Annotated in this window: 56 protein-coding genes (2 of these 56 cut by a window edge); 22 read left to right on the forward strand and 34 right to left on the reverse strand. The window is 63.9% G+C overall.

The window, feature by feature from the left end; all coding sequences use genetic code 11:
• Positions 1-201: the 5' end (the start) of a dTMP kinase gene (gene tmk, locus QN397_RS09190; protein ID WP_323495991.1), read on the reverse strand. Its footprint begins 477 nt before the window's first position; the window shows 201 of its 678 coding nt (coding positions 1-201); the start codon lies at positions 199-201; its stop codon lies beyond the left edge, outside the window.
• On the reverse strand, positions 198-1,196 hold the full coding sequence (gene mltG / locus QN397_RS09195) for an endolytic transglycosylase MltG (protein ID WP_323496065.1): 999 nt from the start codon (positions 1,194-1,196) through the stop codon (positions 198-200). The genes tmk and mltG overlap by 4 nt, the downstream gene beginning before the upstream one ends.
• Before the next feature lie 51 nt (positions 1,197-1,247).
• Here mltG and QN397_RS09200 point away from each other — a divergent pair, with 51 nt between their 5' ends.
• Entirely contained in the window at positions 1,248-2,174 is a 927-nt protein-coding gene (locus tag QN397_RS09200; RefSeq protein WP_323495990.1) for a folate-binding protein, read from the forward strand.
• A gap of 72 nt (positions 2,175-2,246) precedes the next feature.
• Complete coding sequence (locus tag QN397_RS09205; RefSeq protein ID WP_323495989.1) at positions 2,247-3,020, forward strand: SGNH/GDSL hydrolase family protein; 774 nt, start codon at positions 2,247-2,249, stop codon at positions 3,018-3,020.
• Here the strand turns inward: QN397_RS09205 and QN397_RS09210 are convergent.
• The 6 genes from QN397_RS09210 to QN397_RS09235 all read right to left on the reverse strand — a co-directional run bounded on the left by QN397_RS09210 (position 2,999) and on the right by QN397_RS09235 (position 7,863).
• A complete protein-coding gene (locus QN397_RS09210; RefSeq protein ID WP_323496064.1) occupies positions 2,999-3,688 on the reverse strand; it encodes a substrate-binding domain-containing protein in 690 nt (229 codons plus the stop codon). The two genes, QN397_RS09205 and QN397_RS09210, sit on opposite strands and share 22 nt — an antisense overlap.
• A 118-nt stretch (positions 3,689-3,806) precedes the next feature.
• On the reverse strand, positions 3,807-4,550 hold the full coding sequence (locus QN397_RS09215; protein WP_323500736.1) for a tripartite tricarboxylate transporter substrate-binding protein: 744 nt from the start codon (positions 4,548-4,550) through the stop codon (positions 3,807-3,809).
• Positions 4,547-4,813, reverse strand: a complete 267-nt coding sequence (locus QN397_RS09220; protein WP_323500737.1) for a hypothetical protein — start codon at positions 4,811-4,813, stop codon at positions 4,547-4,549. The genes QN397_RS09215 and QN397_RS09220 overlap by 4 nt, the downstream gene beginning before the upstream one ends.
• Entirely contained in the window at positions 4,810-6,120 is a 1,311-nt protein-coding gene (locus QN397_RS09225; protein ID WP_323495987.1) for a gallate dioxygenase, read from the reverse strand. Before QN397_RS09225 ends, QN397_RS09220 begins: the two co-directional genes overlap by 4 nt.
• A gap of 13 nt (positions 6,121-6,133) precedes the next feature.
• On the reverse strand, positions 6,134-6,835 hold the full coding sequence (gene ligK, locus QN397_RS09230) for a 4-carboxy-4-hydroxy-2-oxoadipate aldolase/oxaloacetate decarboxylase (RefSeq protein ID WP_323495986.1): 702 nt from the start codon (positions 6,833-6,835) through the stop codon (positions 6,134-6,136).
• 2 nt (positions 6,836-6,837) lie between these two features.
• Positions 6,838-7,863 (reverse strand): amidohydrolase family protein, encoded by a 1,026-nt coding sequence (locus tag QN397_RS09235; RefSeq protein WP_323495984.1) that lies wholly within the window; start codon positions 7,861-7,863, stop codon positions 6,838-6,840.
• Between the two features lie 198 nt (positions 7,864-8,061).
• Between QN397_RS09235 and QN397_RS09240 the strand changes: the two genes are divergently transcribed.
• Positions 8,062-9,357: a LysR family transcriptional regulator gene (locus tag QN397_RS09240; protein WP_323500738.1), complete on the forward strand. Its 1,296-nt coding sequence runs from the start codon at positions 8,062-8,064 to the stop codon at positions 9,355-9,357.
• A 77-nt stretch (positions 9,358-9,434) separates the two neighbouring features.
• Here the strand turns inward: QN397_RS09240 and QN397_RS09245 are convergent, their stop codons facing one another.
• Entirely contained in the window at positions 9,435-10,319 is an 885-nt protein-coding gene (locus QN397_RS09245; protein WP_409052920.1) for a YbgC/FadM family acyl-CoA thioesterase, read from the reverse strand.
• Positions 10,320-10,339: 20 nt separating this feature from the next.
• Positions 10,340-11,284, reverse strand: a complete 945-nt coding sequence (locus QN397_RS09250; RefSeq protein ID WP_323495982.1) for an alpha/beta hydrolase — start codon at positions 11,282-11,284, stop codon at positions 10,340-10,342.
• 118 nt (positions 11,285-11,402) lie between these two features.
• On the opposite strand from QN397_RS09250, the gene QN397_RS09255 reads away from it, so the two are divergent.
• Positions 11,403-12,539: an iron-containing alcohol dehydrogenase gene (locus tag QN397_RS09255; RefSeq protein WP_323495981.1), complete on the forward strand. Its 1,137-nt coding sequence runs from the start codon at positions 11,403-11,405 to the stop codon at positions 12,537-12,539.
• Positions 12,540-12,568: 29 nt separating this feature from the next.
• Here QN397_RS09255 and QN397_RS09260 read toward each other — a convergent pair whose 3' ends face one another.
• From QN397_RS09260 to QN397_RS09270, 3 genes are all read right to left on the reverse strand, one after another.
• On the reverse strand, positions 12,569-13,642 hold the full coding sequence (locus QN397_RS09260; protein WP_323500739.1) for a patatin-like phospholipase family protein: 1,074 nt from the start codon (positions 13,640-13,642) through the stop codon (positions 12,569-12,571).
• A 59-nt stretch (positions 13,643-13,701) separates the two neighbouring features.
• Entirely contained in the window at positions 13,702-15,081 is a 1,380-nt protein-coding gene (yjjJ, locus tag QN397_RS09265) for a type II toxin-antitoxin system HipA family toxin YjjJ (RefSeq protein ID WP_323495979.1), read from the reverse strand.
• 109 nt (positions 15,082-15,190) lie between these two features.
• Positions 15,191-17,566 (reverse strand): Tex family protein, encoded by a 2,376-nt coding sequence (locus tag QN397_RS09270; protein ID WP_323495978.1) that lies wholly within the window; start codon positions 17,564-17,566, stop codon positions 15,191-15,193.
• A 126-nt stretch (positions 17,567-17,692) separates the two neighbouring features.
• On the opposite strand from QN397_RS09270, the gene QN397_RS09275 reads away from it, so the two are divergent.
• Entirely contained in the window at positions 17,693-18,256 is a 564-nt protein-coding gene (locus QN397_RS09275; RefSeq protein WP_323500740.1) for a hypothetical protein, read from the forward strand.
• A gap of 52 nt (positions 18,257-18,308) precedes the next feature.
• Here the strand turns inward: QN397_RS09275 and QN397_RS09280 are convergent, their stop codons facing one another.
• From QN397_RS09280 to QN397_RS09300, 5 genes are all read right to left on the reverse strand, one after another.
• Positions 18,309-18,902 carry a DJ-1/PfpI family protein gene (locus tag QN397_RS09280; protein ID WP_323495976.1) on the reverse strand — a complete coding sequence of 198 codons (594 nt, stop codon included), beginning with the start codon at positions 18,900-18,902 and terminating at the stop codon, positions 18,309-18,311.
• 41 nt (positions 18,903-18,943) lie between these two features.
• Positions 18,944-19,891, reverse strand: a complete 948-nt coding sequence (locus QN397_RS09285) for a substrate-binding domain-containing protein (RefSeq protein WP_323495975.1) — start codon at positions 19,889-19,891, stop codon at positions 18,944-18,946.
• A 75-nt stretch (positions 19,892-19,966) separates the two neighbouring features.
• Positions 19,967-20,974, reverse strand: coding sequence for an ABC transporter permease (locus QN397_RS09290; RefSeq protein ID WP_323495974.1), 1,008 nt, complete (start codon positions 20,972-20,974; stop codon positions 19,967-19,969).
• Entirely contained in the window at positions 20,971-22,551 is a 1,581-nt protein-coding gene (locus QN397_RS09295; protein ID WP_323500741.1) for a sugar ABC transporter ATP-binding protein, read from the reverse strand. The genes QN397_RS09290 and QN397_RS09295 overlap by 4 nt, the downstream gene beginning before the upstream one ends.
• A gap of 10 nt (positions 22,552-22,561) precedes the next feature.
• A complete protein-coding gene (locus QN397_RS09300; protein ID WP_323495972.1) occupies positions 22,562-23,230 on the reverse strand; it encodes a GntR family transcriptional regulator in 669 nt (222 codons plus the stop codon).
• Positions 23,231-23,432: 202 nt separating this feature from the next.
• Here QN397_RS09300 and QN397_RS09305 point away from each other — a divergent pair, with 202 nt between their 5' ends.
• The 3 genes from QN397_RS09305 to QN397_RS09315 are packed head-to-tail and all read left to right on the forward strand — an operon-like array spanning position 23,433 to position 27,087.
• A complete protein-coding gene (locus QN397_RS09305; protein WP_323500742.1) occupies positions 23,433-24,656 on the forward strand; it encodes an iron-containing alcohol dehydrogenase in 1,224 nt (407 codons plus the stop codon).
• Positions 24,657-24,678: 22 nt separating this feature from the next.
• Positions 24,679-26,166 (forward strand): NAD-dependent succinate-semialdehyde dehydrogenase, encoded by a 1,488-nt coding sequence (locus tag QN397_RS09310; RefSeq protein ID WP_323495970.1) that lies wholly within the window; start codon positions 24,679-24,681, stop codon positions 26,164-26,166.
• A 12-nt stretch (positions 26,167-26,178) separates the two neighbouring features.
• The gene (locus QN397_RS09315; protein ID WP_323500743.1) at positions 26,179-27,087 is read left to right on the forward strand and encodes an alpha/beta hydrolase; all 909 of its coding nucleotides are present in this window, start codon (positions 26,179-26,181) and stop codon (positions 27,085-27,087) included.
• A 24-nt stretch (positions 27,088-27,111) separates the two neighbouring features.
• On the opposite strand, the gene QN397_RS09320 is transcribed toward QN397_RS09315, so the two are convergent.
• From QN397_RS09320 to QN397_RS09335, 4 genes are all read right to left on the reverse strand, one after another.
• The gene (locus tag QN397_RS09320) at positions 27,112-27,762 is read right to left on the reverse strand and encodes a PqiC family protein (protein WP_323500744.1); all 651 of its coding nucleotides are present in this window, start codon (positions 27,760-27,762) and stop codon (positions 27,112-27,114) included.
• A complete protein-coding gene (locus QN397_RS09325; protein WP_323500745.1) occupies positions 27,759-29,423 on the reverse strand; it encodes an intermembrane transport protein PqiB in 1,665 nt (554 codons plus the stop codon). Before QN397_RS09325 ends, QN397_RS09320 begins: the two co-directional genes overlap by 4 nt.
• Positions 29,424-30,068 carry a paraquat-inducible protein A gene (locus tag QN397_RS09330; protein ID WP_261802674.1) on the reverse strand — a complete coding sequence of 215 codons (645 nt, stop codon included), beginning with the start codon at positions 30,066-30,068 and terminating at the stop codon, positions 29,424-29,426.
• Between the two features lie 95 nt (positions 30,069-30,163).
• On the reverse strand, positions 30,164-30,802 hold the full coding sequence (locus QN397_RS09335; RefSeq protein ID WP_323495965.1) for a paraquat-inducible protein A: 639 nt from the start codon (positions 30,800-30,802) through the stop codon (positions 30,164-30,166).
• A 99-nt stretch (positions 30,803-30,901) separates the two neighbouring features.
• Between QN397_RS09335 and QN397_RS09340 the strand changes: the two genes are divergently transcribed.
• Positions 30,902-32,266 carry an MATE family efflux transporter gene (locus tag QN397_RS09340; protein ID WP_416352322.1) on the forward strand — a complete coding sequence of 455 codons (1,365 nt, stop codon included), beginning with the start codon at positions 30,902-30,904 and terminating at the stop codon, positions 32,264-32,266.
• Positions 32,267-32,314: 48 nt separating this feature from the next.
• On the opposite strand, the gene QN397_RS09345 is transcribed toward QN397_RS09340, so the two are convergent.
• Genes QN397_RS09345 through QN397_RS09355 form a run of 3 tightly spaced genes read right to left on the reverse strand, consistent with a single transcriptional unit; the run spans position 32,315 to position 34,945 of the window.
• Complete coding sequence (locus QN397_RS09345) at positions 32,315-33,088, reverse strand: amino acid ABC transporter ATP-binding protein (RefSeq protein ID WP_323500746.1); 774 nt, start codon at positions 33,086-33,088, stop codon at positions 32,315-32,317.
• Positions 33,085-33,990: a dihydrodipicolinate synthase family protein gene (locus tag QN397_RS09350; RefSeq protein ID WP_323500747.1), complete on the reverse strand. Its 906-nt coding sequence runs from the start codon at positions 33,988-33,990 to the stop codon at positions 33,085-33,087. Before QN397_RS09350 ends, QN397_RS09345 begins: the two co-directional genes overlap by 4 nt.
• A 13-nt stretch (positions 33,991-34,003) precedes the next feature.
• The gene (locus tag QN397_RS09355) at positions 34,004-34,945 is read right to left on the reverse strand and encodes a dihydrodipicolinate synthase family protein (protein WP_323500748.1); all 942 of its coding nucleotides are present in this window, start codon (positions 34,943-34,945) and stop codon (positions 34,004-34,006) included.
• Positions 34,946-35,126: 181 nt separating this feature from the next.
• On the opposite strand from QN397_RS09355, the gene QN397_RS09360 reads away from it, so the two are divergent.
• The 7 genes from QN397_RS09360 to QN397_RS09390 all read left to right on the forward strand — a co-directional run bounded on the left by QN397_RS09360 (position 35,127) and on the right by QN397_RS09390 (position 41,421).
• Positions 35,127-36,149, forward strand: coding sequence for a LacI family DNA-binding transcriptional regulator (locus QN397_RS09360; protein ID WP_323500749.1), 1,023 nt, complete (start codon positions 35,127-35,129; stop codon positions 36,147-36,149).
• Between the two features lie 19 nt (positions 36,150-36,168).
• Positions 36,169-36,573, forward strand: a complete 405-nt coding sequence (locus QN397_RS09365; protein ID WP_323500750.1) for a tautomerase family protein — start codon at positions 36,169-36,171, stop codon at positions 36,571-36,573.
• Positions 36,570-37,712, forward strand: a complete 1,143-nt coding sequence (locus QN397_RS09370; RefSeq protein WP_323500751.1) for an acyl-CoA dehydrogenase family protein — start codon at positions 36,570-36,572, stop codon at positions 37,710-37,712. Before QN397_RS09365 ends, QN397_RS09370 begins: the two co-directional genes overlap by 4 nt.
• Before the next feature lie 13 nt (positions 37,713-37,725).
• Complete coding sequence (locus QN397_RS09375; protein ID WP_323500752.1) at positions 37,726-39,315, forward strand: acyl CoA:acetate/3-ketoacid CoA transferase; 1,590 nt, start codon at positions 37,726-37,728, stop codon at positions 39,313-39,315.
• Complete coding sequence (locus QN397_RS09380) at positions 39,312-39,773, forward strand: MaoC family dehydratase (protein WP_323500753.1); 462 nt, start codon at positions 39,312-39,314, stop codon at positions 39,771-39,773. The genes QN397_RS09375 and QN397_RS09380 overlap by 4 nt, the downstream gene beginning before the upstream one ends.
• 60 nt (positions 39,774-39,833) lie before the next feature.
• Entirely contained in the window at positions 39,834-40,676 is an 843-nt protein-coding gene (locus QN397_RS09385; protein WP_323500754.1) for a transporter substrate-binding domain-containing protein, read from the forward strand.
• Between the two features lie 82 nt (positions 40,677-40,758).
• Positions 40,759-41,421, forward strand: coding sequence for an amino acid ABC transporter permease (locus QN397_RS09390; RefSeq protein ID WP_323500779.1), 663 nt, complete (start codon positions 40,759-40,761; stop codon positions 41,419-41,421).
• Positions 41,422-41,470: 49 nt separating this feature from the next.
• Here the strand turns inward: QN397_RS09390 and QN397_RS09395 are convergent, their stop codons facing one another.
• On the reverse strand, positions 41,471-42,415 hold the full coding sequence (locus QN397_RS09395; protein WP_323500755.1) for a LysR substrate-binding domain-containing protein: 945 nt from the start codon (positions 42,413-42,415) through the stop codon (positions 41,471-41,473).
• Positions 42,416-42,623: 208 nt separating this feature from the next.
• On the opposite strand from QN397_RS09395, the gene QN397_RS09400 reads away from it, so the two are divergent.
• Complete coding sequence (locus tag QN397_RS09400) at positions 42,624-43,469, forward strand: transporter substrate-binding domain-containing protein (protein ID WP_323500756.1); 846 nt, start codon at positions 42,624-42,626, stop codon at positions 43,467-43,469.
• 9 nt (positions 43,470-43,478) lie between these two features.
• On the opposite strand, the gene QN397_RS09405 is transcribed toward QN397_RS09400, so the two are convergent.
• The 5 genes from QN397_RS09405 to QN397_RS09425 form a co-directional block, all read right to left on the reverse strand.
• A complete protein-coding gene (locus QN397_RS09405) occupies positions 43,479-44,282 on the reverse strand; it encodes an HpcH/HpaI aldolase family protein (protein ID WP_323500757.1) in 804 nt (267 codons plus the stop codon).
• Between the two features lies 1 nt (position 44,283).
• On the reverse strand, positions 44,284-45,696 hold the full coding sequence (hydA, locus tag QN397_RS09410; RefSeq protein ID WP_323500758.1) for a dihydropyrimidinase: 1,413 nt from the start codon (positions 45,694-45,696) through the stop codon (positions 44,284-44,286).
• Between the two features lie 30 nt (positions 45,697-45,726).
• Positions 45,727-46,656, reverse strand: a complete 930-nt coding sequence (locus QN397_RS09415; RefSeq protein WP_323500759.1) for a dihydrodipicolinate synthase family protein — start codon at positions 46,654-46,656, stop codon at positions 45,727-45,729.
• A gap of 628 nt (positions 46,657-47,284) precedes the next feature.
• Positions 47,285-48,373: a hypothetical protein gene (locus tag QN397_RS09420; protein WP_323500760.1), complete on the reverse strand. Its 1,089-nt coding sequence runs from the start codon at positions 48,371-48,373 to the stop codon at positions 47,285-47,287.
• Positions 48,374-48,379: 6 nt separating this feature from the next.
• A complete protein-coding gene (locus QN397_RS09425; protein ID WP_323500761.1) occupies positions 48,380-50,002 on the reverse strand; it encodes an AAA family ATPase in 1,623 nt (540 codons plus the stop codon).
• Between the two features lie 374 nt (positions 50,003-50,376).
• Here QN397_RS09425 and QN397_RS09430 point away from each other — a divergent pair, with 374 nt between their 5' ends.
• Genes QN397_RS09430 through QN397_RS09450 form a run of 5 tightly spaced genes read left to right on the forward strand, consistent with a single transcriptional unit; the run spans position 50,377 to position 53,929 of the window.
• Positions 50,377-51,576 carry a CaiB/BaiF CoA-transferase family protein gene (locus tag QN397_RS09430; protein WP_323500762.1) on the forward strand — a complete coding sequence of 400 codons (1,200 nt, stop codon included), beginning with the start codon at positions 50,377-50,379 and terminating at the stop codon, positions 51,574-51,576.
• A 13-nt stretch (positions 51,577-51,589) separates the two neighbouring features.
• The gene (locus QN397_RS09435) at positions 51,590-52,753 is read left to right on the forward strand and encodes an acyl-CoA dehydrogenase family protein (protein WP_323500763.1); all 1,164 of its coding nucleotides are present in this window, start codon (positions 51,590-51,592) and stop codon (positions 52,751-52,753) included.
• Positions 52,750-53,160 (forward strand): MaoC family dehydratase, encoded by a 411-nt coding sequence (locus QN397_RS09440; protein WP_323500764.1) that lies wholly within the window; start codon positions 52,750-52,752, stop codon positions 53,158-53,160. Before QN397_RS09435 ends, QN397_RS09440 begins: the two co-directional genes overlap by 4 nt.
• A 17-nt stretch (positions 53,161-53,177) precedes the next feature.
• Positions 53,178-53,618, forward strand: coding sequence for a MaoC family dehydratase (locus tag QN397_RS09445; RefSeq protein WP_323500765.1), 441 nt, complete (start codon positions 53,178-53,180; stop codon positions 53,616-53,618).
• Positions 53,615-53,929: a hypothetical protein gene (locus QN397_RS09450; RefSeq protein ID WP_323500766.1), complete on the forward strand. Its 315-nt coding sequence runs from the start codon at positions 53,615-53,617 to the stop codon at positions 53,927-53,929. The genes QN397_RS09445 and QN397_RS09450 overlap by 4 nt, the downstream gene beginning before the upstream one ends.
• 36 nt (positions 53,930-53,965) lie before the next feature.
• Here the strand turns inward: QN397_RS09450 and QN397_RS09455 are convergent, their stop codons facing one another.
• The 3 genes in view from QN397_RS09455 to QN397_RS09465 are tightly spaced (each overlapping or abutting the next) and all read right to left on the reverse strand, a layout consistent with a single transcriptional unit that may run on beyond the window.
• Positions 53,966-54,628 (reverse strand): DJ-1/PfpI family protein, encoded by a 663-nt coding sequence (locus QN397_RS09455; RefSeq protein WP_323500767.1) that lies wholly within the window; start codon positions 54,626-54,628, stop codon positions 53,966-53,968.
• Positions 54,629-55,132: a CinA family protein gene (locus QN397_RS09460; protein WP_323500768.1), complete on the reverse strand. Its 504-nt coding sequence runs from the start codon at positions 55,130-55,132 to the stop codon at positions 54,629-54,631.
• A protein-coding gene (locus QN397_RS09465; RefSeq protein WP_323500769.1) for a DHA2 family efflux MFS transporter permease subunit crosses the window boundary here: on the reverse strand, positions 55,125-56,060 show its 3' portion. 645 nt of this gene lie beyond the right edge of the window; only the last 936 of its 1,581 coding nucleotides appear in the window; the start codon falls outside the window, past its right edge; the stop codon is at positions 55,125-55,127. The genes QN397_RS09460 and QN397_RS09465 overlap by 8 nt, the downstream gene beginning before the upstream one ends.

Genomic DNA, 56,060 nt, shown 5'->3' on the forward strand with positions numbered 1-56,060 from the left:
GACCAGCAGGGACTCGGTCAGCGCATCCATCGGCTGCTCGAGGATCAGGCCGCGCAGCGTCTCCGCGAGCGGCGTGCCGCCAGGCTCTCGCGTGCGCGTTATGGTGCGGCCCTGTGCCTTGAACAGAACTGCCAGCGCATCGATGTGGCTGGATTTCCCGGCGCCGTCGATGCCCTCCAGCGTCAAAAACAAACCGCTCATTGACCGCCTCTCTGGTACTTGTTGACCGCGCGGTTGTGCTCGTCGAGCGAACTGCTGAACTGGCTCGTGCCATCGCCGCGCGAAACAAAATAGAGCGACCGGCTGCGCGCCGGTTGCACCGCGGCAAGCAAGGCGGCCTTGCCCGGCATCGCGATCGGCGTGGGCGGCAAGCCGGTGCGAAGGTAGGTGTTCCAGGGCGTGTCGGCCTGCAGATCGCGCTTGCGCAGGTTGCCGGCGAAGCCCGTGCCGAGCCCGTAGATCACGGTCGGGTCGGTCTGCAACGGCATGCCGACGCGCAGCCGATTCGCGAATACCGCCGCGATTTCGGCGCGATCATTGGCTTTGCCTGTCTCTTTTTCGACAATGCTTGCCAGGATCAGTGCCTCATCGGCCGATTTCAGCGGCACATCGGTGGCGCGGGCGGCCCAGGCGGCTTCCAGCTTTTTGTCCATGGCGCGCATTGCCCGTTGCAGCAGGGCGACGTCGGTCGATCCCTTGGAATAGGTGTAGGTGTCGGGAAAGAAGCGGCCTTCAGGGTGCACGCCGGGTTTGCCGAGTTTGACCATCAGGGCGTCGTCGGTGAGGCCCATCGTGTCGGCCTTGAGTTGTTCGGACTTGGCCAGCGCCGAGCGCACCTGCCGGAAGTTCCAGCCTTCGACCAGCACGACGCTTCGCGTGGCTTCTTCTCCGCGCACCAGCACCGCGAGCAAGGTGCGTGGCGTGAGCCCGCGTTCCAACTCGTAGCTGCCCGCCCGAATCTGCCGGTCTTGCCCCGAAAAGCGAAACCACCAGTAAAGCAATTGCGGCTGGACTTCGACGCCGGTGTCTGCCACGGCTTGTGCGATGCCACGCGGCGTGGTGCCCGGTTCGACCGACAGATCGACCGAAGGCGCCGGTAACTTGAGTGGCTGGTTGACCCACCACAAAGCCCACGCGCCGGCCCCCAGCGCAACGAAGGCGCCCAGCAGAAAAATAGTCAGAAAAAAGCGTCGCATGGGTTGGCCCTGCAGGTCGAGCGGAACAGGGTCGGCCATGATAATTCAGCCATGACCTCTGTCGTTCTCAATGGGGTAACCCCCGCGCTCTCCACCCTCGGCGTCATCCGTGCCGAAGGCCCCGACGCCGCCAGCTTCTTGCACGGCCAGCTGACGCAAGACTTCGCGCTCCTCGGCGCGGGCGAAGCGCGCCTCGCAGCGCTGTGCACCGCAAAGGGTCGGATGATCGCCAGCTTCATCGGTATCAAGCCGCAGCCCGAAACCATCCTGCTGGTGTGCAGCAAGGACATCCTGGCTGCAACGCTCAAGCGCCTGTCGATGTTCGTGATGCGCGCCAAAGCCAAGCTGACGGATGCAAGTGCTGAGTTCGTTGTTTACGGTCTGGCTGGCACTGCGATTGCCGGCAACGGCGGTGATCCGGCCGCAGCGCCCGGCCAGCGCGCCGCGTTGACCGAGGTCAGCCTGGTGTCGCTCTACCCCTCCGACGGCGTGCCGCGCGCGTTGTGGATCGCACCGTCCGACAGCGCTGCGCCCACCGGCACACCGCTCGACTTGGGCCTCTGGCAATGGAGCGAAGTCCGCAGCGGCATCGTGACCTTGACCACGCCGGTGGTCGAAGCTTTCGTGCCGCAGATGCTCAACTACGAGTCGGTCGGCGGGGTCAACTTCAAGAAGGGCTGCTACCCCGGCCAGGAGATCGTGGCGCGCAGCCAGTTCCGCGGCACGCTGAAGCGCCGCGCTTACTTGGTTCAGGCCGATGGCGCGGTCGCAGTCGGCGACGAGGTGTTCGGCGCGTCGGATGCAGAACAATCCGTCGGGACCGTCGCGCAAGTCGCGCCAGCGCCCGACGGCGGCTGGTCGGCGTTGATCTCGATGCAAATCGCCGCGCTGGACGCCGGTGGTCTGCACGCCGGCACTGCGAGCGGGCCGGCGCTCACAGTCGAGCCGTTGCCGTACCCGCTGCTCGAAGACATTTAACGCGTCGCGCCTGGCGACCTTTCGGATGCCTGTCGCCAATATTCCTCTTCATTTGGACATGAGCATGGGCGCATGGACACATGGGAAAACTCGCGGCGCCCGGCGCTTGAACTTCACGCGCTGGGGCGTCGGGCTTATGTTCAGTGGTTCGCGCTGACGGGCAGCTTTCTTCTACTCCTCGGCCTGCAAGGCTGCTTCTTCAATGCGCCCCGGCTCGCAGCGTGGGAGCTCGGGGCGACCGGCCAACTGCCAGATTGCTCGGTCGCCCTCTACGGCGACTCCATCCTTTGGGGCGCCCACAACGGCCTGAACCGCTGGCCCGATCCACCCGGCATGATGCTCCGGCGACTGCGCCCCAGATATGGAGTCACGGACCGCACGATGCCCGGCGCGAGCGCATATGCCGAGGCCATGAAGTTCACGAACATCCATCTTGCGAGCCGCATCGTCGTCCTGCAATACGGCATGAACGATGCCGGCAAAGGCTACCCTTACGAAGCAGCGCTGCGGGCCATGGTCCTGCATGTCAAGGCGCAACGCCGCACGGCGGTGATCACTGGCATTTCGAATGTTGTCGGCGGCATGGCCCTGCGCGACGAGTACGACACCACAGCGCGGCGCGTTGCAGCAGAGACCGCCGTCGAGTTCGCCGATTGGAGCCAGGTCGACTTCGACCCCGCCGACATGGCGGACCCGGTGCATCCTGGGGAGGCGTACTCGGCGCGGCTGACCCAACGGCTCGCCGAAACGCTCGACCGGGTGGCGCCTGAGTGCCGCGGTGGTAGCGTCGTCGTCCCGGTCGAGTTGAGCCGCGCGTACCCCGATCAGACCGCGGCCATGCCGTGACGTCGCTTGGCGTCCGTCGCATCGGCGGACGCCAGGAAGCGGATCAGATCACCAACGGCAGCCGGCTGCTGCCCGCCTGCGAGCGGCGCCGCCGAAAAGACGGTCGTGATGCGCGCCTCCGGTGGCATCGGGCCGATCAGCTGGATTCCTTGGATCCCGATCATCTCGCTCATTTGCTGAAACCCCAATGTGGCCGCACCGCTCACGAGCAATGTTCCGACAGGCACGCCGGGCGATGCCTGCACCAGCCTCCCCTTCACTTCCGCTGCGATGCCCCAGCGCTCGAACAGCGCCATGAGCTCGACGCCGCTCGGGCCGGTCGAATAACCGATACGGTCCGCGCCCAGCACCGCACTTCGCAGTGCTTCAGCCGTCGCAATATTCGGCTGCCCGGCGCCGACGCGCACCGCGACGCCGACATCCGATCGGAACAGGTCGGCCTTGCCGCTGCCGTCCAGCTTGCCGTTGGCGATCAGTTTGTCGATCGCCTTCGAGTCGAGTACCGCCAGGTCGAAGCGCTCCCCTTCGTCGATACGCCGCGCGGCGTCGACGCCACCCACCGACACGAAAGACACCGGCACGCCGGAACGCTTCGAAAAGGCTTCGGCCAGGTCGGCAAGCAAGGCACGGGACGCCATGGAAGAGATGCCGCGAATGGTGGTCGTCATGGCGTCATTGAGGGGTAAGGGGCGCGCAGCGACCTGGGCATCCGCGGCACGTGTTGCCAAAGCCAGCGCGCCTGCGAGCGCAGAGATGCAGGCCTTGCGTCGATGCATGGGTGGCATCTCAATCGGGCTTGATGTGCGCATCCCGGATCAGCTTGCCGTAGCGCGCGGAATCGACCTTGAGCAAGGTCTCGAACTGCTCCGTGGGCCCTGGTAACGGTATGCCTCCGGCCGCAGCCAGCTGATCGCGAACTTCCGGCGATGCGATCGCCTTTTGCACCGCGTCATGCAGCTTTGCGATGATGGGCTTGGGCAGGCCTGCCGGCGCGACGAAGCCATACCAGACACTGGCCTCGAAGCCTGGATAGCCCGACTCGGCCACGGTGGGCACGCCGGGCAGCACCGCCGAACGCTCGGCGCTCATCACGGCCAGCACCTTGAGCTTGCCGGCCCGGGCCAGCGGCAACGCTTCGAGCGCGTTGATGGCGACCACGTCGACATGGCCGCCCATCACGTCGGTGATGGCCTGTGCGCCACCCTTGTACGGCACATGGCGGAGGGAGAGCCCCGCGGTGTGCTGGAAAAGGTCCATTGCCAAATGCGGTGTAGAGCCGTTGCCCGGCGTGGCGACGGTCAGGCTGCCGGGCTTGGCCTTGGCCGCTGCGATGAGCTCCGGCAAGGTCTTGATGGCGGAACCCTCGCTGGTCGCAAAGACGACCGGCACGCGGCCGACCAGCGAGATCGGCGTCACTTCACGGTCTAGGTCGTACGGGGCCGGCTCGAAAAGCGACGGATTCACCGCCAGCGCGTTGGCCGCCAGCAGCAAGGTGTACCCGTCGGGCGTACTGGTGATCAGCGACTTCACCGCGATGTTGGTGCCGGCGCCCGGCTTGTTCTCGACGATGACAGGCTGGCCCGCACAGCGGACATCCGCAGGCCGACCGAACGCGCGATGGCATCGACCGCGCCGCCGGCGCTGTAGCCGACGAGGATCTTGATGGGCTTGGAAGGATAGGCGTCCGCAGCCAACGCGGCGGTCGCGATGCCGAGCGAAGTGCCAAGCACCAACAAACCGGCGACGGCGAGCCAGGGGCGGCGAAGAAGATGACGACGAAAAAGTTGATTCATGGCTTGTCGGTGGGTTGAGGAACCTTGCTATCCCAGGCTTGCGGTGCGGCGTCTTTGCCGGCGACCGAATAGAGCGCGCCGGGCGCGTTACGCGTCTGCTGGAAATCTTCCAGCGACTGTCCGCGCATGGCGGCGTAGATATGCAGGTTGGAGACGCCGATCACCGCGCCCAATTTCTCCAGCATGAAAAAGATGACGCCGTAGTGGATGAGGCCGCGCCAGTCGCGGCCTCGCACCAGATCCCGTTCTTGCGCGGTCAGGCGCGCCGCCTCGAACGCGGCATCCTCGTCGGCCAGAAACGCCGAGCGATGCGCGGGCTGCGTCATGCCGTGAAGGAACTTGTTCAGCCGGTAGGCGCGAACGCTGGTCTCCAGCGTGAAGGGGTGCGTGCCGTCCAGCGCCTCGATGCCGGCAAGCTGCTCGTCGATGTGACGGCGGTGGCGTTCGACCCCGCCGCCGATCGGTGCGCTCGCCAGGTTTTCGTAGATGACGGTGGCGATGCCCGTCATCGAAGGCAGGTAGTAGGTTTGGTGCACCTTTTTCACGTTGGACGACAGTGCACCGCGCATGACCAGCCACATGATCACTTCGGCTCCCTCCATGCCACCCAGCGCGGCGAGCTCGGCCTGGGTCATCTCGGTGAGCCGCACCGGGTCGTTCTCGATGAGGTCGAGAAACTGCGCGTCCCATGCCGTGTTGTTGAAGCCGGCCCGCTCGCCATGCACCTGGTGCGACAGGCCGCCGGTGGCGACGATCACGACCTTCAGGTCTTCCGGGTAGCTCTCGATGGCGCGCCGCAACGCCTGGCCGAGTCGCCAGCAACGCCGCGCCGAGGGCACCGGCGACTGCAGTACGCCGACCTGCAAGGGCACCACCGGGATCGGCCACGCGGGCTCGTGCGCGCACAGCAACGACATCGGCGAGAACACGCCGTGGTCGAGAGCCCGGTCCTGGAAGAACGACATGTCGAACTCGTCGGCCACCAGCGAACGGCCGATGTGTTGCGCCAACGCCGGATGGCCTGCAAGCGCCGGCAGGTCGCGTTCACCGCCACCTTCGTCCGCGACCGCATGCCGCTCCCCAACGCCAAGCGCGAATGCCGAATAGTGATCGAAGAAGAACGAGCTGACGTGGTCGTTGTAGATGAAGAAAAGGACGTCTGGCGCGCTGTCCACCAGCCAGCGCTGCACGGGCGCAAAGGCTTCGAAGATGGGCGCCCACACCGGGTCTTGCTGCTTCTTCTTGTCGAAGGCGAAGCCGATGGTGGGAGTGTGCGAACAGGCGACGGCGCCGATGATGCGAGCCATGCAAGCGCTCCTGTCAGTCGATGTAGCGCAGGCCGGCCTTGGCCAGGGGCTCGCGCATGGCGTACATGTCCAGGCCGAGTTCGCCCCTGGCGAAGCGGGCGCGTTTGTCCGTTTCGTTGGTCTCGCGCTTTTCAGCCGCATCGGCCACCTGCATCGCGAGCGAGGCCGGCACCACGACCACGCCATCGATATCGGCAATGACGACATCGCCCGGGTGCACCATGGCGCCCGCGCAGACCACGGGCACGTTGACCGATCCGAGCGTCGACTTGATGCAGCCCTTGGCGTGGATTGCACGGCTGAACACCGGGAAGTTCATTGCGGCGAGGTCGCGCACATCGCGCACACCGCCGTCGATTACCAGGCCCTTGCAGCCGCGCGCCTGGAACGAGGTGGCGAGCAAGTCGCCGAAGAAGCCGTCGGTGCTGTCCGTGGTGCAGGCCGCGACAACCACGTCGCCGGGCTGAATCTGCTCGGCCGCGACATGCATCATCCAGTTGTCCCCGGGTTGCAGCAGCACGGTGACAGCCGGGCCGCAGAAGCGCGCGTCCGGGTAGATGGGGCGAATGCGGGGCTGCATCAGGCCGAGGCGGCCCAGCGCCTCGTGCACCGTCGACACACCGAAGCGCGAAAGCTTCTCGACTGCGGCCGGGTCGGCGCGCGTGATGTTGCGATGAACGACGCCGAGTTGCTGGAGCGTGTGCGTGATTGACATGATCAAAGTCCTTTCGCGGCGAGCGCACGGTCGAGCCGCGGGAAGACGCGGCGCGCATTGCCTTCGTAAATCTGCTTGCGGGCGGTCGTGTCCAGCGAAGAGGCTTCGATGTAGCGCTTGGTGTCGTCGAAGTAGTGCCCCGTCTCGGGGTCGATGCCACGCACCGCGCCGATCATCTCGCTGGCGAACAGGATGTTGTCGACCGGTATCACCTTGGTCAGCAGGTCGATGCCCGGCTGGTGGTAGACGCAAGTGTCGAAGAAGATGTTCTTCAGCAGATGGTCTTGCAGCAACGGCTTCTTCATCTCCTGCGCCAGGCCGCGAAAGCGGCCCCAGTGGTACGGCACCGCGCCGCCGCCATGCGGGATGAGAAAGCGAAGCGTCGGAAAATCCTTGAACAGGTCCGAGGTGAGGCACTGCATGAAGGCGGTGGTATCGGCATTCAGGTAGTGCGCGCCGGTGGTGTGAAAGCACGCATTGCAGCTGGTGCTGACGTGAATCATCGCGGGGATGTCGTACTCGACCATCTTTTCGTAGATCGGATACCAGTGCCGATCCGACAAGGGCGGCGAAGTCCAGTGACCGCCTGAAGGGTCTGGATTCAGATTGATGCCGACGGTGCCGAATTCACGCACGCAGCGGTCCAGCTCGGGGATGCAGGTCGAGGGGTCGACGCCTGGCGACTGCGGCAGCATGGCCACCGGGACGAACGCGTCGGGAAAGAGCTGCGACACCCGAAAGCAGAGTTCGTTGCAAATCGCGGCCCAGGTCGAAGACACCTCGAAGTCGCCGATGTGATGCGCCATGAAACTGGCACGCGGCGAGAAGAGCGTGAGGTCGAGGCCGCGCTCGCGCATCAATCGCAGCTGGTTGCTTTCGATGGACTCGCGCAGTGCGTCGTCGCTGATGCGCAGCTCCGAAGCACGCGGCATGGACGTGCCGTCGCGGAGGGCGCCGATCTGCCGGTTGCGCCAATCTTCCAGAGCTTTGGGCGCCGTGGTGTAGTGGCCGTGACAGTCGATGATCATGTGGGCTAATCCGTCGAGATGCTGCGGGGTTGAGGGAGATGGGGTGCCGACGCAATGCATGGCTTGCCACGACGGCGAGTATGTCGGCGAGCCCCCGCGAGCGCGATGCATTCGACTTGATCTGACACCAGACTTCTTTATCAAAACGGGTTTACCCTGACGCGCAATGCGAATGCCATCAAGGCGACAATTCGCGAAATGAAGCCGACGCGGCAACGCTACAAACTTATCGACGACGCCCGCACCGACGCTGAGGTCGACACGCACTTCGATGCGCTGGACATCAACCTGCGCCACCTTCGGGTTTGCCTCGCCGTCGCAACGGCCGGCAGCGCTGCAGGTGCAGCGGAAAGTCTTTACCGCGTGGCTTCTGCGGTGACGCGCTCCATCACCGAACTGGAACACGCGCTCGGTCGCCCGCTGTTCGATCGCCGCGCCCGCGGGATGACGTTGAACTCCTATGGGGAACTCGTGATGGCGCGTGCACGGCGCATCGAGCAAGTGTTCGCGGAGGCCGGAGGCCAGCTCCTGGCACGGGGCTGCATCGCAGCCTCGGTGGACGTTCGCTCGCGCTTCGCCACGATCCTCAATGGCCGGCGACTGGCGGTCATCGCGACCCTGGTCGAGAAGCGAAACATGGCACTGGTTGCGCGCGAGTTCGGTATCACGCAGCCAGCGATCAGCAGCGCACTGAAAGATCTGGAAGACGGTCTCAGCACCCCGTTGCTGGAACGCGGTGCGCGCGGTATGCGACCGACTCCGGCGGGCGACATCGTGGCTTTCCACTTCAAACGGGCGCTTGCCGAACTGCGCCACGTCGGGCCTGACCTCGCAGCCAGCGAAGGCACGCTGCGAGGCAGCATCCACATCGGCGCCCTGCCGCTCGGCCGCACGCAAATCCTGCCGCTCGCCATTGCATCGCTGTTGCGACGCCACCCGCACTTGCACGTGGCCACAGTTGAAAGCCCGTACGACGCCCTGGTGGCGTCGCTGCGCAACGGCGACATCGACTTCATCCTCGGCGCGCTGCGCGGGGAGGCCAGGGATCTTCAGCAAGAGGCGCTGTTCGAAGACCGCATTTCGGTGATCGCACGTGCAGGTCACCCACTCGCAGGCGGTTCACGCATCGACTTCGATGCGCTGCGTCAGGCGCGGTGGGCGCTCTCACGGCAAGGGTCACCCTCGCGCGAACTGCTCGAGCGGTTTTTCTCCGGCGCAAGGCAGGTCCCGCCTGCCCCCGCCGTGGAAACTGGCGATCTCGCGGTGCTGCGCGGTCTGCTCCTGGAGAGCGACATGCTGACCGCCCTCTCCCCGCACCAGCTGCGCTACGAAATCCGTGACGGCAGTCTGGTGGTGCTGGATTTCCCGCTTGAAGCGACACGCCGCAAGATTGGCATCACGCAACGGCTCGGTGCGTTCCCGTCTCCTGGCGCTCGGGCATTGATGGATGAAATCGCCTTGCTGATCGCGCGGTCGCCGGATTTTTCAAGCTGACGCGCGCTACCGTTGCAGCCGGTGGCGCAATCACATCGGCCGCCGCTGATGCGGTCCGCTTCGGCTACTCCGCAGTGTCAGAGCACGCGACGCATCTCGATGTGCGCGATGCCCGCCTCGTCGAACGGCGCACCCGACACCGCATAGCCGAGCTGCCGATAGAAGGCCTCCGCACTGCGTTGCGCGTACAGCGTCAGCGCACGATCACCCCGCGCTCGGGCAGCGTCTTCCAGTGTCTTCATGACCGCGGCGCCGTGCCCGCCGCCGCGCAGCGTGCGATGCACCGCCATGCGACCGATGCGTCCGACGCCCTCTGACGCCGGGAGCAATCGTCCGGTCGCGATCACCTGGCCGAGCCGGTTGCGCGACACCGCGTGCAACGAGCTTTCGTCATGGTCGTCCCACTCGTCTTCCTCTGTGATCTTCTGTTCCTCGATAAAGACGACGCGACGCAACGCGCTGGCAGCTTCGCACAGCGTCGACCAGTCGCCGGTCTGCATGGCATGCACCGCGCCACCGGCCTCGTAGTCGGTAAAGAGCTGGCGCAATACCGGAGGCACCGGCTTCGATGTTTGCGTCGCCGGGTCCGCAAAGACGTACACCAGCTCGCAGGTGACCAGCAATTCATCGCCGCGGAATAGCCCGCCATGAAACACGATCGACGAGGTGCCGACGCGCGCGCACTTCATGGCGACATCGAGCACGTCGTCCATGCGCGCCGACGCGGCGAATTCGATCGTCGCCTTGCGCACATAGAGGTCGCCGCCGAGCATCGGCATCGCCTCTTCGTAAGGCAGCGCCAGCGCGCGCCAGTAGTCGGCGATGGCGGTGTCGAAGTACATCAGGTAGTGCGCGTTGAAGACGATCTTCTGCATGTCGACTTCGGCCCAGCGCACGCGGAGGCGGTGAAAGAAGCGGAAGTCGTTGCGCTGCTCGTTCATCGGGTTCTTGATTTCGGTCATGGTCTCAGTCGGCGTTTTGGTCATGGTTCGAGTGCTTGTCTGAGTGCTTTTGCGGCGTCGTCCTGCGCTTGCAGCGCCTCGGGAATGGCGCGGCCCATCTTGATGAACTCATGGATCACGCCGCGATAGATTTCCAGGTCGACGGCAACGCCAGCGGCGCGCAGTTTGTCGGCATACGCCACGCCTTCGTCGACCAGCGGATCGCATTCGGCAAGGCCGATCCACGCCGGCGCCACCCCATCGACATCGTCGGCATTGAGCGGTGCGAAGCGCCAGTCGTCGCGATCGGCCGGCGTGCGCACGTACTGGCCGAAGAAGTAACTGATGAGCGACTCGGTCAGCAGCGGGCCGTCGGCGAACTTGCGATGCGACGGTGTGTCCTGGTGCGCCGTCATGCCCGGATAGATCAGCAGCTGCAATGCGAGCGGCAAGCCCGCGTCGCGTGCCAGGATGGCGCAAACCGCGGCCAGCGTGCCGCCAGCGCTGTCGCCACCGACCGCCATGCGGGCTGCGTCGAGGCCGAGCTTGGAACCCTGCCTTGCGATGAACTCGAAGGCGTCCCAGGCATCGTCCGCCGCGGTGGGGAACCTGTATTCGGGTGCGAGCCGGTAGTCGACCGACACCACCGCACAACCGCTCTTGCTGCTCAACACGCGGCAGAGCGTGTCGTGCGTCGCAATGCTGCCGACGGTGAAGCCACCACCATGAAAGTAGAGGAGCACCGGCAGCCTCTTTTTCGACGGCACAGCAATCGGCGCATACAGCCGCGCTGGCAAGTCGAATCCATCGCGTGCGGCAATCATGAAATCCTCTACGCGTGCCAGCTCAGGCTTGGGCACTTCGAGCACACCCGAGCCTTTTTCATAGGCCGCCTTCGCTTCTTCGGCGGACACCTGATCGAGCGGAGGATGCCCGGCCCGCGCCATGCGTTCGACCACGCCCGCCATCTTCGGCGTGAGCCTCATGCGCGGGTTCCTGAAGCTTCATACGCGACAGCGGCAAGGGTTTTTTGCGTGTGCAAGACTCTCTCCTGTTGTTAGATTGGGCGGCTCGAATCCTACCGTCCGCACGCAAACCCGCTCTATGTCCCTCATCCAGTACCTCACCACGATCCAGTTCGAATTCGGCGCCATCAAGCTGTTGAGCAGCGAGTGCGCGCGCATCGGTATCAATCGGCCGCTGATCGTCACCGACGCCGGGGTCCGTGCAGCCGGCGTGCTGCAAAAAGCGCTCGATGCGCTGGGCGATCTCGATGTCGCGGTGTTCGACCAGACACCTTCCAACCCGACCGAAGCCGCCGTGCGCGCCGCTGTCGAGATGTACCGCGCGCACCGCTGCGACGGCCTCATCGCCGTCGGCGGCGGCTCGGCCATCGACTGCGCCAAGGGTGTCGCCATCGCAGCCACGCATGAAGGTCCGCTCAAGACATACGCGACCATCGAAGGCGGCTCGCCCAAGATCACCGATGCGGTGGTGCCGCTGATCGCCGTGCCGACCACCAGCGGCACCGGCAGCGAAGTGGCGCGCGGCGCCATCGTCATCGTCGACGACCATCGCAAGCTCGGCTTCCACAGCTGGTTCCTGATGCCCAAGGCGGCCATTTGCGACCCGGAGCTCACGCTCGGCCTGCCGCCACGCCTGACTGCCGCGACCGGCATGGACGCCATCGCGCACTGCATGGAAACCTTCATGTCGGCCGCCTTCAATCCGCCGGCTGACGGCATCGGGCTCGACGGCCTGGAGCGCGCCTGGCTGCACATCGAGCGTGCCACCAAAGACGGCAGCGACCGCGAAGCACGGCTCAATTTGATGAGCGCGTCGATGCAGGGCGCCATGGCGTTTCAGAAGGGGTTGGGTTGCGTGCACTCGCTCAGCCACAGCCTGGGCGGAGTCGATCCACGGCTGCACCACGGCACGCTCAACGCGCTCTTCCTGCCAGCGGTCATCCACTTCAACGCGGCGGCCGAATCGGTCCAGAAAGACCGGCGCCTGCAGCGTATGGCGCAAGCCATGCATCTCGAAACGGCCAGCGATCTTGGCAATGCGATTCGCGACATGAGCGCGCGCCTCGGCTTACCCAAGGGGCTGGCCGAAGTCGGCGTGAACCCTGATCAGTTCGAGAAGATCATCGACGGCGCAATGGCGGATCACTGTCATCTGACCAACCCACGCCGCGCCACGCGCGACGACTACCGCGAGATGCTCGAAGCCTCGATGTGAGCGCGATAAGCGCGCGGCATGAACGTGACCTAAAGCGGTAGCACTTCACCGATGTCGTCGTGCTGCAATCGCTCGGCGAGCTCGTCGGCCAGCCGCTGCGCCTCTCGCGTCGCCCGTCCCCAAGCGGCGATGCGTGCGGCAGGATCGTCGGCGAAGTGCACGAAGTCGTTGCGGTCGGGCAGCTTGCCGTTGGGCAGGCTCCTCACCCAATCGGCATCGGGCGCCAGCACGACCATGCGGTCCAGAAAGCCGGTCGGCTTGTGGCGCCACTTCAGGCTCTTGTCGAGCCAGCCCGGCACCACTGCGCGCTGAAAGTGCGGGTACAACACCAGGCCGTCGTCGGTCGGCTGGTAGTCGAGGTGCAGGTGGTAGTCGGTGATGCCGCCGTCCCAGTACGCGCCCGGTGGCGCACCCGGAATGTCGTGCACCGCCTCCAGCAAGAACGGGATCGAGCACGAAGCCTGGATCACCAGCTTGAAGTTGGCATCGCTCAGGTCGAGCCGGCGCGTCTTGAAATCGTTGGTGCCGAAGGGCAGCGCGGCCCCCGCCGTTGAAAACATGCAGCGCTCCAGCCATGCGCCCAGGCTCTTGCGGTGGATGCTGTTGGTGGCAAATGCAGCGAGGTAGCCGAAAGGCGTGCGCGCCCTGCCCTCGCGCCCGAGGATGTGCCGCCCGCGCGAGGTGACGACATGCAGCTTGTAGCGCGGGTGCTTCAGTACCTCACCGATGCGCCCGCCGAAGAAGGCCTTCAGGTTCTCGGAAAAGCGCTGGCTGACCTGGCGTGCCGTCAGGCGCTTTTGTCCCGGCGGCACGTCGAAGCGCTGCTGCACGTAGTCGTGCTCGAAACGCGCGAAGGCCTTGACCGGATCGTCCAGGCACGCGGTCGCGAGCCGCCAGGCGCCGATCGACGCGCCGACCAGGTTCACCGTTTGCGTTGACCGTGGCAGCCAATCGCCGAACAGAAAGCGGTCGATCGGCCCGAGGATCAAGCCCTTGGGGCCCCCAGCCGCACCGGGAATCGTGCGCACGTCTTTGGGCTTCAGGCCGTGGCGTTCGATATGGGCCCGGGCCACGGGGCCGGCGTAGATGCGCAGTGCTTTCATGTGATCGGATCATCAAGCAAGACGCGTGCGCCCTTTGCCCGTCGCTTGACGCAACGCCATCAAAGGCGGTCGCGTAACCGCATCAGTTCATCGACATTGCCGGCGCATATGGCACGGAAGTCGTTGCCGATGCGGCGGTCGGCAGCCGCTGCGCGCCAGAACGCGATGGCGGCCGCGCAAGCGACGAGCCACACCTCGCGTTGAGGTGGCAGCGGCAACACCGGCGACAGCTCACGCGCGGGCACTTCGCCACCCGCGAGCGGCGCATAGCGCATGGGCAGCATGTCGTAGAGCGGCGCCAAGGCGAACCGGCCCTGTTCCGGCCGAAAGCTCAAATTCCCGGTGTGCATGTCGGTGTTGCCGATGAGCCGGCCGAACCACCACAGATGCTGCACGCAGATTTCGTCTTCCGGTGTGACCAGATCGAGTGCCGCGAGTCGCGACATCAGCCGCGGCCATTCCATGGTGCTTTCGCCGATCAACTGGGCGTTGAGCACGTCGAGCGCGCACAGCGGACTGCGGCCGAACGCGCCTTGCCGGTCGAATCGTTCCACTTCCAGAAACGTGCGGCCACCGTGGACGAGCACGCGGCTCGCCGCGCAGACCACGCCCGGCATGGCGGAGGCGTGCAGCGACGCCAGGTGTTCGCACACCAGCAAGTCGGACCAGCGACGCACCGCCGCCGAGTGTTCGACGCCCGAGAACTTGACCAGCACGTGCGGCGTGGCGCTGCTGGCGAGTGTGCGTCGTGCGGTGAACTTGGGGAACTCGCCGGCGGCGCTGGAGCCTGCGACGCCCGCAGCCAGTGCGTGCCCGGCCAAATCAAGGTAGTGCTCGGCGATGCCGGATTCCGGCAATGGATCGATGGCGGCCGCCTTGGCAACGAGCCATTGTTCGCAGGCCGCTTCGCCGACGATCAGGTTGCCGCTCAGGTCGGTGCCGCGCTGGCTCATGACGAACAGCACGTCGTCGTCGCTCCACTCCAACGGGTTGGGCGCGACGGCCAGCGCCCTGTGCTCGATCTGCGCGAACTGTCGGCCCATGTAGCCTTGCGGACGCATTTGTTGCAGCGGATATGGCAGGCCGGCCCACCAGCCGTCGCGCGCTTCGTCCGGCACCGGCCACGGCGTACCGGCCAGATCCATCCAGCTGCCCTCCGGACGCAGCGGCACGAGTCGGGTTGCGGCATGCACCTGTCCTGCCTCGTCCACGGCATACACCGGTAACGGTGCACTGCTGCCGCGCAGCGGGCGAACCAAGGCGTAGCGTGCGCGGCGGGCCTTGCCGGCACTGACGGTCGCGTCGGCCAGCCGGTTCAGCAGCCGATGCACCGTCGGCACGCTGATCCGCAGGGCCGCCGAGAGATCATTGGCGCTGGCCGGCCCCCGCGCCAAAACGGCACGCAATTGTTCCGGGCTCGCCACCGAGGGAGTCGGCATTGCAATCAGAGAAGATCGATGAATTGATTCACATGAGTATTATTCAATGAAATCAATGGTTTAATCAACAATATTCGTTTGAGAAGAGAAGATTTATCGAGGGATTCGTTTATTTTCGCAGCCCTTGCAGCTTTGCAAATGCGCTCGCCATCTGACTGGCCGGTTGAGGCGCATTGTCTTTTCGCGAGCCCTGCTGCTGGCCGCGACCCGCTCCTTCGAACCGGTTGTCGCGCGGGCCGTCACGCCGCGCCGGCGCCGCATCCAGCCGCATCGACAGCGCGATGCGCTTGCGCACCGGGTCGACCTCCATCACCTTGACCCGCACGATGTCGCCGGTCTTGACGATCTCGCGCGCGTCTTCGACGAACTTGTTCGCCAACTGGCTCACATGCACCAGCCCATCCTGGTGCACGCCGATGTCGATGAAGGCACCGAACTGTGCGACGTTGCTCACCGTGCCTTCGAGGATCATTCCTTCGACCAAGTCCTTGATGTCTTCGACGCCGTCGTTGAAGCGCGCCACCTTGAAGTCAGGGCGCGGATCGCGGCCGGGTTTTTCGAGTTCGCCCAGGATGTCCTTGACGGTGATGACACCGAACTTCTCGTTGGCGAAGAGTTCTGGCTTGAGCGTCTTCAGCATGTCGGCACGGCCCATCAGCTCGCCTACGGCCAAGCCGGTCTTCACCATGATCTGCTCGACCAGCGGATAGGTTTCCGGGTGCACGCCGGTGATGTCCAGCGGGTTGCTGCCGCCGCGCACGCGCAGGAAGCCGGCACTCTGCTCGAAAGCCTTGGGGCCGAAGCCGGCGACTTCGAGCAGCTGCTTGCGGGTCGCGAAAGCGCCGTGCGCCTCACGCCACTTCACCACCGCCTTGGCCACGCTGCCCGACAACCCCGACACCCGCGCCAGCAGCGGCACGCTGGCGGTGTTGAGATCAACGCCGACAGAGTTCACGCAATCCTCGACGACAGCATGCAGCGTGCGCGCGAGTTCGCTTTGGTTGACGTCGTGCTGGTACTGGCCGACGCCGATCGCCTTGGGGTCGATCTTGACCAGCTCGGCCAACGGGTCTTGCAGCCGCCGCGCGATGCTGGCGGCACCTCGCAGGCTGACGTCGACATCGGGCATCTCCTGTGACGCGAGTTCACTCGCGGAATACACCGAAGCCCCCGCCTCGCTGACCACCACCTTGTCGATCGCCATCTCCGGCGCGCCAGCCTGCACGGCCATCTTGGCAAGTAGCTTGATGAGGTCGGCGGCGAGCTTGTCGGTCTCGCGACTCGCAGTCCCGTTGCCGATCGCGATCAGGTTGACGCCGTGCTTGGCGCACAGTTTGCCGAGCGTGTGCAGCGAGCCTTCCCAATCCTTGCGGGGTTCGTGCGGAAACACGGTGGCGGTTTCGACCAGCTTGCCGGTGGCGTCGACCACCGCGACCTTCACCCCTGTGCGGATGCCGGGGTCGAGGCCCATCACCACGCGCGGGCCGGCCGGTGCGGCCAGCAACAGGTCGCGCAGGTTGTCGGCGAAGACTTTGATCGCAACCTTTTCGGCGTCTTCGCGAAGGCGGGTGAACAGGTCGCGCTCGGTCGAGAGCGACAGCTTGACGCGCCATGTCCACGCTACGCACTTGCGCAGCAAGTCGTCGGCTGGCCGTGCACTGTGGCTCCAGCCCAGGTGCAGCGCGATCTTCCCTTCGGCGATCGACGGCTTGCCCGGCTCCGGCTCGACCGGCAACACCAGCTTGGCATCGAGCATCTCCAGCGTGCGGCCGCGGAACACCGCCAGCGCGCGGTGTGACGGCACCCGGCCGATCGGCTCGTCGTAGGCGAAGTAATCGCGGAACTTGGACACATCGACGTTGTGCTCGTCCTTGCCCGACATCAGCGTCGACTTGAACAGGCCTTCGCTCCAGAGCCACTCGCGCAGGCGCTGCACCAGCACCGCGTCTTCTGCCCAACGCTCCGACAGGATGTCGCGCACACCGTCGAGCACCGCCGGCACGGTGGAAAAATCCGGTCCCGGCTTGCCGTCGTCGAGCAGCGTCGCCGGCTTCAAAAAGGCCAGCGCCTCGGCCGCCGGGTTCCGCGTGGGGTCGGCGAACAGCATGTCGGCCAACGGCTCGATGCCGAACTCGCGGGCGATCTGACCCTTGGTGCGGCGCTTCTGCTTGAACGGCAGGTACAGGTCTTCCAGTTCCTGCTTGGTCGGCGCGAACTCGATGGCAGCGCGCAGTTCGGGCGTCAGCTTGCCTTGCTCGTCGATGCTTTTGAGCACCGCGGCGCGCCGGTCTTCCAGCTCCCTCAGGTAACTCAAGCGCGCTTCCAGCTCTCGCAGCTGGATGTCGTCGAGGCCGTCCGTGGCTTCTTTGCGATAGCGCGCGATGAATGGCACGGTCGCTCCGCCATCGAGCAGGTCGATCGCAGCCTTTATCTGGTGTTCACCGACCTTGATTTCGGCGGCGAGCTGGCGAATGATTTTTTGCATGTCTGAAGGGAGTCCCTGAGCGTGCGCCGCCAGCGGGGCCAGGGCGCGATTCGAGTGAAGCGCAGAAGTTTGCCATAGCGCTTTTTCCTGTCATGGCGCCTCCCGGGCGAGGCCCACAATGGTCTGGTGACGAGCCCGAAACCTTCGCCCGAACCACCACGCCAGCCGGTACCGCGTGCCGCTGCCGGCACACCGCTGTGGATGCTCCGAAAAGTGCTCCACGGGCTGCTGACCGCCATCTTGGTGCCGGTTCTGCTTTTCGAGGAGTGGGGTTGGACACCGCTCGCCGATCTGGTCGGCCGTTTGACGCGTCTGCCGTTTTTGGCGCGCGTGGAGGACAAGGTGCGCAACCTGCCGCCATGGGGCGCGCTGCTGGTGTTTTTCGTTCCCGTGCTGCTGTTGCTCCCGGTCAAGGTCCTGGCCCTCTTCCTGTTCAGCGAAGGCCATGCGGTCAGTGGCTGCGCGGTGCTGATCGGTGCCAAGCTGATCGGCACGGCCATCGTCGCGCGCATTTTTCAGCTGGTCGAAACAGCGCTCATGCGCATCCCGCTTTTCGCCCGCTGGTATCCGCGCTGGAAGGGGTGGAAGAACCGAGTGCTGTACTCGGTTCGCGAAAGCGCTCCGTGGCGAGCGGTCCGCGCGTTTCAAGAGGCGACGCGCCAGCGCTGGCGCCGCTTCTGGCGCCTTTGAAACGCAGTCGCCGGCGAGCAGGGCTATTTCCAGCCCTGTTCTGCTCGGTGATTCAGGAGTGACGAATCTCTGTGCCCAACACCTTCAAGCATTCGCGAATAAAGGCCGCCAGCGCTGTCCAACCCTTCGCAGAAACCATAGTCCCGTCGACGTAAGCATCGGTTGGCGACAGGTCGATGTAAGTGCCACCGGCCAGGGTTACCTCCGGCTCGCAAGCGCCCAGAGCCGCCACTTTCTTGCCGCGCACGACCCCGTCGACCGCGATCAAAATTTGCACGCCGTGGCAGATGGTGAAGATCGGCTTCTTCTCTTCATGGAAGTGCCGCACCATGGCTTGGATGCGCTTGTCGGTGCGGATGTACTCCGGACCGCGGCCACCGGCGGCGTAGACGGCGTGGTATTGATCGAGTTGTTCCTGTGCCTCCGAGAACGTCTTGTTGATGGTGAAGTAATGACCCATTTTCTCGGTGTAGGTCTGATCGCCCTCGAAGTCGTGCAGCGACGTCTTGATCAAGTCGCCGGCTTTCTTGTCAGGGCAGACCACGTGGACGGTGTGGCCCACGGCCTCCATCGCCTGCTGGAATACGAAGATTTCGTATTCCTCGGTGAATTCGCCAGTAAGCATCAGGATTTTTTTTCCGGGCATGGTGTCATTCTTTCGGTTGATGATTGCTGCGTTGTTGGGAGTCAGAACGGCGAATCCGGAAAGTAATATTCCTTGGCGTTTTGCTTGGTGATGAGCGGCGCATCCAGTTTGACTGCACCACGCACGGGCGCCTGGGCTGCCAGGTTTGCCACCGTCAGATAGATCGCCGTCTTGATCATCGAAGGTGGATAAGGCGTCTCGACAGGCGTCACGGCGTCGCCGTCCATCACCTTCTTGATGATCTCCTTCATGCCATTGCCGCCCAGTGCGTACTTGATTTCCTTGCGGCCGGACTGCTTGATCGCTTCCAACACACCCAGGAGCATGTCGTCGTCGTTGGCCCACACGGCATCGATCTTCGGATACTTGGCCAGGTAGTCCTGCATCAGCTTGAAGGCCTGGTCACTGTTCCAGTTGGCGTACTGGATGTCCAGCACCTTGAGTTCAGTGCCCTTGATGGCATCCTGGAAGCCCTTTATGCGTTCCTCGTCGATCACGGTAGGAATTCCGCGCAACACAACCAAGTTGCCCTTACCTCCCAGTTTGTCGACCAGAAACTTTGCTGTGTTGCGGCCCACGGCGATGTTGTCGCCGGCAACGTACAAGTCCTGTATCGAAGGATCGTTGAGACCACGATCGACGACGGTGATGAACGCGCCCTTGCCCTTGACCGACTTCACCGGGCCGGAGAGTTCTTCTGAACTGAAAGGCAGGATGACCAGGGCCGCAAGGTTGCGACTGGCCGACAGATCCTCCAGTGCGCTGACTTGAGCCGAAGCCGAGGGAGAGGTCTTCACCACGACGTCGATGCCCGGAAAGGCTTTGTTGATTTCCTTGGCTGCAGCTTGCGCGTGGTAAACAACGCCGGCCGTCCAGCCATGGTCCGCCGCCGGAATCGACACCGCCACCGTCTTCTTCTGTGCATGCGCTCCGCCCGCCGCCAACAGCGCACCCAGCGCCAAGCCCGCGATCCACTTTGTCTTGAACATGTTTGTCTCCGTACTTATGTAGATTTGAAAACTGCATGGACCCCCACACCGCTGCCTCGTGGGGTCCGAACGAGGCTATTTCGATTTGGAGAATCGCTGGATCAGCATCGCGATGATGATGATTGCGCCCTGCACGGCACCGACGAGGTACTCGGAGACCAGGTCGGAAAGCACCATCAGGTTGGCGATTAGCTCTAGCACGACCGCGCCGGCCAACGTGCCCCAGATACGCCCGGTACCGCCGCGCAGTACGGTGCCGCCGATGACCACCGCGGTGATCACCTGGAGCTCCCACAAAAGTCCGGTGGTCGGGGTAGCGGCGCCCAGACGCGGCACGTAGCACATGGCCGCAATCGCGACACAGGCGCCCTGGATCATGAAAGCGATGGTGCGTGTCTTCACGATAGAAATGCCCGAGTAACGGGCCACGTCCTCGTTCGCGCCCACAGCGGCACAGCGCCGGCCGTACTTCGTCTTGTAGAGGATGAAGGCGCCTGCCGCCGCAACCGCGAGCGCGATCAGGATGGGGATCGGTACCCCCGCAACCGTGCCGAAGTAGACGGGCCGGTAGATGTCGCGCAGCGAGCGGTCGATCGGAATGGTGCCGCCGTCCGACAGGTAGGTGATGAGAGCGCGAAAGATGCCCATCGTGCCCAGCGTGGCGATGAAGGCCTCGATCTTGCCGACGGTGACGATCAGTCCGTTCACGAGGCCGCAGACCAGACCGACCAGCAGGGCCACGCCCATGCCCAGGGGGATGGCCCATCCGCCGTAACCGGACGCCAACCCGTTCATGAACATGATCATGACGCCGGTGATGAAAGCGGCCATCGAGCCGACGGACAGGTCCAGTCCGCCCGAAGAGATCACGAAGGTAGCGCCGACCGCGATGATGGCGATGAAGGCACTGCGCGCAACCACGTTGCTCAGATTGGTGGCAGACAAAAAATCGGGATTGACCAGATAGCCAATCATCAACAGCGCACCGAGTGCGAGGAAGGGTCCTGCGTCGGTCCAGCTGATCGCGAACTCTCGTTCGCGAGCGCTCGCGACAGTTGGGGGAACGTGTGGAATGGCGCTCATGTACGGCTCTCCTGGTGGACCTGGACGTCGCTGGTCGCCAGCAATGCAATGTTTTTTTCGGTCATCTGTTCGCCGGAAACCTCTCCGTTGATTCGGCCCTGGCGCATCACCAGGATGCGGTCGCAAATGCCGATCAGTTCCTGCATCTCCGACGAGATCACGATGCACGCCTTGCCCTCGCCCACGAGCCGCTGGATGAAGGCGTAAACCTGTGCCTTGTTGGCAATGTCGATGCCGCGTGTCGGCTCGTCGATGATGACCACCGAGGGCCCGGTCAGAAGTACCTTGGCCAGCAACAGCTTCTGCTGGTTGCCGCCCGACAGCTGGCCGGCCCGCACCCGTGGGCTCTTGAGCCGGATGTCGTAGTCCTGGATGCTCTGTGTCAATGCACGCTCTTCGGCGCGCCTGCGCAGCCAGGGCCCCGGATGGAATCGGCCCAGAGCCGACAGCGTCAGGTTGGGCGCCAGCCGCTCCTGCAGCAACAGGCCCTTGCCTTTGCGGTCTTCGGTTAGGTAGCCGATACCCGCATCGATAGCCTCGCGCGGCGACCGAAGATGCACGGGATTGCCATGCAGCTCCACCTGCGCCGTGGCTGGACGCAGCCCGACGATGCCTTCGAACAACTCGGTACGCCCCGCGCCGATCATGCCGGCGAAGCCGAGGACTTCGCCCCTGTGGACCGTGAAGGACACGTCCTTGACCCACCCCGGCACGCAGGCGCTTCGCACCGCGAGCATCGGCTCGGTCGTCGACCGCAAGGCACGAGGCGGATACAGCGAGGCCAGTTCGCGCCCCACCATCAGGTGCGCCATGTCCATCTGGCTCAGCGTGTGGCCAGGGTGCGTGCTGACCATGCGGCCATCGCGCAGCACCGTCAGTCTGTCGGCGACGCGCTGCACTTCATCGAGCCGGTGACTGATGTAGAGCACCGCGATGCCCTGCGCCTTCAGGCTGAAGATGATGGCCAATAGGCGTTCGACTTCGTCGCCGGTCAGCACGGCGGTCGGTTCGTCGAAGATCACCAGCCGGTGCTCGTCCAGCAAGGCCCGAGCTATCTGTATCAGCTGCCGCTCGGCCAGCGGCACATCGCGCACCAGTGCATTCGGCGAAACGTGGCAACCGAGTTCAGCCAACTTCTCGGCTGCCATGCGGCGCATCGTGCGGTCGTCCACCATTCCCATGCGGCCAAGCTCTCGGCCGAGGAACAGGTTTTGCGTCACGGTCAGCCCTTCGGCCAGCAGAATTTCCTGGTGGACCAGCACGATGCCGGCCTGTTGCGCCTGGTGCGGTGTAGCGAAGTGCACCGGCTGGCCGTCGAGTATTAGCGTGCCTGCACTAGGGCTGATGTAGCCTGACAGCAGCCCCATCAGCGTCGACTTTCCGGCGCCGTTTTCGCCGATGACGGCGTGAATCTCACCGGCCCGGATATCGAGCCTGATGTCCGAAAGCACTGTGACTGGACCATACTGCTTGCTCAAGGCGTCCGCGCGCAACAACGGGCGCATGGCGGCTGGTGCGTCGACCTGATGAAGCGGTGTTGCGCACGATGTCTGCATTCCGTGGTCCTGCAAGAGCATGTTCACGCCTTCAGTCGAACGCTGGCAGGAGACGGTCGCGCGAATGCTCGATGTGCGCACGCATCGCTGCAGCGGCGGCCTGCGGGTCACCCGCGGCAAATGCATCGAGCAATGCCTGATGCTCATCGAGCGCCTCTTCGGTGACGCGTCGGTGAAACATCAAACGAAAGATGTGGAAGTGGGTGTGCTGGAACGCGAGCGTCTCTCTGATCAGCTCGTTGCCTGCGAACGCCATGATGCTGTCGTGGAACACGCCGTCCTGCCGGGCGAACGCGGAGTAGCGCAGCCGTTCGTCGGCAGTGTCACCACGAGACATGCCACCGGCCGCCTCGCGGAGTACAGACATCTTCCTCTCGTCCATCGCAGCTGCCGCCTTGGCCGCGGCGTGCGGCTCCAGTTGCAGGCGCAGTTCATACAACTCGTCGAAACGGTGCCGCGTAATTTGAGGGGCAGCGCGGTAGCCGACGAGATGCTGCTTGACCACCAGACCCTCCCCTTCGAGACGGCCCAGCGCCTCGCGAATCGGCGTGTGAGAGACGTCAAATTCCTTGACCAGACTGTCCACCGTGATGCGCGAGCCCGGCGCGATCTTCAGCGCCATGAGCTGTCCGAAGATCGCTTCATAAACGTCCTCTGCCAAGCTGCCGGCGCGTGGGATAGCGGTGCTGTCAGGCGTCATCTCCGCCGGTCTGAGTGAAGTCATGGAACTCGGAATTCTTTGATTAGGTAGATGTTTTGACTGGCCGCAAAGGCTGCATCGTACGATACTATATCCTATACGATCCGATATAGGGATGGCTTTTGTGTTTGACCAAAATCCAGCCGCTCGAGCTGCAGGCCCATGCTTCCACCCTCGCAATCACTCCTGAAGGACAACAAAAATGACACTCTTTGCCGCACTGAGACTGCCTCGAGAAATTCTGTTCGGCAAAGGCCAGCGGCACGCGCTGCCGGCCGTCGCCCGCCGACTGGGCCAGCGCGCGCTGGTGTGCACCGATGCGCGCCTCGCCGCGACACCCGTATTCGGCGAAATGATGGCCGCTCTAAAGGCTGCCTCCATAGAAGTCTTGGTGCATGACGGTGTACAGCCTGACGTGCCGCGTGACAGCGTGGCGCTGTGCGCTGACGAAGTCAGGTCCTTTCAGCCCGACCTAGTGATCGGCATCGGTGGCGGCAGTTGCCTGGACATGGCCAAATGCGTGTCGTTGCTGCTCGCCCATGGCGGCGCACTGCAGGACTATTACGGCGAATTCAAGGTACCCGGCTCGGTGCTTCCCATCATCGCGGTGCCGACTACCGCCGGCACCGGCTCCGAGGTCACCCCCGTCGCGGTGGTGAGCGATCCGGAGCGCACGCTGAAGATCGGCGTATCCAGCCCCTTCCTGATTCCCAGTGCGGCGATTTGCGACCCCGATCTCACGATGACCTGCCCGCCCAGCCTCACCGCGATCGCCGGTGCTGACGCCATGACCCACGCCATTGAGGCCTTCACCGCGGCCCGCAAGCCGCCCGGCCATGAACTGGCGCAACAAAACGTCTTCATCGGCAAGAGTGCACTGAGCGACCAATTCGCCCTGTACGCGATCCGACTGCTGGGGCGCAGCCTCGAGAAGGCCGTGGCCGATGGTTCGGATGAATCAGCCCGCGCCGATGTGATGATGGGTGCACTGGCCGCCGGTTGTGCCTTTGGCACTGCCGGCACAGCGGCAGCGCACGCGGTGCAGTATCCGGCAGGTGCCTTGACCGATACTGCACACGGCTTGGGCGTCGCGACGATGTTGCCCTACGTCATGAGCTACAACCGTCGCGTGTCTGCTTCGGCTTTCGCCGAGGTGGGCGAGGCACTGGGTCTGGCGCCTACCGGCAGCACCGACGAACAGGCCGATGCCGCCATCCGCGAAGTCAGCCGGCTGTTCGCAGCCATCGGCATCACGCTCACCCTCGCCGCGTTGGGCCTGACGGCAGACCAGATCGACTGGACTTGCGAGCAAGCCATCGGCATCCAGCGCCTGGTCAAGAACAACCCGCGCGCCATCGACCTTGCCGGCATGCACCAGCTCGTCCAGGCGGCTTTCGACGGCGATCTCGCCGCGGCGGCACGTTGAACTTACCTTCAGGAATCACCCGATGAACGCACGCCCTCCCTTTGGACAAACTGGCGCGCAGGCGCTTGACTTCGACTCGCTTCCGCACGGCCTCTACGTCGGCGGCCAGTGGCGCGCAGCCAGCAGTGGGCGGACCATCGACGTCGTCGACCCCTCCACAGAGAGCGTGATTGCCGCGGTGCCGGATGCCACCCTCGAAGATGCCGCCGCGGCCGTGGCGGCGGCTGCCCTAGCGGCACCGGGTTGGCGCAAAACTCCGCCGCGCGAACGCTCGGAAATTCTGCGCCGCTGCTACACGCTGATGACCGAGCGCGCAGAGATGCTGGCCCTGCTCATCTCGACAGAGAACGGCAAAGCACTGCGCGATGCGCGCGGGGAAGTGGCCTACGCCGCCGAGTTCTTTCGCTGGAACAGCGAAGAGGCGGTACGCATCACAGGTGAGTTCGGCACGGCGCCGTCGGGGGCGAACCGCATCATCGTCGACTACGTGCCAATCGGCGTTTGCGTACTGATTACGCCGTGGAACTTTCCTGCGGCCATGGCAACCCGCAAGATCGCGCCAGCCCTCGCGGCGGGCTGCACGGTCATCCTGAAGCCCGCCAGCGAGACGCCGCTAACGGCCTATGCCCTTGCCGCGCTGTACGAAGAAGCGGGCGTGCCGCTTGGCGTGGTGAATGTTCTCACCACGTCAGAACCCGGCCCCTTCACAGCTGCAATGCTGGCCGACCCGCGGGTGCGCAAGCTCTCGTTCACCGGGTCCACCAGCGTGGGTCGCAGCCTTCTCGCAGAGGCCGCCAAAAGCGTCGTCTCTTGCGCGATGGAATTGGGTGGCAACGCGCCTTTCATCGTCTTCGATGATGCGGATCTGGGAGCCGCACTCGACGGCGCCATGATCGCCAAGATGCGCAATGCGGGCGAGGCCTGCACGGCCGCCAACCGTATCTATGTGCAGTCCGGCATCCACGACGCGTTCGCACGGGGTCTGGCTGAACGGATGGCCGCCCTGAAAGTTGGCCCTGGTGCAAATGCAGACACCGAATGCGGTCCGATGATCACGCGCAAGGCGGTTCAGAAGATCGATCGGCTGGTTCAGGACGCCATAGAGCGCGGCGCCCAGGTGGTGTGCGGCTCCGCGGTTCCGGATGGCAAAGGCTTCTTTTATCCGCCAACCGTATTGACCGACGTTCCGGCCGGTGCCCTGATGGCGCACGAGGAGATCTTCGGCCCGGTTGCGCCCATCACGCGCTTTGAGACCGAGGCTGAAGTCATTGCGCGTGCCAACGATACCGAGTACGGCCTGGCTTCCTATGTGTACACACGCGATGTGGGACGCGGTATGCGAGTTGCCGCGGAATTGGAGGCCGGCATGATCGCCATCAACCGTGGGTTGGTCTCCGATCCTGCCGCGCCATTTGGCGGCGTCAAGCAGAGTGGTCTCGGCCGGGAGGGCGGGCAGCACCACGGCATCTCCGAGTACATGGAGGCGAAATACATTGCCGCCACGTTCTGAGGCATTGCGTCCATGACCGCCCTGCTTGCGCAATCTGGGGAACTGCTGTCGTTGCCCCATGGCTTTCCCAGCCTGGATGCCATCAACGAGGCCTACAACCCGCGCCTGCGTGCCGTCAATCTCGACGCTTCATTGCGACACTATGCAGAACAGAGCGAAGCAGCGCGTCGCAGCCATCCGTATATCGCTGGCGTGCCCTACGGCCCCACGCTCGCGGAGACTTTGGACATCGTGCCGGCGCGCCGACCGGGCGCTCCGGTCTTCCTCTATATCCACGGCGGCTATTGGCGCGCCAACGCGGCACGCGACTTCAGCCACATGGCGCTCGGTCCGCACGCCTTGGGCTACACGACCGTGCTTGTCGACTACGCGCTCTGCCCTGCCGTCACGCTGGACGAGATCGTGCGGCAGGTGCGGGCCGCGGCAATATGGGTCATCCGCTATATCGATCAGCATGGTGGAGATCCCCAGCGGATTGTGATCGGTGGCCATTCAGCCGGTGGGCACTTGGGTGCGATGCTGCTTTGTACGCCGTGGCAGGAGCGCTATGGACTGCCGGCAGACCCGTTTGCCGGCGCCGTTCTCGTGAGCGGTTTGTTCGACATCGCTCCATTGCGCTATAGCTATTTACAGCCAGCGATTCAGCTTGACGAAGGGCTCGTGGCCCGCAACTCGCCACGGCATCAGGTGCGCCCGTCCCGCACGCCCCTAGTCCTCAGTTGGGGCACGCTAGAGCAGCCCTCGTTCGAAAAGCAATCCACTCAAATGCATCGCGCGTGGCTGGACAAGAACAACTACGCCGAACTGCTGCCGCTTACCAACGCCGATCATTTCACCGCGATCGAGGGGTTCGAAAAGCCGGAAAGCTTTTTGTGCGACGCATTGCATCGCCTGGTCGAGGGCCGCATTCGCGCCGATTGAGCTTTGCGTCACGGTCGCCGACGGTCAGCCGCAGGCGCCGCCCGGCTTGACCTCGGCCGCGGTCACGCTTCGCGCAATCGCAGAGGCGGCCGTCGCCGTCACGCGCTGCGCCCCCTGCGCCACGGCGTCGATGCCTGCACCGACCGGCTCGCTCGTGTCGAAGCTGCAAGCGGTGGGCACGGTTTCATCGGAGCGCTTCACGGTCCAGCTAAAGCTGCCGTCGACACGCGTTCCTTCGATGGCGTCGAAGCGGCGAACCTGAATCGCGATGCGGTAAACCGGCTGCGACGTCTGGCGCCCACCCTTGCTTGCATCGAAAGCACCGAGGCGACTGGCCACGCCACTCGACAGCGCATCGCGCAGCTCGTCCTCGAAAGACGACGCCCAACGATGCTGCTCGAGCACATTGACCTGCGCGCTGCGGTCACCGTTCTGCCGCACGACCATCTGCGGCCGCGCGAGACTCTCCGGCATCGAGAGTGGTGCGAGTTCGATGTAGAGCGGCGCAGCGCCATTACTGACCGGGAACGCGTTGTTCGCATCCGCAGCTTTCGCAGTGGCCGCAGTGCTCGCCGGGTTGGCCAGTGTGTAGTACATCGTCGGCTGGCCTGCACAGCCGGCCACGACCAGGGCGGCCAGCGTGGCGAACACCGCTGAACTCAAAAGCAACTTCATTTCTTGTCGTCCGGTTTGCCGCGCAACAGCGACTCGGGGTGGCGTTCGAGGTAGTCCGTCAATACGCGGATCGAACCTGCGGCACGCGTCAGTTCACGCAGCGTTTGCCGCACGTCCTGCTGCAGCGGCGAGTCGTCTGCGAGCGTGCGCTCGGCGGTGTTCAGCGTCTTGCGCGCGTCCTTCATGGCCGCGGTGATCTCGGGCGTCACGTCGTTGTTGATGCGGGTCACCGTGGTCTCGGCACTCTTCAACGTGGTGTCGAGCGTGGCCAGGGTCTTGCGCAGATCACCCGAGATTTCCTGGTACGGAATCTTGTTGAGCTTGGTCGCGATCTCCTGCACCTGGGTCTGGATCTCGTCCAGGCTGTTGGCAACCGTCGGCACCTCGATCGGGTTCCTGGTCATGTCGACCTTGACCGGCTTCTCCTTCGGAAAAAAGTCGAGAGCTACATAGACCTGCCCTGTGAGCAGGTTGCCGGTGCGCAGTTGGGCGCGCAGGCCGCGCGCGATCAGCGCGGAGACACGCTCTCTGCGCTCGGCCTGCTGGTCGGGCATGTCTCGTGCGCCATCGACACGCCGTAGCCGGTCGGGGTACACCGTGACCAGTACCGGCATCAGGAACGCACGCTCGCTGCGATCGAATTGCACGCCCAACGACTTGACCTCGCCGATCGTGATGCCGCGAAAGTCGACCGGCGCGCCCGGCGACAAACCACGCACCGACTGGTTGAAGTACATCAGCAGGTTCTGCGACGGGCCGTCGGGTTCCTTCATGGCAGTCTGCTCGTCTTCGGCCAGCGCGAAGGTCGTTTCGCCCTTGGCGACAGGCCCCTGCGCATCATCCGGTGCCTGAAAAGCGATGCCGCCCAGCAGGATGGTCGTGAGTGACTGGGTTCGCAGCGTGAAACCGCCGGCACTCAGCTGAGCATCGATGCCGCTGGCGTGCCAGAAGCGTGTGTTGACGCCGATGAACTTGTCGTAAGGCGTGTTGATGAAGACCCGCAGCGTGACGCCGCGGCCATCGCCATCGAGGTCGAACGACGCGATCTGCCCGACCTTGACGCGCCGGAAATAGACCGGCGACCCGATGTCGAGCGAGCCGATGTCGCGCGAGCGCAGCTGGTACTGCGTGCCGTTGGTATCGCGCGTGATGATCGGGGGCGCCTCGAGTCCGGCGAACTCGCCGCTGCTTTCTTTAGACACTCCGGCGTCGGCGCCGATATAGGCGCCCGACAACAAGGTGCCCAGGCCGGAAATGCCGGACGTATCTAGCCGCGGCCTCACCACCCAGTAGCGAGTGTCCTCGGCCGTGAAGCCATCGGCATCCTTGTTGAGCTGCACCAGCACGCGAACGTGCGAGCGATCGCGCGCCAGCCGGATGCGCTCGACCATGCCGATCTGCACGTCCTTGTATTTAACGGCGGTCTTGCCGGCTTCGAGGCCGTCCGCGGTCTTGAAAGTCAGCACCACTTCCGGTCCGCGTTCCCAAAGGATGCGGGCCACCAGCGTGATGCCGACCAGCGCCGCGACGATCGGAATCAACCAGATCAGCGACGGTATCCAATCGCGGCGACGCACCACGCGCGGCGCGGGTACGTCGGGAATACCTGACTGCTTCGGCGCGGGCGCCGGCACGGGCTCCGCGTTTCGCTCTTCACTCATTCATTGCACTCGCTTATTCGATCCGGTTTTCGATTCATCTGATTTTCTGTCGCTGTCCCATATCAGCCGCGGATCGAAGCTGATGGACGCCAGCATGGTGAGCACCACCACCGCGGCGAAGGCGCCGATCCCGACGCCCGCCGTGACTTCGGCAAAGCCCTGAATGCGCACGAGCCCTGCCAGCAGCGACACCACGAAGACGTCCAGCATGGACCATCGGCCGATGATTTCGAGTACGTGATAGAGCTTGGCCCGCTCGAGCTGGCGCCAGTCGCTTTGCCGTTGCGCCATCACCGTCAACACAAACAATGCCGCCAATTTGAACAGCGGCACCAGAAAGCTGGCCGTAAAGATCAGCGCTGCTAGCCCGTAGGAGCCCGACACCCAGAAAAAGATGATGCCGCTCAGGATGGTGTCTTGCTGCGTGCCGAACAGGCTGGTCGTGATCATCACCGGAAGCAGGTTTGCCGGAACGTACATCACGGCCGCGGCGATCAACAAGGCCCAGGTGCGGCGGATGCTGTCGGGCTTGCGTGTGCGCAAGCGCGTACCGCAGCGACCGCACGGCTCGCCGTCGTGAGCCTGCTGCCACACGGTGGCGCAGTGATGGCATTCGCGCAGCCCGAGCTCGGCCGCGGTGGCCAGCGTGCCGCTGCCTTCGTCGACGCAAGTGTGCGTCGATGCGTTGCCGGCCAGCCCGGCCACCCGTGTGCCGAAAGCGCTGAGCGAATTTGGCACTTTCAAGATGCTGGCTCCGATGGAAGCTCGGTCGACGGATTCGTGAACGCCATCTCCCAGAACGCCCGCGGATCGAACGACACCACCGAGGTCAGCAGCACCGTGAGCCCGACAAAAGCCCACAGTGCCGGGCCTGCCACCACCGTCGCCATGCCCGACAGCTTGACGATGGCGACCAGCACGCCCAGCAGAAAAACTTCGATCATTCCCCACGGGCGGAGCGACTGGAGCACGCGCACCAGCAGCGCGAAGCCCGGTGGCCGTGCGCCGCGCGTGAGCGGCACCAGCAGATAGAAAAGAATCAGCAGCTGCATGAGGGGGAACAGCAAGGTTGTCGCCAGCACCAGCAGCGCCACCGGCGACATGCCCTCCCCGGTCAGCGCGACCACCGCACCGAACAACGTGGTCTGGCTGCGGCGACCCTGCAATTCGATCTCGACGATGGGAAACAGGTTGGCGATCGCGAACAGGATCAGGCTCGCCACCGTGAGCGGAAGGATGCGGCGCTTTTGCTCGCCGGCATTGCGTGCGAGTTCGGTGCCGCAGCGCTGGCAGCGCGCCACCTCACGGGGTCGCAGGGTCGCGTGCCGATAGACCGCGTCGCAGCCATCGCACACCGTCACTCCGGGAAGTTCAGTCATGCGGCGATTCTGCCCAAAGCCTGCGAACGGGTCATGCGAGCGGGCAGAATCCTCCGCATGTTTTCAGACCAGAAGGCGCCACGCGTCGCGACATCCGACCTGACCGGTCCCGCCGGGCGCTCGGCACGTCCGTTGTGGAAGACCTTTCTTTTCTTCCTCGCGCCGATGTTGCTCAGCAACATCCTGCAGTCGCTGTCGGGCACGCTCAACAACATCTACGTCGGCCAGATGCTCGGCGTCGGCGCGCTGGCGGCGGTGTCGAGCTTCTTTCCGGTGATGTTCTTTTTCATCGCCTTCGTCATCGGGCTGGGCGCCGGCGCGTCGGTGCTCATCGGCCAGGCATGGGGCGCGGGCGACGTCGACAAGGTCAAGGCCGTGGCTGGCACGACGCTCACAGTCGGCGTGCTGATGGGCCTGTTGGTCGCGCTGTTCGGCGGCGTTTTCACGACGCCGATGCTGGCCGTGCTCGGCACGCCGGCCGACGTGCTTGCGGACTCGACGCGCTACGCCCGCATCATGTTGATTGCGATGCCGGGGCTCTTCGTGTTCCTCCTGTCGACGGCAATGCTGCGTGGCGTCGGTGACACCGTCACGCCGTTGATGACGCTGTTCATTTCGACGTTGACCGGCCTCCTCGTCACGCCCGCGCTGATTCGCGGCTGGGGCGGCTTGCCGCAACTCGGTGTGGCGAGTGGCGCCTGGGCCACCGCGGTGGCTTTCGTCGTCGCGACGCTGTGGCTAGGCTGGCGGCTGCGCCACCGCAAGAGCCCGCTGGCGCCCGACGCGGACTTCATGCGGCACCTTCGAATCAACCCGAAACTGCTCAAGGCCGTGCTCAAGATCGGCGTGCCGACAGGTGTCCAGACCATCGTGATCGCGCTGGCCGAGATCGCGCTGCTGTCGATGGTCAACAGCTACGGGTCGAGCGCAACGGCGGCGTATGGTGCGGTCAATCAGGTGGTGGCGTACGTGCAGTTCCCGGCCATCTCGATCGCGATCACCGCATCGATCCTGGGAGCCCAGGCCATTGGTGCGGGTCGTGCCGACAGGCTCGGCGCCATCGCGCGGACGGCGCTGGTCATGAACCTGTGCCTGACCGGTGGCCTGGTGCTGCTGGGCTATCTGTTCTCGCGTCACCTGATGGCCTTGTTCATCACCAGCGCGCCGGTGATCGACATCGCTCAATCACTGCTGCACATCATGCTTTGGAGCCTTGTCATCTTCGGCATGGCGTCGGCGCTGTCCGGGATCATGCGGGCCAGCGGCTCGGTGCTTGTGCCGACGCTGATCTCCATCGTGTGCATCGTCGGTGTCGAGGTGCCAGTGGCGTGGGTCGTGAGCCATCGCATCGGGCTGAACGGGGTGTGGGTGGCTTACCCGGCTGCGTTCGTGGCGATGTTGATTCTGCAAACGACTTACTACCGGGCGGTGTGGCGGACGAAGGCGATCAAGCGGTTGGTTTGATACGGACGTCAGCCTGCGTCCGTATCTTCCGCCTTCGCAGCCTGTTGGTCAGTGCAGCAACTGGCTCAGAAAAAGCCGCGTGCGCTCATGCTGCGGATTGCCGAAGAAGTCTGCCGGCGCGCCCTCCTCGAGGATGGTGCCCTGGTCCATGAAGATCACGCGGTTGGCGACCTGGCGCGCGAAGCCCATCTCGTGGGTGACCGACAGCATCGTCATGCCGTCCTCCGCCAGCGAGACCATCGTGTCGAGCACCTCCTTGACCATCTCCGGGTCGAGCGCAGAGGTCGGCTCGTCGAACAGCATGACTTTTGGGCTCATGCACAGGGCACGGGCGATCGCCACGCGCTGCTGCTGGCCGCCAGAAAGCTGTGATGGGTACTTGTTCGCCTGGTCGGGGATCTTCACTTTGGTGAGGTACGCCATCGCGACTTCCTTCGCTTCCCTGGGCGCGTACTTCTTGCTCCGGATAGGCGCGAGCGTGCAGTTCTCGAGGATGGTCAGGTGCGGGAACAGGTTGAAGTGCTGGAACACCATGCCGACCTCGCGACGCACCGCGTCGATGCGTCGCATGTCGTTGGTGAGTTCGACGCGGTTGACGACGATGTTGCCCTGCTGATGTTCCTCGAGCCGGTTGATGCAGCGCAACAGCGTCGACTTGCCGGAACCCGACGGGCCGCAGATCACGATGCGCTCGCCGCGTCGCACTTCGAGATTGATATCGCGCAGCACCTGGAATTCGCCGAACCACTTCTGCACGTTGACCATGCGGATGACCAAGTCGTTGGCAGCGTTTTGCGGCTGGATTTCTGCAAGCGTGTTCATGCGCGGACTCCGGAAGTTGAAGGCTCTATGTGCAGGCCAAGTTCGTCGACGATTCGGCGGGCGGCGGCAATGCCTTCGGGGCCCATCGGCAGCCGCGGTGGGCGGGGTCCACCGACCGGCAGGCCCATGGCCGTGAGCAGCGCCTTGGTGCCGGCCACGTATTGCTGGCCGGCGACGAAATCGATCATCGGAAAATACTTGAAGGACAGTGCGCGTGCCTCGGCGAGCTTGCCGGCCATCACCAGATCGTAGAGCCGGGCCATCTCGGCCGGTGCTCCGTTCGACGGCACGGCCGCCCAGCCCACCGCGCCTTCGACGTACGACTCGAAGCCCATGATCCCGCCGAACACGGCCATGCGGCCGTCCGACAGCCGCATGATGTCGCGCACGCGGGTGACCTCGAGCGTCGACTCCTTGATGTAGCGGCAGTTGTCGATCTGCGAGAGCCGCGCGACCAGTGGCGGCTTCAGGTCGACATTGGTCACGGCCGGATTGTTGTAGACCATGATGGGGATGCCGATGGCGTCCGAAATGCTTTTGTAGTGCTGGTAAATCTCGTCGTCGGTCGGCGTGGAATAGAACGGCGGCAGCACCATCACGCCGTCCGCGCCGAGCGACTCGGCCATGCGGCTCTTGCGCGCAGCCACGCGGGTGTCTTCGGCAGTGGTACCGATGATCACCGGCACGCGACCGGCTGCGCGGTCGATCACGGTCCTGGCGACGAGTTCGATCTCGTCGTCGGTCATCGACAGGAACTCGCCGGTCGAGCCCAACGGGATCAACCCGTGGATGCCCGATTCGATCTGCCAGTCGACATAGCGCTCCAGCGCTGAAACGTCGACCTCGCCCGCCGCATCGAAGGGCGTCACCATGATGGTGTAAGTACCGCGAAAGTGGTTCATTTTTCGGTCGTCCTCAACATTTGTTGTCGAGCAGTCCGGACGCGACCAGCGCGGCGCGGATGCGAGTCTTGTCATCGTCGGCGAGCGGCAGCAGTGGCAGGCGCGGATCGGGATGCGGCAGCCGTCCGAGCATGTGCAGCGCGGTCTTCATGCGGTTGTGGCTGTCGAGGTACGGTGCGCGATAGAAGGCGCGGCACAGCGGCACCAGCCGATCGTTCACGGCTCGGGCGGCGTCGAGCCGGCCGGCCGCGACGGCCTCGTGCAGTTCGACCAGCAACGGCGCGGCAACGCTGCCGATGCCCGACAGGATGCCGTCGGCACCATAGGTGAGCGAGGCGAAAAGCCAGCTGTTGTTGGTCGTCAGCATCGTGACCGGACGGTCGAGGCGGCGGATGGCGCGCAGGTTGTCTTCATACAGTTCGGGCACGTCGGTACCGTCCTTGATGGCGACGATATCGGGCACTTCGCTGCACAAACGCACCAGCAGGCCGGTGGAAAAAGCGAGGCCCGAAGAACGCGACAACTGAAACAGCACGATGGGCAATCGCGTGGCCCCGGCTACGTCCTTGACGAAGCGCAGCGCCATCTCGGGACGCAGGGCCGAACCGCCTCCAAACAGCATCGGTGGAAAGAGCAGCAGTGCCGAGGCGCCCGCCTCCGCCGCGTCGACCGCCAGCGCGCAGGCATCGCGCGTGTCTTCCGCCACGACGCCCGCGACCACAGGTATCCGGCCGGCGGCCCGCACGGCCACGTCCAGCACATGCGCGCGCTCCAGCCGGTTGAGCGACGAAGCTTCGCCAGCGTGGCCATTGACCACCACGGCGCGCACGCCGGCGGTGGACGCCACTTCATGCACATGGGCCGCAAGCGCGACGTCGTCGATGGCGCCGCCGGGCGCAAAGGGGGTAAGCGTGGCGGGCCAGATGCCGCCCACGCCGGAAACCGGGAATGTCATGAAGCCCTATGAAACCCTGTAGGTAAGGTGCCGGCAGTATGCAACATGACTGGAATCGATTGCAATAACTTGCCTAACTTTAAGGGGAATAGCTAGAGCCGAATTTGACTTGTACGCGCTGCAAGACTTACAGTAAGAGAATGCAATCGTTTTCATTTTTAGCTGTTTATTTGTTTCAGCCATGAGCGTCACCCTGCGCGATGTGGCGCGTGCCGCAGGCGTTTCCATCGCTACTGCGTCGCGCGCCCTCGCCGGCTCGAACCTGACCAACCAGGCGACGCAACGGCACGTGGTCGCCGTCGCCGCAGCGCTCGGCTATCGCACCAATACGGCAGCCCGTGCGCTCCGGACGCGCAAGTCGCGCCTCATCGGGCTGACAGTCCACAACCTTGAAAACGCTTCCTTTCGCGTGCTGGCCTCGGTCGTGCAGTCCCGCATGCAGACTCTCGGATACCAGGTCATCCTGAGCATCAGCAACGACGATGCCGAGCAGGAACGCGAGATCTTCAAGACGCTCGTGGACCACAACGTCGACGGCGTCATTGCCGTGCCGACCGGCGCCAATGGCGCGGCCCTGCTGGCCATGGAACACGCCGACATTCCGGTCATCTGCGCCGTGCGGCGTGTGGCCGGTGCGTCGCTCGAATCCATCCTGGCCGCCGACATGGATGGCGCGTACGCCGGCACACAACACCTGCTGGGTCTGGGACATCGGCGCATCGGTTTGATCGTGGGGCCTGGTGATACGACTTCGGGCAAGGAACGGCTCGCGGGCTATACCCGGGCCATGCAGGAAGCGGGCCTGCCCATCGATCCGACCCTCATCCACCGCGGTCGCTACGTCCCCGAGACCGGCGTGGCGGGCGCGAACGCGATGCTGTCGCTTCCAGCGCCGCCAACGGCCCTGTTCGTGGCGAACCACGAGTCGTCAGTCGGCGTGCTGCGCGTGATCTCGGAGCGCGGCCTCGCCATTTCACTGGATCTGTCTTTGCTGTTCTACGAAGACTCGCCCTGGTTTCAGTGGCATCGCCCCGCCATCAGCGTGGTCGACAGCGGTGCCGCCGACATGGCCAACCTCGCGGTCGACCGTCTTATGTCCCGCCTCGGCGGCGTGGCCAACAGTGGCCGCGAATACCGCATCGGCTCGCGGCTCGTCGAACGTGCTTCGTGCAGCGCACTGCCCAACACCTCGAGCACGACCTGAAGCATCCCTGAAGCAACCCATGCCCTATGTAGAAGTTCTGGCGCCACGCGCCGCCGACACCGGAAAGCGCAAAGTGGTCGAGGCCGTCACCGAGGGCATCGTCCGCGGTTTCGATGTCGCGCCCTCGACGGTGACGATCTATTTCGTACCGATCGCCCACGGCGACTACGCGCACGCCGGTCAGTTCGGCCTGCCCGCGAGCGACAGCCGCGTCTTCGTGAAGGTGCATGCGTATCGCCGCAGCGCCGACCAGCGCCGCGCCGTTGCCGAATCCATGACGCCGGCCATCGCCGCGTGCTTCGACACGGCGGCCCACAACGTCGCCATCTATTTCATGGACCGCGAGCGCGACGAGGTGGCGCACGAAGGCCACCTTGCGAGCGACGAGGTTTCCGAAAGCGCCAAAACATCTGCTGCGCCATGAATCATTTTTATAACGAAGACCAGATGTCGGTGCGCGATACCGCGCGCCGTTTCGCCGAGGCCGAGGTTCTGCCGCGCGCCGCCGCGATCGACCGCGAAGACACCTTCGACCGCACGCTCTATCGCGGCATGGCTGGCCTGGGCCTGTTCGGCATCAGCCTGCCGGAATCGTCGGGCGGCTCGGGGTTGGACACGGTCAGCCTTTGCCTCGTGATGGAGGAAATCGCGCGCTGCTCGGCCGCCATCGGCAATGCTTTCGCCATCCCCGTAGAAGCAGCGCTGTTTCTTCACCATCACGGCAACGAGAGCCAGAAGGCGCTGATCCCCGGCATCCTCGATGGATCGATCGTGTTCGCCACCGCCATGACCGAACCCGACTTCGGCTCCGATGCCGCGAGCATCCAGACCACCGCCCGGGTGACCGACGACGGCTATGTTCTCAACGGCACCAAGGCCTGGGTCACCCTCGGTGGCGTGGCCGACCGCATCATGGTCTTCGCGCGCACCGGCAAGGAAGCCGGCCACCGTTCGATCAGCTGCTTTCTGGTCGATGCGTCGTCACCGGGCGTGAGCCGCGGCAAGAACGAGGAACTGCTGGGCATGCACGGCCTGGAGGATTGCCAGATCGTGCTGCAGGACGTGCATGTGCCCAAGACCGCGCTCATCGGCGCCGAGAACCAGGCCTTCAAGACGGCCATGGGCAACTTCAACTTCAGTCGCCTCCTGATGTCGTCGATGGCGCTGGGCATGGCGCAGGCCGCGATGGAAGACGCGGTGGCCTACGCCACCACGCGCAAGCAGTTCGGCGAGCCGATCATGAACTTCCAGGCCATTCAGTTCATGGTGGCCGACATGTCGACCGACATCGCCGCCGCGCGACTGCTCATCCACTACGCGTCGCGTGTGTTCGACGCCGGCCTGCCCTACGCAAAGGAAGCGGCGCACGCCAAGCTCTTCACCACCGACATGGCCATGAAGCATGTGTCGAACGCCTTGCAGGTGCATGGCGGCAACGGCTACTCGCGCGAGTACCGGATCGAGCGCATCTTCCGTGACGTGCGACTGGCGCAGATCTACGAAGGCACCAACCAGATCCAGCGTCTGATCATCGCCAAGCAGGTCGAGAAAGAACTGGCCTGAAGGGGCCGCGACCATGATCCATTGCATCACCCCCGACGAAGCCGCTGCGCTGTTGAAAGACGGCGACATGGTGCTGGCTGGCGGCAACGGCGGTTCGGGCGTACCCGAGGCAGTGTTCGAAGCCATCGAACGCCGCTTCCTGTCCGGCGACGGGCCGCACGGCATCACCCTCTTCCACATCACCGGCGTCGGTGCGCTGACAGAAAAAGGCATGTGCCGTTTCGCGCACAAGGGACTCGTCCGGCGCGTGATCGGCGGCAACTTCGGCATGCAGTTGCCCTTCATGAAGCTGGTGCTCGACCAGGAACTGGAGGCCTACAACTTCCCGCAGGGCGTGATGACGCACCTGTGCCGAGCGATGGCCGGCCGCCAGCCCGGCGTGCTCACGCACGTTGGCCTGGAAACCTACATGGACCCGCGCCAGGAAGGCGGCCGCATGAACGCGCGCACGACTGAAAAGCTGGTCGAACTCGTCGCCATCGGCGGCAAGGACTATCTTTTCTACCGCGCACCCGGCGTACCTTCGGTCGCGCTGATCCGCGGCACCTCGGCGGATGAAGACGGCTACGTCAGCATGGAACATGAAGCCACCGCGCGAGAAGACCTGTCGATGGCGCAGGCCGTGCACAACGCCGGCGGCACCGTGATCTGCCAGGTCAAGCGTGTCGTCAAGCGCGGCACGCTGCATCCGCACATGGTGAAGATCCCCGGCTTCCTGATCGACCACTTCGTGGTGCAGCCCGATCAGATGCAAACCTACGCGACCCAGTTCGATCCGGCGCGCTGCGGCGAGACCATCGTTCCAAGTTCGAGCATCGCGCCCGACCCGCTTGACGCGCGCCGCGTGGTGGCGCGCAGAGCGGCCTTCGAGCTGCGCCCGCGCGACGTGGTGAACCTCGGCGTCGGCCTCTCGGCCATGATCCCCAATGTCGCGGCCGAGGAAGGCATCGACGAGATGATCACGCTCACCGTCGAGTCGGGTGCGGTCGGTGGCGTGCCGGGCCATGCACGCGAGTTCGGCACTTCGGTCAACCCGCGGGTCATCCTCGACCAGTCGTATCAGTTCGACTTCTACGACGGCGGCGGCCTGAGTTGCGCCTTCCTGTCGTTTGCACAGGTCGACAGGCACGGCAACGTCAACGTCACCCGCTTCGGCAAGCGCTATGACGGCGCCGGCGGCTTCATCAACATCACGCAGAACACGAAGCGGCTGGTGTTCAACGGCTCGCTGACCGGTGGCGACTTCGATATCGGCGTGGTCGACAACGCGCTCTCCATCCGCCGCGACGGCAAGTTCAAAAAGTTCGTCCCAGAGGTCGACCAGATCAGCTTCTCGGGTCGCCTGGCTCGCGAGCGCGGACAGCACGTGACCTTCATCACCGACCGCGCCGTGTTCGAAATGGAGCCGGCTGGCCTCGTGCTGACCGAGATCGCTCCGGGCGTGCGGCTGCAGGAAGACGTGCTCGACCAGATCGGCTTTGCGGTGCGCATCAGCGAATCGCTCAAGACCATGGACGCGCGTATTTTCCGCGTCGGTCCGATGGGCATGCGCGACGCATTCGTAGCGCAGGCGCCGCGCCACATCGAGGTGCCCGAGGGATGAGCGAAACGCGCGACATCTACTTCGACGATGTGATCGTCGGGGACCGTTTCACAAGCGGAACGCACGCGGTTTCGGCAGCCGACGTCGCCAGCTTCTGCGACCTGACGCGCGACCATCATCCGCTGCACACCGACGCCGCCTATGCCGCCTCGCGCGGTTTCGGCGGCGTGATCGCTCATGGCCTGTATGGCTTGGCGCTGATGGAAGGCCTCAAAACCGAACTCGGGCTCTACAAGAACAGCTCCATCGCCTCGCTGGGCTGGGATCGGGTGCGCTTCTTGCAACCTGTCGTTGCAGGCGACGTGGTCCGCGTGAGCTTCGTATTTACCGAGAAGCGTGCGTCTTCGCGTTCCGGCCGCGGCATCGTGACCGAGTCGCTGCGCTTGCTGAACCAGCGCGACGAATGCGTCATCGAGGCACTGCACAGCGCACTGCTGGCATGCAGCCCGTCGGTCTGACTCTGAGTGTCTCCAGGTTCCTTTTTCTTCTCTTCAATCTTCGTCTTACGAAAGCACACCATGCACATACCGAATCCCGTTCTTGCGCTCTTCATCGGCGCCGTGTTCTGCGCTTCGGCGATGGCGCAGCCCTGTACCCCCAAGATCAGCGCCGAGCATCTGGTGTCTGCCGGCAAGTTGCAGATGTCCATCAACCCGACCCTGCCACCGCAACAGTTCGTCGACGAAAAAGGCGAGTTGCAGGGCCTCAACGTCGAGCTCGGAAAGGCCATCGCTGCCAAGCTGTGCCTCGAGCCCGTCTTCATGCGGATGGACATGCCGCCGATGATTCCCGCCCTTCAGGCCGGCCGCTTCGACATGATCAACACGGGCATGTTCTGGACCGAAGAGCGTTCCAAGCTGATGTTCATGATTCCCTACGGCCAGCAGGCGATGAGCGTCTACACGGTGCCGACGAGCCCGTTCAAAATCACCAAGTTCGACGATCTGGCAGGTCATGTGGTCGGTATCGAAACCGGCACCTACCAGGAGCGCAAGTCCCGGGAATTCAATGCCGACATGGTCGCTCGCGGCCTGAAGACGATCGACTTCCGCACCTTCGCGACCGCCTCCGAAACCACGGCGGCGCTGCGCGCCGGCCAGCTAGAGGCCGGCATCAACATCGACGAAACCGCAACCACCTTTGCCGAGCGCGGCATTGCCAAGGTATGGCTCAGCGGCATCAACGGCACCGACATCACCGTCACCTACCGCGACAAGACAACGGCCCTTGGAGCCGCTGCCGCGCTGAACGAACTGAAGGCCGAGGGCACCTACGACAAGCTGTTCGACAAGTTCAGGATGACGCGCTTGAAGGACACGACGAACTTCGCGATCCGCGGGCCCGGCCCGGCGCCGAAGTAATCGGCTCGCAGCGCGAGGCAAACAGAAAGACCGGTCCGAGTTCAACGTCGATGCTTTCCTGTCCTACCTGATCAACCCGTACCTGTTGGGCGGCGTGGCGATCACGATCGGGCTCACGATCACCACGATCATCATCGGTCTGGCCCTGGCGCTGCCACTGGCGCTGGCGAGCATGTCCGATCGCGCGTTCCTGCGCGGTCCGGCCAAGTTCTACATCTGGATCTTCCGCGGCACGCCGCTGCTGGTGCAGATCGTGATCATCTACACCGGCCTGCCGCAACTGGGCTTGCGCTTCGACGTACTGACCTCCGCCGTGCTCGCGCTGAGTCTCAACGAAGCGGCCTATTTGTCGGAGACCATCCGGGCTGGATTTTCGGCCGTTGCCAAGGGGCAGATCGAGGCGGCCAAGGCCCTGAGCCTGTCCAAGGTTGCGACGCTGCGGCTCGTGACGCTGCCGCAAGTGATCCGCATCATCATTCCGCCGCTGGGCAATTCGGTGAACGGGTTGCTGAAGGCCACCTCGCTCGCGTCCGTGATCTCGATGGAAGAACTGATGCGCCGCGCTCAGGTGCTGATGCAGGCGAAGTTCGAGGTGCTGGAGCTCTATTGCGTAGCGGCCGTTTTCTACCTGGTGCTCACCTCGCTATGGGACGTGGTGCAGCGGCGCCTGGAGCGGCACTACGGCCGCGGTTATGCGCCGACCCAGGACAGGACTCCGGCTCTACGCAGCCCTGCCGCTGCCTGATCGGCTGCAGGGGCGCGGCACGTGGAGCCGCAACGGAGGCGCGTTGTGGCTAGGGCGTCGAGTCGTCGTTCTCGCTGCGCGCGATGCGGCTCTGCATGTACTGCAGCGCATGCGTGATGAACGCCTGCGCCAACCTTGCACGGGGCTTGTCGCGCACGAACACCCCGCACACCGGGATGGCAATGCGCGGCCGGAAGCGATGCACGTCGAAGGCTGCCTCCTTCGAATGGTGCGCGGTCATTTCGTCGACGAAGCCTATGCCCAGTCCGCGGGCGACCAGAGGGCTCACGATGTTGGCGAAGCGCGCCTCGATGTCGGGGTGGTAGTGATGGGCGGAGCGCTCGAAGGCCTGCGCGATCATCGCGCCCAGCGGGCTCACCGGCGGCGGACCGACGATTCGCCGGCCCTGCAAATCGAAAGGCGTCAGCACCGGAAGCCCAGCCAATGCGTCGTCCTTCGGCGAGATGCACACCATCTCGGCCTCGATCAGCACCTCGCGCGTCAGGCTCGGGCGCACCGGAGGCTTCATCGCGATGCCGAGGTCGGCGCTGCCGCTTTCGACACCTTCGAGCAACGGCTCCATCCGCATGGCTTCGATCGTCACCTGCACGTCCGGACGGGCGGCCATGAAGAGCGCCAGCACCGGCGGAATGAGGTACTGCGAAAGCTCCGACGTTGTGTGGATGCGCAACACGCCGGCGCGCCCGGTGCGCAAATCCCAGGCCTTGCGCTGCACGGCTTCGTGCACGAGGAACAGCGGCTCGGCGTCGGCCATGAGCAATTGCGCATCGGCCGTCGGCACCAGCCGATTACTCACCCGGTCGAACAGCGCGATGCCGAGCTTGCTCTCTGTCAGCTTGATGGCGTTGCTCACCGCCGGCTGCGACATGCCGAGCTCTTCAGCGGCGCCGATGGTGGTCCGGTAGCGCATGACCGCGCGGAGCACTTCGAGCTGACGAAGGTTGATGAGCGAACGAAATTGAGGGTCGGACATGGCGATGGATTCAGACCCGACAGAGCATCGAGTCACACCATGATAGCGGTCGATTTCGGTGCGCCGTACGCACCATCACGACGTATATCGGCGGCCTATAGTCCGCCCCTTCAACTGAATTGAACGCACTCCTTCGCACTCGCTATTCTTTTAATTTTCCAGCCGCGACGCTCGTTGCGCAGGTCTCTTCGTCAATCCAGGAATCATCATGAAATTCGCCCTTCTGCGCAGCGTCATCGCCATCGCCGTGCTCGCCGGTCCGCTCTCCGGCATGGTCGTTTCCGCACAGACCTGCACCCCCACCATCCCAAAGACCGAGCTGGTCTCCGAGGGCAAGATCATGCTGTCGACCAACCCCACACTGCCGCCACTGCAGTTCGTCGATGCATTAGGCGAATTGAAGGGCATGAACATCGATCTCGCCGCCGAACTCGGCAAGCGTCTTTGCCTCAAGGCCGAGACCGTCCGGATGGATTTCCCGGCCATGATCGGCGCGCTGAAGTCCGCCCGTTTCGACGGGATCAACACCGGCATGTTCTTCACCGAAGAACGCTCCAAGGTGATGTGGACCATTCCGTATGCGATGGCCGCGATCGACATCGTCGCGCTGCCGGGCAGCAAGCGAACCATTGCGTCGTCGGAAGCGCTCACCGATCTCAGCATCGGCGTCGAGGCCGATTCGTACCAGGAGCGCTGGTTGAAGGAGCGCGAGAAAGACAACGTCGCCAAGGGCCGCAAGTCGCTCAAGATCCTGTCTTTCCCGACCGCCAGCGAAGTCATGGCCGGCTTGCGTGCCGGCCAGTTCGACGTCGCCGCGTTCCCCAACTACGCGGGGGGTGCTTTCGTGAAAGCCGGTCAGGTCACGATGTTGTTGCCGGCCCAGGGTGCCTCGCCGACCATGATGAGCTTTCGCTCGAAGGTGGTGGCCGATGCCGTCGTCAAGGCCTTCAACGACATGATCAAGGACGGCACCTACGACCGCGTGCTCGACCAGTACGGCATGACCAAGCTGCCGGAAAAGGTCATCGCGATCCGCGGCACCGGTCCGGTGTAATCGGCGGCGTCAGGATCGCAGCGAGGCCACCCGCGCCTCGCCTGCGGCCAGCAGCAGGTCGATGTCGTTGCTGGTCAGGATGAAGCGCATGCCGGCGTCGATGTGACGGCGCAGCAGCGTCGGGTCGACGATGCCGGCCAGGCCTGCGTGCTTGCCATGTGCCTTGCAAGCAGCGATGACCGTTGCGAAGGCGGCCTCGATCGCCGGATCTTGGAGCTGCCCCGGGATGCCCAGTTCCAGCGACAAGTCGTTGCTGCCGATGAGCAGCACGTCGACACCCGGCACCGCGGCGATGCTGTCGGCATTGGCGATAGCGCGTGGCGATTCGAGCATCACGATGCACAGCAGCTCGGCGTTGGCAGCCGCCATAGCGTCTGGTGCCGGATGGCGCTTGTAGTCGAAGTGCGGCTGCAGGCCGAAGAACGATCGCATTCCGAAGGGCGGGTATTTGCAGGCGCGCACCGCCGCGGCGGCCTCGTCGGCATCGTCGACGTGCGGAATGATGATGCCTTGCGCGCCACCATCGAGCAGCCGCGAGATGTCTGGCGAATTCTTGCCGGGCACACGCACCAGCGGCGCGATGCCGAGCGGTAAAGCAGCCGCAGAAATGTTGGCCGCGGCGGCGGCATCGACAGGCGAATGCTCGATGTCGATGAACAGAAAGTCGAAGCCGCAGCGCAATGCGAGGCCGGCCACCGCAGCGCCGGTGAACTGCTGCACACCCATGCCGAGAACGGTGTCGCCGGCCTCCAAACGACGGCGCGCGAAGTTGGGTCGAATCATCTGCGAGACCTTGGGAACGATCGGTGCCATCTCAGTAGCCCCCTACTTCACCGCGCACCTGGAACTGGCCGCGTCCGGGTCGACCGAGCCACTGCTCGCCGTCGACGATGAGTTCGCCGCGCGAGAACACTTTCTTCACCACGCCGTGCACCTTGTGGCCTTCGAACAGGCTGTAGTCGACGTTGCTGTGATGCGTGTGCGCCGACAAGGTCTGCTGCGCGTCGGGGTCGAACAGCACGATGTCGGCATCGCTGCCCACCGCGATCGTGCCCTTGCGCGGGAACAGCCCGAACAGCTTGGCCGGCGCGGTGGCCGTCAGCTCGACAAAGCGATTCAGCGTGATGCGCTTGGTGCGAACGCCGCCGTCGTAGATCACGGTCATGCGCGTCTCGATGCCGGGCGCGCCATTGGGGATCTTCGAGAAGTCGTCGCGCCCGAACTCCTTCTGGTTGACGCGGCCCATGTGGCCTTCCTTCATGCAGAAGGGGCAGTGATCGGTCGAGATGAGTTGCAGGTCGTCGGTCTTGAGCGCGGTCCACAGCGCGTCTTGCGACTCCTTGTTGCGCAGCGGCGGCGTCATCACGTACTTGGCGAGCGAGAAGTCGTCACTGTCGTACACAGACTCGTCGAAGAAAAGATAGTGCGGGCAGGTTTCCGCGAACACCGGAATGCCGGCATCGCGCGCCTCGATCACGTGCTTGAGCGCCTCCTTGGCCGACAGGTGCACGAAGTACACCGGCGCGTTCGCCAGCTCCGCCAGCTTGATACCGCGGTGCGTCGCCTCGCCTTCCATGATGGCCGGCCGCGTGAGCGCGTGGTGTCTGGGCGAGGTGTGGCCTTGCGCCAGCGCCTCGCGGATCAACAGCTCGATGATGTTGCCGTTCTCGGCATGCAGCGCGACCATGCCGCCGTGCTCGCCGACCAGCCGCATCGCCTGAAAGATCGCCGCGTCGTCGACCATCACCGTGCCCGGGTAGGCCATGAACATCTTGAAACTGCTCACGCCTTCATGGCGAATCGCGTGCTTCATGTCGCCGAGCACCTTGTCGTCGACGTGCGTCAGGATCACGTGGAAACCGTAGTCGATGCTCGCGCCGATGGCGGCCTTGGCCTGCGCGCGCGCGATGGCATCGAGCGGGCTGTCGGTCTTGCCCTGGAAGGCGAAGTCGATGATCGTCGTCGTGCCGCCGAAGGCTGCGGCGCGCGTGCCCGACTCGTAGTCGTCGCAGGTGGTCGAGTCGCCGAAGGTGTTGTCGAGATGGGTGTGGACGTCGACACCGCCGGGCAGCACCAGCAGGCCGGCGGCATCGATCACCTGCGTGTCAGGCCCGACGTCGAGGTGCTTGCCGGTGGCGGCGATCTGGCCGTCTTCCAGCAGGATGTCGGCACGGTAGTCGTCGACGGCGGTGACGATGCGGCCGTTGCGGATCAGGGTTTTGGTCATGGGCTTCTTGTGTGGGAGTCTTCGCGAAATTCAGAGTCCGGCGGCTTGCAGCGCCTGCGCCAACATGGCGATTTCATCGGCTGGCAGCGGACCCATCGGCGGCCGCATCGCATCGCTCGGGATGCGGCCGAGCAGCTTCAGGCAGGCCTTGAGACGCGCGTTGGCATGGCCGCCCGGTGCGGTGCCGTAGATGGCTTTGGCGAGCGGGTAGATGCGGTCGTTGAAGGCACGCGCGGCAGCGAGGTCGCCCGCCTCTATCGCGCGGTACAGGCCGACGACCAACTCCGGCGTGATGCAGGCCAGGCTCACCAGGCTGCCTTCGGTGCCGACCGCGAAGCAGGTCAGCAAGTGCTCGTCGCCCGACGCCATCACCATCACGTGCGGCGCGACGCGTTGCACCATCCGGCGGTTGGCCTCGTAGGCAGCGCTTTCCCAACTGCCTTCCTTGATGCCGATGACGTTGTGCAACTGCACCAGCCGCTCCAGCACGTCGGCCGTGTAGCCGAGCGTGCCAGCGCGCACGCCGGCCTGGTAGAGAAACAGCGGCAGGCGGCTGTTGGCAGTGGCGATGCGGTGATGCCGCACGGCCACATCCGCGTCTTGCGAAAGCGCCCAAGAGAACGGCGGGAACACCAGCACCGCGTCGGCACCGGCCTGCGCGGCATCGTCGACATGGCGCTGCGCTTCGAGGCTGTCTTCGGCGTTGATGCCGCAGACCAACAGCGTGTGTGCCGGACACGCTTGGCGGGCAATCTCGACCACGCGGTGCTTGTCTTCGCGGCCGAACATGAAGTTCTCGCCGGCGTGTCCGTTGATCAGGAGGCCGGTGATGCCGTCGGCGCGTGACACTGCAGACAGGTGCGCGGCCAGGGTGTCTTCGTCGATGCTGCCATCGGGCAGCAGCGGGCACACGGTGGCGGCGTGGATGCCGCGGAAATGATCGGAGGATTCAGAAGGCATGGCGGCACGCGGTGATGGACTGCGGCCACCTTAGCGGTGTGCCAGGGTACGGGCCAATGCGTTTTGGGGGCGCGACTATAAGTGCGCCAAATAGCGGTCCTCGATGATGACCGCTAAGCCGGTCGCAGCCGGTCGCAGCCGCTCGCGCGTCTTACGCGACCGACTGCTATCGGCCGACCAGAAGCAGACAAGATTCTGGATCGCCTCGCCGGGCGGGACGGGGTCTTCCGCCTGCGCGTCTGCCGATGTCGCTGTCAAACGAAATTTGCAAGCCTCGGCCTGAATGCTCCACGTCACGAGTTTCGAAACCCGTCAGGGCCACAAATCAAGAACTACTCAGTTCAACCCGCGTTGGGCAGCGACCGAGCTGTGGGCGCATAGATGACCCTTCCAGAAACAATACGGTGTCGACAAGCGTGCTGCGCGCGGTCCAGCATGCGAATGGCGCGCTGCTGAACTTCGGCTCGCAAGACTGGGTCCTGAATGCCGTATGCGCTACCGGCTGCTAGAGGCGCAGGCGCCCTCGTTCCTGTCGCGCGACGAGCTCCTATCCTGTAACAGGCGCACGCCGCACACCTTGCCCATGCCAACGTACCGCACACGGCCGCCTGAACCGCCCTGTGAACACTCAAAGCCTGCGCGGTTGAAGACCTAAAAAAATCGCAGCTACAGCACTACCGATCGCCCTCCAGTCAGAGTCGTTTGGAGAAGGGAGGTAATGCCTACTCCGCGTAGGCTGATCATTCTCTTTTAGCCACGTCGCGACGTCTGCTAGGAGACTGCCTCCAAAGCCTCTATGTGGCTTGTAGGAACAATTTGCCTCAGCGTGCGCTTGACAAACCCCGGCAGGACAACAAATTGGAGTTCCCACTAGAGCAGCAGCGGCGCTAGTCCAAAAAACTTTCGTTGCGGCATTTGCCATTCCTTTAATGTCGTAGCCAGACACTCCTTTTTTCAAGCTCAAAAATTCAGAAACTCTAGGATAGACCACCTCCATCCTGGCTAAGTCTTCCGATGGAACGACCGGCATATTTTGACGCACACGATCTATAAGCCGCCAAGGCAATGAATTTTCAATCATTCGTCCTGCTGTAAGCTTAACTTCGAAGACCGACGAGCCAGTTACCGTTGTGCACGGACTTGCTGTCGGGCCAGGACCTTCAGTTGGACCCTTAATATCAGAATCGACAACACAGAAACAAATCTTTCTGCCGACAATCGCTTGCTGTAGTGCCCGATGCGTATTCCCGCCTCCGCCACCCATATGATCCGCGTGCAGTTCAAAAGCACCCAACTTTTTTTCGTTAAGGTAATCCGCACCTGCGGCTAGAAAGACATGCGTATCGTGCAAATCCTCGCAAAGGAGGCACGCGCGAGACACCGGATTTGCTGTCAGCCAAATTAGCGGCACATCCCAGCCATGAACCGCGCGTGTTGGAACAGTTCCCACTGCAGTGACGACGCAATAGTGAGTCAGTAAACGTGGCAAGGATCCATAATCGGCATATCGGGTACGAATTTTTTGTGCAGCCCCTCTTTGCTCAATGGAAAAGTTTGGCGATTCTTCAATGGCCCTGCATGCCGACCTTTCCATCAACACCACGTGGTGTCCATCAGCATATGTGTTTAGGAGACGCGAAACCGCCACACGCGTCGCCTGGACTGCAGTTTGCTCCTCAGCCAACTTCGAAGCCTCTTCGTTGAGAACAAATAACATACCTTCTCAGTACTCAAAGAAGCCAATCGGCCAGTTTTGCAAAATCCCTTTGTCGTCGAATTTGGCAATTCTGATGGACGTCGCAGGATTGGGAAACTCGGACTCAAAAACGATCACTTGAACGTCGTCCGCACTTAGTGCTCCCTCCCCTACAAGTTCGCCAAGCCTATTTATCAGATTCGGACTGTGTGTTTCTGCAACAATTCGAAGAGGAAGTCTCCGGGAACTTTCGTCTCCCACATCGCGCTTAGCAACGCATGCAGCGAACACATCCGCAAGCTTCGCTTGGTATGCAGGATGTAAATGTAGTTCCGGCTGCTCGACCACAACAATTGGCGCTAACGCTCTTTGACTTGAACTCACGGCACTTCTCGTAAGCAAAGGAGAACGAATAGGTCTCCTGCGCATAGAGGCCCACAGCTGTATCGCAACCGGTACAAGTTGCGAATATCCAAGTCCAACGTCGGCCATATTGCGGCTATGACCCATTGCTTCGATTTCAATGTTGAGCGAAGAATGCCCCCCTACCGTTCGGACACTTAATGAAAACCCAAAAGTGCTAATCAGCCAACCATTAAGTTCATCACGCTCGCGAATCGACAGCCCCTGCAAGAAAAAAGTTGTGTTAAGACCTTTTGGATCGAGCTCCTCAATTGAGACCTCCTCTCTTCTATAGTATCTCTGTGCTGTTGCTCTGAGCGGCTCTAGATAACTAACCCCAGCGCTGAAGGAAAGTATTGCGTCATCCAACTCCGCGAGGAGCGATTCCAGGTTGAATACAACCAGTGCACGCTGCAATTCCAGTACCTTTGGCGTTTGTGACGTAGAGGCTGCCATGTTCGTCCTCCAAGTATCTGGTACCCCCGCTAGTGAACGGCAGTATTCCAGCAGAACGTTTGGCGAGGCGACTGGCAAGCGGCGCGCTATCTCATCTTTCCGCTCCGTTAAGGTGTTGCCGTGCACGAAGGCGCCAATTGCAGCCCTCACTCGGGCAAGCCCCAAGCGCTCCATTTGCGGCGTACTGAAAAAGGCAGCGTCACTAACTGTTGAAACTGCAGCTTCTCCACGAAACAGAAGCCTTAGGACTGGAAGTATTGCACCCTGCGCAAGAAAAGCCCTGCCATTCGACGGCATTCGTACTGGCTGACCGTCTATATCAACCTGCGGTTCCTTTGAGGTCGCTCCTGTGATTTTTATTTTTACGCCAAATATATCAAGTGCGAGCGCTCGTAGTACCGTTCTTCCATCCTCACCCTCAGCCCCAAGTTGCAATGTCACATCGACTGACCCCTGTTCGCCAGGGGAAAGGGCATCAGAACGTGGACTGCGACGACCTTGAAAAGTGGTGAATGAGCCTTTAAATTGAAATTGAAAATCGATTAATCTATTTCCTGCAAATGAAGAAACTGCTTCATCGAACGAACCAAAATCAACCAACCGGCCAAACCAAAGCAACGGACCTTGCTTCCTTCTTTCAGAACTCTGCTTAAGCAAAGGAAGTATTCGAGCGAACGTGCTTTTTCCTGCACTATTTTTTCCCACAAGAATTGTTATTGGCTTTAATTCTATTAGGCCCGTGTCTTCTAGCGACCTTAAATTTCGAACTCCAAAAGCATTAAGTTTTAGCATTGAGCACTCTCCTCATTGGATCGTAACCGTTTGTATGTAGTTCCGATACTGTGTCATTGCGCAAGTGCGTACTGGCGACCAGCGGTTCGCGGTGAAGAACGGGCTGGCGGTGAGCGAGCGGTGCGTCTTCCCCTACTCAAGACCGACCCGAGCCGCTGCGAGAGGTCCGCACATTTGCGTATCCAGTCGAAATCCGCAAAGCCTGTCGCGGGAGCCTCCGTAGGCCTCCGAAGCGGGCAAATCCGCAGCAACGCCGCCGCCTCAGCTATCCAACCCACTGATAGTCCCCCGCAGATATTGAATAAGCCGCAACGTCCTCAATAAGCCACCCCGCATCTATTCTGAAAACGCCCTACCGCTTTTCAGGAACCCCCATGCTCTCCGGCTTCAAGGTCATCAGCTTCAACCACTTCCACGCCGGCCCGATGGCGGCTCAGCTGCTGGCCGACATGGGCGCGGACGTCATCGCGGTGGAGCCGCTCGACGGCGCCTTCCACCGCAACTGGGCGGTCGCCAACCACTTCGTTGCGGGCCAGAGCGTGAACCTGCTGACGACCGGCCGCAACAAGCGCAGCCTGGCGCTCGACATGAAATCGGAGGCCGGCAAGGCGGTCGCGCGCAAGCTGGTCGAAGGCGCCGACGTGGTGATGGAGAACTTCCGTCCGGGCGCGATGGCGCGGCTGGGCCTGGGCTACGAGCAGGTCAAGGCGTTCAACCCGCGCATCGTCTACGCATCGGTCAGCGGCTACGGCGCCAGCGGGCCTGACCGCGACTTGCCAGGGCAAGACCTGTTGCTGCAGGCGCGCTCGGGATTCGCCGCACGCACCGGCCGCGCCGACGGGCCGCCGACACCGGCCGGCCCGGTCATCGTCGACCAGCACGCCGCATCGTTGCTGGCGATGGGCATCTTGGCTGCGCTGCTGTCGCGTGAGCGCACCGGGCAGGGTCGGCTGGTCGAAGGCAGCCTGTTGCAATCGGCCATCGACCTGCAGGCCGAGTCGATGACGGCGTGGATGAACGGCGCACGCTCGGCGACATCACGCGGACCGCACGGGCTTGCGAGCTGGTGCGGCTCGGGGCCGTCGGGCATCCACGCGACGGCCGACGGTCACCTGGCAATCTCGATGGCGGCGCCGGCCGATCTGGCGGTGGCACTCGACCTGCCCGAACTCGCCGGCTTCGACACCGCCGACAGCTTTTCGAAGAGCACCGAGATCACCCGCATCGTCGCGCAGCGCATGCCCGCGCGCACCACCGCGGAATGGCTGCCGCTGCTGGCCGCGCGCGGCATCTGGCACATGCCGGTGAAGGATTACGACGAGCTCCGCGACGATGCGCAGCTCGCGCACTTGGGCGTGTTCATCGATGCCGAGAGTGTCGAGGGCGCGCCGATCACGATGCTTAACCACCCGTTGCGTTACGACGGCGCGGCGCCGCCCGTGCGCTGGGCGCCGCAACGGCTGGGCATGCAGACACGCGAGGTGCTGGGCGAGATCGGCTATGGCGCCGACGAGATCGATGCGCTGATTGCTTCGCGAGCGGTCGGCGAACCGCCGGCGCCCTCCTCCAACTGATCACATCCATCCCATGTTCGACTTCTCCACCCCGCCCGACGTGCAACTGCTCGTCGACACCGTGCGCCGCTTCGTCACCCAGGAAGTGCAGCCGCTCGAAAACGAAACCGAAGTGCTCGGCCATGTGCCGCCCGAAGCCTTGCAGCGCGTGCGCGGTAAAGCGCAGGAGCTGGGCCTGTTCGCGATGAACATGCCGGAAGACTGCGGCGGCGGCGGGCTCGACAACGTGACCATGTGCCTGGTCGAAGAAGAGTTCGGCAAGACCTCCGACGCGCTGATCCGCCGCGTGTTCGGTCAGGTCTATCCGATGCTGCTGCCCTGCAATGCCGCGCAGCGCGAGAAGTACCTGTTGCCCACGGTCAGGGGCGACAAGATCTGCGCGATGGCCATCACCGAACCAGGCGCCGGCTCCGACGCCGCATCGATCTCGACCACCGCGCGGCTCGATGGCGACCACTGGGTGCTCAACGGCGGCAAGCACTTCATCAGCGACGGTGATATCGCCGACTACGTCATCGTGATGGCGCTCACCGACAAGGAAAAGCGGGCCCGTGGCGGCATCACGCTGTTCCTGGTCGACAAAGGCACGCCCGGCTTCAGCGTGAACCGCGTGCAGCCGATGATGGGCCACCGCGGCTACGGCCATGCCGAACTCTCCTTCGACGAATGCCGCATTCCTGTGGACTCAGTGCTGGGCGAAGTCGGCGGCGGCTTCAAGCTGATCATGAACAGCGTGGCCGGCATCCGCCTCGCGCACATCGGCGCACGGGCGGTCGGCATGGCGTCGCGCGTGCTGGAGATGATGCGCACTTATGCGGCCGAACGTAAGCAGTTCGGCCAGCCGATCGGTGATTTCCAGATGGTTCAGCAGATGATCGCGGACTCGGCCACCGAGATCTTCGCCACGCGGATGATGGTGCTCAACACGGCATGGGAACTCGACCAGGGCCGCGAGCCACGCGACAAGGTGTCGATGGTCAAGCTCTACGCCTCCGAGATGATCGGCCGCGTGGCCGACCGCGGCATTCAGGTCTTCGGCGGCATGGGCTTCTGCAAAGACTTGCCGCTGGAGCGCATCTACCGCGACAGCCGAGTGACTCGCCTGTACGACGGCACGTCGGAGATCCACCGCATGCTGATCGCCAAGGCCGTCATCAAGAACGGGCTGGTGCTTTGAACGGGCGGCCCGCGCTCAAGGTCGGCGACGCCATGTCGTTTCGCAAGACCCTCACCGTCGCCGAGCAGGCGATGTTCACCGGCATCAGCGGCAACATGGCGCCGCTCTACGTCGACAAGCGCGCAGCCGAGGCGGCCGGATTCGAGAACATGCTGGCCTTCGACTTGAGCGCGATCGCACTGGCGACCACGGCGCTGAATCGCGTCGCCGGCGTCGCATGGCGGCTCGGCGGCCTGCAGATCGACTTCGCGATGCCGGTGCTGGTCGGCGAGACGGTCGAGTCGCGCATCGAGGTGCTCGACGTTGCGAACGACGCCGTGTCTTGCAGCGTGCGGTGCACCAAGTCCACCGGCGAGGTGATGGCACAAGGCACCGCCAGGCTGGTGCCCGTGCAAGCGCGCGGCTGAAAAAACGAATCAGCGCCATGTACGAACTCAAACCCTTCGACAGCCTGCATGTCGGCGACTGCGTGTCGGTGCGCAAGACCATCACCGAAGCCGACGGCGCGCTCTACATCGCGGCCACCGGCGACTTCGGTCCGGTGCACGTCGACGACAGCTATGCCCAGACCACGCGCTTCGGCAAGCGGCTTGCGCCCGGCATCATGGTTGCCGGCATCTGCACCAGCGTGCTGACCGCCGAACTCGCGGGCACGCTGGGCGTGTCGATCGAAGACCGCTTCTGGTTCACCGGGCCGGTGTTCTATGGCGACACGATCGAGTTCAAGGTCTGGATCGCACAGATGAACGCCGGTACGCGCACCGTCACCTGGCAGGCCAGCGCGGTGAACGAAGCCGACAAGGAAGTGCTGAAGGCCGAGGCCACGCTTAAGTTCCCGCGGGTGAAGCCGAAGGTGGCGGCATGACGGGCATCTCGACTACGGTTGCGGCGCCTCAACTTCACATGGTCCGCGTCGATGTCGATCCCGCGCATGAGGACGCTTTCAACCGCTGGTACGAAGAAGTACATGTGCCCGCGCTGCTGGCCTGCCCCGGCTGGTTGTCGGCACGCCGCTTCGTCTCACTGGAAGATGGGCCGAAGTACGCGGCCATCTACGAAGTGGCCGGCGACTGGGTCTACGACACGCCGGAGTTCCATGCGGTGAAGGGATTTATGGAATTCACGCCGCATGTGCGCAACTTCATGCGGCAGCGCTTCGCGCCGATTGGCAAGTAGCAGGTTGGGGCGGGCCTCGCCGGACCGCGCAAGAACTTACGGGCGTGGTCGCTTCAGGTACGCAGGCGCTTGCGCATGGTCTTCGTACTTGCCGTAGCGCGTCTCCGCCGGGTAGTACTCCGAAGCGTGTTGCACCTTGCCCGCCGCATCGTCGCCGGACTCGCTCGCGATGAACGCCAGCATGAGGTCGATGCCGGCCGACACGCCCGCCGACGACCACAGCTTGCCGTCGCGCACGAAGCGCTCCTCGACCACATCGACGTCCCCGAGTTCACGAAAGCGATCGAGCTGCGCCCAGTGCGTCGTGGCCCTTTTGCCGGCGAGCAGGCCGGCGGCGTGCAACACGAAAGAGCCGGTGCAAACGGACAGCACGGCGCAGCAGTTCGCGGCCTGAGACGAGACGAAATCCAGCAGCGCGCGATTGCCGACTTCACGGCGCGTGCCCTGCCCGCCCGGCACCAGCAGATAGTCGAGCGGCGGGCAGTCCGCGAACGACACATGCGGGTTGATCGACAGACCCTTGGCGCATGTCAACGGCCCCGGCGATTCGGAGATGATGAGGCAGCGGCCGGGTCCGTCTGCGACCTTGCTCCACATCGTGAGCATTTCCCACGGGCCGACGAAGTCGAGTTCTTCTACCTCGGGGAAGACCAGGATGCCGAAGGTGGTCGTCGTGAAGTCCTGCATTGCTTTGTCCATTCAGATTGCCGGTGGGTTCAACGTCCGCTCGAACAACGCGAGCAGATGGCGCGCGAACAAGTCCATGTTCATCGCGCGGTCGGTCTCGCCGGTCATCACGGTTTCCAACGCCACAGAATCGCCGACTACTGCCAGACAGACGCGGCCTGCCGGGTCGCCATACGGACTGCCGACCGGCCCCGCGGCACCGCTCTCGCTGATGCCCCAGGTCGCGCGATGGATGTCGCGTGCCTTGCCGGCAACGAGCTGCGCATAGGGCTCGGTTTCTCCCCGAAGACCGACCATGTCGTCGGTGGTCAGACCAAGCAAACCCTTGCCGGCACGGCGCGAGTAGACGACCGCGCCACCGAGGAAATAGGCCGACGCGCCGGGGATCGCAAGCAGCGCTGCGGAGACGAGTCCGCCAGCCGATGATTCCGTTACCGCAACGGTTTTTCCGCGCGCACGCAGAACGGCGCCGACACGGGCAGCTATCACCGCCAACGGCTCGGGTAAATCAGACATCGAGAACCTTTCGATCGAGAGCGGCGGCTTCGACAGGCGCCGCCTTGCCACCGATCATCCACCACGCGCTCGCCGCGCTCAACAACGCCAGCCCGGCGCAGAGCAGCATGACCCAGCGAAAGCCGCTGACAAAGGCATCTGCCACCGCATGCTTGAGCGCCGCTGTGGTCGCCGCATCGAGCCCGGCCGGCAACAAGGCGCCTGCGAGTTTGTCGCGTTCGCCTTGCAAAAATTCCGTGACCGCAGGCGAAGCGCCGATCGCATGCAGTCGCTCCATCAGCGCGGCATCGAATACCCACGCCATGACCACGCCGAACACCGCGATTGCCAGCACCGATGCGGCACGCGACACCGCGTTGTTGACGCCCGATGCCACGCCTGCGAGATCCGGCCCGACCGCGTTCATCACGGTGGTGGTGAGCGGTGCCACGGTGATGGTCATGCCCAAGCCCAACACCACGACGGCCGGGAAGAATCCGGTCCAGTAACTGGCCCCGACGCCCGGCACCGCGAACAGCGCGAAGCCTGCGGCCGCGATGGTCGGGCCGATGACCAGCGGCAAGCGCGGCCCGAAGCGATCGACCAGCTTCCCGGCCCAGCGCGACAGCGCGAACATGATGAGGATGAACGGCAGCAGCGCAGCACCCGCGACGGTGGCGGAGTAGCCCTGCGCCTGGATCATGTTGAGCGGAAAGAAGTACAGGCCACCGCCGAGCGCCGCATAGAGCAGCAACGTCAGCAGGTTCGCGCCACCGAAGTTCGCGACCTTGAAAAGACCGAGCGGCAACATCGGCGACCGCAGCCGGCTTTCGACCACGACGAAGGCAACGGTCCCGGCCACGCCGAGCACCAGCGCCGTCAGCACGGCGGGTGACGTCCAGTGCTGCGTCGGTGCCTCGATGAAGGCGTAGACGATGCCGCCCAGCGC

The organism is Variovorax sp. RTB1 (assembly GCF_035018765.1).
Taxonomy (GTDB): domain Bacteria; phylum Pseudomonadota; class Gammaproteobacteria; order Burkholderiales; family Burkholderiaceae_C; genus Variovorax.

Excerpts from the sequence above, each read along its gene's own strand:
- mltG (WP_323496065.1), bottom strand. The coding sequence starts at position 1,196 with ATGCGACGCTTTTTTCTGACTATTTTTCTGCTGGGCGCCTTCGTTGCG.
- QN397_RS09200 (WP_323495990.1), top strand. The coding sequence starts at position 1,248 with ATGACCTCTGTCGTTCTCAATGGGGTAACCCCCGCGCTCTCCACCCTC.
- QN397_RS09205 (WP_323495989.1), top strand. The coding sequence starts at position 2,247 with ATGGACACATGGGAAAACTCGCGGCGCCCGGCGCTTGAACTTCACGCG.
- QN397_RS09210 (WP_323496064.1), bottom strand. The coding sequence starts at position 3,688 with ATGACGACCACCATTCGCGGCATCTCTTCCATGGCGTCCCGTGCCTTG.
- QN397_RS09220 (WP_323500737.1), bottom strand. The coding sequence starts at position 4,813 with ATGAATCAACTTTTTCGTCGTCATCTTCTTCGCCGCCCCTGGCTCGCC.
- QN397_RS09225 (WP_323495987.1), bottom strand. The coding sequence starts at position 6,120 with ATGGCTCGCATCATCGGCGCCGTCGCCTGTTCGCACACTCCCACCATC.
- ligK (WP_323495986.1), bottom strand. The coding sequence starts at position 6,835 with ATGTCAATCACGCACACGCTCCAGCAACTCGGCGTCGTTCATCGCAAC.
- QN397_RS09235 (WP_323495984.1), bottom strand. The coding sequence starts at position 7,863 with ATGATCATCGACTGTCACGGCCACTACACCACGGCGCCCAAAGCTCTG.
- QN397_RS09240 (WP_323500738.1), top strand. The coding sequence starts at position 8,062 with ATGAAGCCGACGCGGCAACGCTACAAACTTATCGACGACGCCCGCACC.
- QN397_RS09245 (WP_409052920.1), bottom strand. The coding sequence starts at position 10,319 with ATGACCGAAATCAAGAACCCGATGAACGAGCAGCGCAACGACTTCCGC.
- QN397_RS09250 (WP_323495982.1), bottom strand. The coding sequence starts at position 11,284 with ATGAGGCTCACGCCGAAGATGGCGGGCGTGGTCGAACGCATGGCGCGG.
- QN397_RS09255 (WP_323495981.1), top strand. The coding sequence starts at position 11,403 with ATGTCCCTCATCCAGTACCTCACCACGATCCAGTTCGAATTCGGCGCC.
- QN397_RS09260 (WP_323500739.1), bottom strand. The coding sequence starts at position 13,642 with ATGAAAGCACTGCGCATCTACGCCGGCCCCGTGGCCCGGGCCCATATC.
- yjjJ (WP_323495979.1), bottom strand. The coding sequence starts at position 15,081 with ATGCCGACTCCCTCGGTGGCGAGCCCGGAACAATTGCGTGCCGTTTTG.
- QN397_RS09270 (WP_323495978.1), bottom strand. The coding sequence starts at position 17,566 with ATGCAAAAAATCATTCGCCAGCTCGCCGCCGAAATCAAGGTCGGTGAA.
- QN397_RS09280 (WP_323495976.1), bottom strand. The coding sequence starts at position 18,902 with ATGCCCGGAAAAAAAATCCTGATGCTTACTGGCGAATTCACCGAGGAA.
- QN397_RS09285 (WP_323495975.1), bottom strand. The coding sequence starts at position 19,891 with ATGTTCAAGACAAAGTGGATCGCGGGCTTGGCGCTGGGTGCGCTGTTG.
- QN397_RS09290 (WP_323495974.1), bottom strand. The coding sequence starts at position 20,974 with ATGAGCGCCATTCCACACGTTCCCCCAACTGTCGCGAGCGCTCGCGAA.
- QN397_RS09295 (WP_323500741.1), bottom strand. The coding sequence starts at position 22,551 with ATGCTCTTGCAGGACCACGGAATGCAGACATCGTGCGCAACACCGCTT.
- QN397_RS09300 (WP_323495972.1), bottom strand. The coding sequence starts at position 23,230 with ATGACGCCTGACAGCACCGCTATCCCACGCGCCGGCAGCTTGGCAGAG.
- QN397_RS09305 (WP_323500742.1), top strand. The coding sequence starts at position 23,433 with ATGACACTCTTTGCCGCACTGAGACTGCCTCGAGAAATTCTGTTCGGC.
- QN397_RS09310 (WP_323495970.1), top strand. The coding sequence starts at position 24,679 with ATGAACGCACGCCCTCCCTTTGGACAAACTGGCGCGCAGGCGCTTGAC.
- QN397_RS09315 (WP_323500743.1), top strand. The coding sequence starts at position 26,179 with ATGACCGCCCTGCTTGCGCAATCTGGGGAACTGCTGTCGTTGCCCCAT.
- QN397_RS09320 (WP_323500744.1), bottom strand. The coding sequence starts at position 27,762 with ATGAAGTTGCTTTTGAGTTCAGCGGTGTTCGCCACGCTGGCCGCCCTG.
- QN397_RS09325 (WP_323500745.1), bottom strand. The coding sequence starts at position 29,423 with ATGAGTGAAGAGCGAAACGCGGAGCCCGTGCCGGCGCCCGCGCCGAAG.
- QN397_RS09335 (WP_323495965.1), bottom strand. The coding sequence starts at position 30,802 with ATGACTGAACTTCCCGGAGTGACGGTGTGCGATGGCTGCGACGCGGTC.
- QN397_RS09345 (WP_323500746.1), bottom strand. The coding sequence starts at position 33,088 with ATGAACACGCTTGCAGAAATCCAGCCGCAAAACGCTGCCAACGACTTG.
- QN397_RS09350 (WP_323500747.1), bottom strand. The coding sequence starts at position 33,990 with ATGAACCACTTTCGCGGTACTTACACCATCATGGTGACGCCCTTCGAT.
- QN397_RS09355 (WP_323500748.1), bottom strand. The coding sequence starts at position 34,945 with ATGACATTCCCGGTTTCCGGCGTGGGCGGCATCTGGCCCGCCACGCTT.
- QN397_RS09360 (WP_323500749.1), top strand. The coding sequence starts at position 35,127 with ATGAGCGTCACCCTGCGCGATGTGGCGCGTGCCGCAGGCGTTTCCATC.
- QN397_RS09365 (WP_323500750.1), top strand. The coding sequence starts at position 36,169 with ATGCCCTATGTAGAAGTTCTGGCGCCACGCGCCGCCGACACCGGAAAG.
- QN397_RS09370 (WP_323500751.1), top strand. The coding sequence starts at position 36,570 with ATGAATCATTTTTATAACGAAGACCAGATGTCGGTGCGCGATACCGCG.
- QN397_RS09375 (WP_323500752.1), top strand. The coding sequence starts at position 37,726 with ATGATCCATTGCATCACCCCCGACGAAGCCGCTGCGCTGTTGAAAGAC.
- QN397_RS09380 (WP_323500753.1), top strand. The coding sequence starts at position 39,312 with ATGAGCGAAACGCGCGACATCTACTTCGACGATGTGATCGTCGGGGAC.
- QN397_RS09385 (WP_323500754.1), top strand. The coding sequence starts at position 39,834 with ATGCACATACCGAATCCCGTTCTTGCGCTCTTCATCGGCGCCGTGTTC.
- QN397_RS09395 (WP_323500755.1), bottom strand. The coding sequence starts at position 42,415 with ATGTCCGACCCTCAATTTCGTTCGCTCATCAACCTTCGTCAGCTCGAA.
- QN397_RS09400 (WP_323500756.1), top strand. The coding sequence starts at position 42,624 with ATGAAATTCGCCCTTCTGCGCAGCGTCATCGCCATCGCCGTGCTCGCC.
- QN397_RS09405 (WP_323500757.1), bottom strand. The coding sequence starts at position 44,282 with ATGGCACCGATCGTTCCCAAGGTCTCGCAGATGATTCGACCCAACTTC.
- hydA (WP_323500758.1), bottom strand. The coding sequence starts at position 45,696 with ATGACCAAAACCCTGATCCGCAACGGCCGCATCGTCACCGCCGTCGAC.
- QN397_RS09415 (WP_323500759.1), bottom strand. The coding sequence starts at position 46,656 with ATGCCTTCTGAATCCTCCGATCATTTCCGCGGCATCCACGCCGCCACC.
- QN397_RS09420 (WP_323500760.1), bottom strand. The coding sequence starts at position 48,373 with ATGTTATTTGTTCTCAACGAAGAGGCTTCGAAGTTGGCTGAGGAGCAA.
- QN397_RS09425 (WP_323500761.1), bottom strand. The coding sequence starts at position 50,002 with ATGCTAAAACTTAATGCTTTTGGAGTTCGAAATTTAAGGTCGCTAGAA.
- QN397_RS09430 (WP_323500762.1), top strand. The coding sequence starts at position 50,377 with ATGCTCTCCGGCTTCAAGGTCATCAGCTTCAACCACTTCCACGCCGGC.
- QN397_RS09435 (WP_323500763.1), top strand. The coding sequence starts at position 51,590 with ATGTTCGACTTCTCCACCCCGCCCGACGTGCAACTGCTCGTCGACACC.
- QN397_RS09445 (WP_323500765.1), top strand. The coding sequence starts at position 53,178 with ATGTACGAACTCAAACCCTTCGACAGCCTGCATGTCGGCGACTGCGTG.
- QN397_RS09450 (WP_323500766.1), top strand. The coding sequence starts at position 53,615 with ATGACGGGCATCTCGACTACGGTTGCGGCGCCTCAACTTCACATGGTC.
- QN397_RS09455 (WP_323500767.1), bottom strand. The coding sequence starts at position 54,628 with ATGGACAAAGCAATGCAGGACTTCACGACGACCACCTTCGGCATCCTG.
- QN397_RS09460 (WP_323500768.1), bottom strand. The coding sequence starts at position 55,132 with ATGTCTGATTTACCCGAGCCGTTGGCGGTGATAGCTGCCCGTGTCGGC.